The following is a 57386-nucleotide window of genomic DNA, read 5'->3' as shown; positions in this document are numbered from 1 at the left end:
GCATCTGAACATCGTGAAACGGCGGATAAGCTTGCTTGTCTGGGTTAATACGGCGTGGATCATCAGGCGCATGAGCAGAACTGTCCCAGCGGTTCTTACCCAGATCAAAGCCGCCGGAGAAAGCGATATCATCATCAATGACAACCACTTTCTGGTGCTGGGATGCCCCAACCGGGCATTCGCCATCGAGTTTGAAATGCAAACGTGAGCGGGACTTCCAGACCGGCTTATACATCGGCAGCCATTCGCGCTCCAGTGTATAGACCATCGCCCAGTCCCAGTTCAGGATGTAGATATTCAGTTCAGGCCGACGTTTGAGTAATGCACTGATGAACGCGCCGAGTTCCGCAGGCCAGTCGCCAGGGTCATCATCGCCCCGGATCAGTCGCATCCGACTGTCAATATCCCAGGCCAGGATATAGACACTGTGGCGGGCGTTTTGCAGCGCACGATGTATTGCAGCATAGTAATCTTCACCGTCAATCAACAGTGCGACCCTGTCCGCATGCACTGTCTGCCAGCAGTTGTATCCGGGCTGTAATAAAGTCTTATCAGTCACGTCAACATCCTGTTTCAATTAGACCGGCCGAGGCCGAAGAGCGTTGAAACAGCTCAAAGGGCTGATCAGTTTGTTTGATAGCTTATCTCAAGCTGCTTATTCTTCTCCAGTTGCCGTCGCGGCAACCAGACTGTGACCGTAGTACCGGCGTCAGGTTCACTGTCGATGCTGATCTGGCCATCATGATGCTGAATAATTTCTCTGACTATCGCCATACCCAGGCCAGTGCCGGGTATCTGACCACTAGTATCTGCACGGTAAAAGCGGTCAAAAACATGCTCAAGATCCTCCTCACTCATTCCCATACCCTGATCTTCCAAACGCAGGATAAAGCCCGGCTCATCCTCTCTGGCTTCAACACCGACAAAAAGTGAGATGGGCGTGGCTTGCGGTGAGTATTTGATGGCATTGCTCAACAGGTTTTCGACCACCTGCTCGATCTTGTCGGCATCACAATACAGGCTGAAATTATCATTGGTAATGACATAATCGAGATGACGGCTTCGCAGCTCCAGCTCCATTTCTTTCAATACATTGTCAATCAGCTGCGACAAATCATAATGATCAAACTTGAATGCCCCACCAGCCCGGGACTCAATTCTTGCCAGATCCAGCAAATCATCAATAATGTTTGATAAACGCCGGGTCTGGCTGTAGATAACGCCGAGCATCTCCTCCTGCCGCCTCGCATCAAAATGGGCTTTGATCAACAGCTCGGTATAACCAAAGATATTAGCCAGCGGCGTTCTCAGTTCATGTGCCGCGGTACTGAGAAATTCGGTTTTCATACGGTCCACTTCATGGGCGTCAGTCACATCCCGAAAGTACATAATCGAGCCGACAGTATTACTGCTGTTATCAAAACAGACCGTGCGTTCAAACACCCTTTGCGGATGAGCAGTGAGGATAAACGCATCAACATGAAGCTGCCCCTGCTGGGGCTGCGTCAAATCAAATACCGGTTTCAGCCTGTCCGGCTCAGCTGAGTTTGCCAGCAGCTGTTTTTCAAAACTTTCACAGGAAAAACCGGCTTCTACATCCACCAGTCCGGCGAACAAGGCCTGAAAACCGGGGTTACTCTCCATCAGCTCCCCTTTTTTGTTGAAGAAGGCCATGGGGTCCGGAATCAGTCTGAGCATCTCGGCACGGGTGGCGGAAACGCTCCGAAGCGTCCGGTTAATCCGGCTGATTTCAGTGATGTCCCGGAATACCCAGACCAGCAGGTTGCCCTGCACAGTGTCTATGTGAGAACAGGTTAATGAAAACTCCTGTTCGCCCACTTGTACCATGACATCGAAATTCACTTCATCGAGGCTGATACGCGACACCAGAAACTGGCGCATATTGGCATTATCGACAACGTCTTCCAGCAAGCTAACCAGTGACTCTCCCTCTTCAACCGAACGCGACATGAGACGATTGAAGACCGGATTACTGTAACGGATAGCGTCGAAGGTATCGGTGACCACAATACCCACCGGCAGCGAGCTGATTAGCTCATTAAGAAATTTGTCATGACTGGCCAGTTCAGACGTCCGTGCTGCGACTTCTGCCCGTAATTTTTGAGGCTGTATACTCAAACGATAGGCCGTCAGCGCCAGTAGTCCGGCAGAAAACACTATCCAGCTGAGCCAGACCGGCTTGATGTAATCGACCGGTGCCGTACTGATCTGGAGTTGCCAGTCGCCGTCGGGTAAGTCCATGTAATGGTTGAGACTCAGGGCCTCATCAGCGGGCATTGTGGTGCTGAAAAAGGTCTGTTCACTGCCATTGGTCAGGGTTCTGTTAAGCGCAATACTGTACTGGCTCAACTGCATCAGGTTGCTCTGGCGCAGAATCGCATTCATCGGTGCCATCGCGGTGATCAGGCCCCAGAAGGTGTGTTCACCCGGATGAAAAACCGGATAGTGGATCAACAGCATCTGCTCGCCTGGAATCAGAGACCAGGACTTCGACACCACCGGGCCATCGCTCATCGCACGGAGAATGCTGTCACGTTCCAGCCCCTGCATCAGGTCAACGCCGAGTAAAGGCTCCCCTGCCCCGGGATAGGCATGGCTGACCTCACCGGCGGGGGCCAGAGCGATTATCACACCCGTGCGTTGAAACGAATGCTGAACGTCCAGCGCCAACGAGGGAAAAGCCGTTGTGAATTTTTCCGGCCCCAGTAGTTGAAACTGGGCATGCAGGATTTGCGGAATGGATCTCATAACGTGCACTTCACGCTCAAAGGCGGTCGCAAACAGGTAGGCGGTCTGATGCAATTGCTCCTGCTTACTGAAGCGCGCTTCATCCGCCCTCCCTATCATCAGATAAAGCCCTGTTAACACAGCGACAATAAATGTGGCAAAGGCGATTAGCCTGGGATAGAGCCTGGTTAAATCGGCAACCACTGTTAGCTGTTCTCTTTGTATTTCCGTCTTTAAACGTATGACTTGCCTGTCTGCAGCGTACAGAAACAGACTAACAGTCTTCGCTGTTGTCGAAGTCCAGTTCGATATCGAGTTTTTCCATTAATTCCGAAGGGCTGAAGGGTTTGACCACATAATCATCGGCACCGGCTTCCAGCCCCAGTTGCACATCTTTTTGCTGACCCTTGGCTGACAGCATGATAATCCTGATTCCGTCCAGCGACTCATCAGCACGAATTGTCCGGCATAATGCCAGTCCATCCTGTTCACCGGGCATCATCACATCAAGCAGCACGATATCCGGTTTATGCTGCTTCAGCATCGCCAGCCCTGTCTCGGCATTATCCGCTTCCAGTAACTGCCAGTAGCTGAACTCCAGTGTCAGACTGATCAGCATCCGCAGTTCCGTATTGTCATCCACGACCAGGATTTTACGTTTCTTCGTCAAAACTCCCTCACCTGTTGCATCCATCCCTGAAAGCTAAACATACACTGACTTCCGGCAAAACCAAAGCTGATTGAATTCAGCTTCAGTGATGCCTGTTTGGACGTGCTGACCAGGTTCAGTTGACAGCGGTAAAAGCCTGCTCCAGATCAGCGATGATGTCGTCAATATGCTCAATACCGATACACAAACGCAGCATTTCCGGAGTGACACCGGCTGAAACCAGTTCATGCGGTTCCAGTTGACGGTGCGTGGTTGAAGCCGGATGACAGGCTAGGGTTTTGGTATCACCGATATTGACCAGACGTTTGATCATTTTGAGCGCGTCATAAAACTTCACGCCGGCCTCAAAGCCGCCTTTGATGCCGAAGGTCAAAATTGAAGAAGGCTTGCCGTTAAAGTACTTCTGCGCCAGCGCGTGGTATTTATCACCCTCCAGACCGGCGTAGTTAACCCACTCCACTTTGGTATGCTGAGACAGATAACGGGCGACGGCCAGGGCATTATCGCAATGCCGCTCCATTCTTAACGGCAGGGTTTCTATCCCCTGCAACAGCAGGAAGGCATTGAGCGGTGATAATGCCGAACCAGTATTTCTCAGGGGAACAGTGCGCGCTCTGGCGATAAAAGCCGCTTCGGCAAACTGCTCGGTATAGACCACGCCATGATAGGCCGGCTCCGGCTGATTCAGGACCGCAAAGCGTTCTTTGTGCTCAGTCCACGGGAAACGGCCGGAATCCACAATAATGCCCCCCAGCGTGGTGCCATGACCGCCCATGTACTTGGTCAGCGAGTGCACCACAATATCGGCGCCATGCTCAATCGGATTAAATAAAGCCGGGGTGGCTACGGTGTTATCGACAATCACCGGCACTCCGGCTTTATGCGCCATCTCTGCGATGGCCGCCATATCCACAATATTACCGGCCGGATTACCAATCGATTCACAGAATACCGCTTTGGTTTTGTCATCGATCAGTTTGGCCATATCTTCGGCTTTGTCAGACTCGGCAAAGCGAACATCAATGCCCAGTTTAGGCAACATATGAGCAAATAAGGTGTAGGTACCACCATAGAGTTGGGGTGTCGTGATGATGTTATCGCCCGCTTCGGCAATCGTCAGAATGGCATAGTTTATCGCCGCACTGCCCGCCGAGGTTGCCAGGGCCGCAATCCCGCCTTCCAGGGCGGCAACACGCTTTTCAAGCACATCCCAGGTCGGGTTCATAATCCGGCTGTAGATATTGCCGGGTACATCCAGATTAAATAAGTCGGCACCGTGCTGAGCGTTATCGAATTCATAAGCCACTGTCTGGTAAATGGGGACAGCGCAGGATTTGGTAACCGGATCGGTCTCGTAACCTTCGTGGACACAGAGAGTTTCTTTATGCATGCTGAACCGCCTTTTTATTGTGATTAATTCAATGAATTTAAACACGAAGATTTCAGATCAGGCAATGCTATTCGTCTGTAAGACGTTAACCGGCAATGGGATCATCACCCGCGATAAGTTCAATGCGGTCTGGAGCAGGAATAAATGAGGCTGGCGGCTGAATTATATGGAGGGGTGCTGAACAGCAAAACCTGAAATCAGGTTTGAGTGTGAACTGGCATGGTTTGCATGGATACTGGAGCGGGAAACGAGATTCGAACTCGCGACCCCAACCTTGGCAAGGTTGTGCTCTACCAACTGAGCTATTCCCGCTAAGCAGTAATTAATTGGAGGCTGGGGTCGGAATCGAACCGGCGTACACGGAGTTGCAGTCCGCTGCATAACCACTCTGCCACCCAGCCGGGGGCAATACTAAAAAGCCGCAGTAGTGACTGGGACTGACCGCGGCTTTTTTAAATTCTGGAGCGGGAAACGAGATTCGAACTCGCGACCCCAACCTTGGCAAGGTTGTGCTCTACCAGCTGAGCTATTCCCGCTGAGGAAGTGGAGCATTATAGGAGCTTAAATTTTAAAGTCAAGCCTTATTCAGCAACAAAGGCAGGGCTGCCCGTAAATAATTCCACATCGACTGCAAAGTCAGCCAGGCCGCCAGATAAAGCAGCACAATACCGACTTCAAAAATTGGCAACCCGAATAAGGGTTTATAGAAAATCAGGCAGCTGATGGCGACCATCTGGAAGGTGGTTTTCCATTTCCCCATATTCGAAACCTTGACAACATTCCGTTGGCCCAGCTCGGCCATCCATTCGCGCAGTGCGGAAACCGTCAACTCCCTGGCGATAATCAGAATCACGGGGATCAACACGTACCAGAGCGGTGATTTGAACAACACCATGACCAGCGCCACCACAACAATCAATTTATCCGCCACCGGATCGATAAAGGCCCCGAAGGCTGAGGTCTGATTCCATTTCCTGGCCAGATAACCATCCAGCCAGTCTGTCACCGCCGCCACAATAAACACGGCAGTCGCCCAGGTACTCGCGGATTCAAACGGTAGAAAGTACAACAGTACCAGTACCGGAATCAGGATGATGCGAAGCAGGCTCAAAAGATTGGGCAAATTCAGCATTGTTTTCACTTATTATTCAAAACCGTGCTTATCTTAGCACTAAGCTTTTGCAGAGTCAGAACCAGCTGACAAATCTGGTCAGATTGATTGTGATGAGGCTACTTACTCAGCGCCATGAAACACATCATAAATTTTCTGTGCCAATGACGGGCTGATGCCCTCAACCCTGCTAAGATCTTCCACCCCTGCCCGCTGAACTTCCTGCAAACCGCCAAATTGCTGAAGCAGTTTTTGCCGTCGCTTGGGTCCCAGACCCTCGATTTGTTCCAGGGTCGAGGTTTTACGCGCTTTGGCCCGTCGCTGCCGGTGACCGGTAATCGCAAAGCGATGGGCCTCATCACGGACTTGTTGCAACAGATGCAGAGCGGGAGAATCTGCAGACAACGTGACTTCACCTTCACGGCCCACCAGAAACAAAGTTTCCTCGCCCGGCCGCCGATCCGGTCCCTTGGCGATACCGAGGATCGGCAGATCCGAAAGATTCAGTTCCGCCAGCACTTCCCGGGCTTCTTTAATCTGACCTTTACCGCCGTCTATTAATAAGAGGTCGGGCCGCTTGCCCTCACCTTTCTGCAAACGGGTGAAGCGCCGGGTCAGCGCCTGGTTCATCGCGGCATAATCATCGCCGGCGGTAATGCCTTCAATATTGAATTTTCGATAATCGGCTTTAATCGCGCCTTCCAGCCCGAACACCACACAGGATGCCACTGTCTTCTCACCGCGGGTATGACTGATATCAAAGCATTCAATGCGCTTGGGCAACTCGTCCAGCGCCAACGCATCCTGCAAGGCTTCGAAACGCTGTAGCAGATTGGAACGGCTGCTGAGCCGATGGGTCAGGCTGATCTCGGCATTCGTCATCGCCATATGCATCCAGCGAACGCCCTGCCCGCGTTTCGGCAGTCTGAGTCCAACCTTGTGACCGGAATCGCTTTGCAATACCTCTTCGAGCAGCGTCATATCAGCCGGCTGATGGCTGAGCAGCACTTCTGCCGGCACATTTTTACCCAGGTAATACTGCGGAATAAACGCTTCCAGCAGTTCTTCCGGTGTGCTGTCAGCCGACCCTTTAGGAAAGAAGCTTTTGCTGCCCAGGTTGCGGCCACCGCGGATAAAACAGACCTCGACCACAGCCATACCATCACGCACGATAGCCGCAAGCACATCAAACTCGCCCTGAGCCGAGCTGACATACTGACGCTCCTGAATCCGGCGCAGTGCAACAATCTTGTCGCGGATGGCCGCCGCCTGTTCAAAGTCAAGGCGCTGAGAGGCCGCATCCATTTCCCGGCTCAAATCGTCCATCACCTGCTGATTTTTGCCCTCAAGGAACATGATGGTATGTTCAACATCTTTCTTGTACTCCTGCTCGGAAACGAGACCGACACAGGGCGCGGTGCAGCGCTTGATTTGATATTGCAGGCAGGGCCGGGAACGGTTCTGGTAATAGCTGTCTTCACACTGGCGAACCGGAAACAGTTTCTGTAGCAGGTTCAGGCTCTCACGCACCGCTCCGGCACTGGGGTAAGGCCCGAAATATCTGCCGGCCTTACGCTTGGCACCGCGATGGACACTGAGCCGCGGAAAGCTGTCGCCGGAGATAAACAGATAGGGGTAGCTTTTATCGTCACGCAGCAGAATGTTATAACGCGGCATCAGCTCCTTGATCAGATTATTCTCAAGGATCAGCGCCTCATTCTCGGTATGGGTGACGGTGGTTTCAATTGCCGCAATCTGGGCCACCATAACGCGGGTCTTGGCGGTCAGCCCGGTTTTCCTGAAATAGCTGGAAACCCGCTTTTTCAGGTTTTTGGCTTTACCGACATAGATGACCGTCCCGGTGTCGTCGATCATGCGATAGACACCGGGACGGCTGGTCAGGTTTTTCAGAAATGCGGCTGAATCAAATCCCGCCTCTGCATGTGATGCATTGGCTTCAGCCATGTTTCGTCGTTAACTGTTAGGTTCGTTTTTCTTGGGTGAATACTGGCGCTGATAACATTTGTGCGCCTGATAAAAACTGTTTACTGATAAGCCCAGCAGAATCAGCCCGCCGATTAAAGCCGGCACATCCTCATAAAAAAAGTAAAACATCGCCACTGCGGCGATGAGTTCACAACTGCCGATCACTTTCAGCAAAACAACGTTTTCTATTCTTTTCATTATAGTCTCTCTCTCGCTCCCTTGCCGGATTTTCATCTGGGGTTTGGCAGCTGACTATGTTTATTATTAGCTTCAGCCTTTGCCGGCAAGGTTCAATCAATTGGCAATCAACCCCACAAATTGCAGGGACTAATGTGCCCTGATTTGGTCAAACTGACAAGCTTTCCGCATGCTGGCGCAGGTTTTGCCGTCTTTAGTCTGGCCATGACCGACAAATCTAAGCTAAACAGGACCGTCGGTTTATGTGAAAATAGCTGTTTTACCCGATATCTGAACATCGTGTCCAAAACCCAGAATACGCTTTTACATCCGCGGCTCCCCGCCAATCATAAAAATGCCTTTTATGCCGGTCAGCTCTATGGCAGCGCCCAGGGTCTGCTGCTGGCTAAAGCAGCACAGCAACATGAAGGTCCGCTGCTGGTCGTCACAGATGATATGGCAACAGCGCATCGATTGGAAACCGAAGCCAAGTTCTATCTGGGGGACAACAAACGCACAATCTTGCATTTTCCGGACTGGGAAACCCTGCCTTACGATACCTTCTCCCCGCATCAGGATATCGTTTCCGAGCGCCTGCTGACCCTGCACCAGTTACCGGATTTTGAACAGGGCATCCTGTTCGTACCGATTGCCACCCTGATGCAGCGCATCGCCCCGCGCAGCTTCCTTGAAGGCAATACGCTGATGCTGGAAACCGGCGATCAGTTTGATATCGAACAATGGCGGCTGCGGCTGGAAAAAGCCGGTTATCGCAACGTATCGCAGGTGATGGAACACGGTGAATTTGCCGTGCGTGGTGCCATTATCGATCTATATCCGATGGGCAGCAGACTGCCCTACCGTATCGATTTGTTCGATGATGAAATTGATACCTTGCGTTCCTTCGATCCGGAAACCCAGCGTTCGATCAAAACCATCGATAAAATCCGACTGCTGCCGGCCCGCGAATTTCCAATGACTGAAGATGGCATTCAGCTGTTCCGTCAACAGTTTCGGCGTCATTTCGAAGGCGACCCACAGCGCAGCTTTATCTATCGTGAAGTCAGCGAAGGCAACCTGCCGGGCGGCATCGAATATTATCTGCCACTGTTTTTTGAAGAAACCAGCACCCTGCTGGATTATCTGCCGGGCAACACCTTAATCGTCAATATTGCCGATCCGCATCATGGCGCAGACAGTTTCTGGCAGGAAGTCAATGAGCGATACCGTCAACACCGGGTCGATATCGAACGGCCGCTGCTGGAACCGCAGGTTGTATTCGTGCCGGTCGAGGATCTGTTTGGCCGCTTCAAGCAGCATCAAAGGCTGCATCTGCAGAACTTCGAGCAGGAAAACAAAGCCGGGCACAACAACTATGGCAGTGTGATTCCACCGCAGCTCACCATGAATGTGCGCCGGGAAAAGCCCTGCGAAGCACTTGAACAGTTCATTGAAAGTTTCGACGGCCGGATTTTGTTTGCTGCCGAAAGTGCCGGTCGCCGTGAAACCCTGCTTGATATGCTGCGCCAGCACGACATCAAGCTGCAAACCGTCAAAAACTGGGACGAATTCATCGCTGGTGATGTCGAACTGGCCGTCACTGTCGCACCATTGGAACAGGGCCTGATTCTGCCTGAAACCGGTATTGCAGTGATTGCCGAAGCCCAGCTGTTCGGCCAGCAGGTGATGCAGCGTCGGCGACGCAGCCGCAAGAAGCGCGATACCGATGCCATCATCCGTAACCTGGCTGAACTCTCGGTAGGCGATGCCGTAGTCCATGAAGATCACGGTGTGGGTCGTTATCTCGGACTGCAGACCCTTGATGTGGGTGATGTCACCGCCGAATATATGACCCTGGAATATGCCAGGGGCGACAAGCTTTATGTGCCCGTGGCGTCGCTGGATTTAATCAGCCGTTATTCGGGTGCCGCACCGGAACTGGCACCGCTGCATAAACTGGGTACCGGACAGTGGGAAAAAGCGCGTAAACGTGCCGCTGAAAAAGCCCGTGATGTGGCTGCCGAACTACTGGATATCTATGCCCGCCGTGCTGCCAACAAGAAAACCCCGATGTCGATGCCGGGCGAGGACTATGCCGCTTTTGCCTCAGCGTTCCCGTTTGAAACCACACCGGATCAGCAGGATGCGATTGATGCGGTCATCAAGGATATGTTGTCTGAACATCCGATGGACCGGCTGGTCTGCGGTGATGTCGGCTTTGGTAAAACCGAAGTCGCAATGCGGGCGGCTTTCCTCGCGGTGCATTCGGGAAAACAGGTTCTGGTACTGGTGCCGACCACCCTGCTCGCCCAGCAGCATTATGAAAACTTCAAGGACCGTTTTGCCGACTGGCCGGTGCGGGTTGAAGTCCTGTCCCGGTTCCGCTCCAAAAAGGAACTGGATCGGGTCAAATCCGCTATCAGTGAAGGGCATGCTGATATCGTCATCGGTACTCACAAGTTACTGCAGCAGGATATAGCACCCAAACGACTGGGCCTGTTCATTCTGGATGAGGAGCACCGTTTCGGCGTGACTCAGAAAGAGCAGCTCAAGAAATACCGGGCGCAGATCGATGTGTTGACGCTGACCGCGACACCGATTCCGAGAACACTGAATATGTCCATTTCCGGTATTCGGGATTTGTCGATTATCGCCACGGCCCCGGCCCGGCGTCTCGCTATCAAAACCTTTGTGATGGGCTGGGACAGCGAAAGGATCCGCGAGGGCATGCTGCGCGAAATCAAACGTGGCGGCCAGGTTTATTTCCTGCACAATAAGGTTGAGGATATCGATCGCGTCGCCCGCGAAGTGGAGGCAATTCTGCCCGAAGCCAAAGTCGCCGTGGCCCATGGCCAGATGCGCGAGCGTGAACTGGAACAGGTCATGCTCGATTTCTACCATCAGCGCTTTAATGTGCTGGTCTGCACCACCATTATCGAGACCGGTATCGATGTACCCACGGCCAATACGATTTTTATCGATCGTGCCGACAAGCTGGGGCTGGCGCAGTTGTATCAGATACGTGGCCGGGTCGGTCGTTCGCACCATCGCGCCTATGCTTACTTAATTACGCCACCGCAAAAAGTGATGACCAAAGATGCGGTTAAACGGCTGGAGGCGATTGAGTCCATCGAGGATCTGGGCACGGGCTTTACCCTCGCCACGCATGATATGGAAATCCGCGGCGCCGGTGAACTGCTGGGTGATGAACAAAGCGGCCAGATGCAGGAAATCGGTTTCAACCTTTATAACGAACTGCTGGAACGTGCCGTACGTGCCCTCAAATCCGGTAAAGAACCAAGCCTGACCAGCGAAGGCCGGCATTTTGTCGAGATCGACTTACATGTCCCTGCGCTGATTCCGTCTGACTACCTGCCTGATGTCCATACCCGGCTTGTTCTTTATAAACGTATCGGTGCCGCCGCTGATCTGGAAGCGCTGCATGAACTGCAGGTGGAAATGATTGATCGCTTCGGTTTATTGCCGGAACAGGTTAAAACCCTGTTTGCCGTTCATGAACTCCGGTTCAAGGCCAAGGCCATTGGTATTCGCAAAATTGATGTCTATGACGCTGGCGGGCGCATGATTTTCGAAGAAGAACCTCATATTGATCCGATGACTATCATTAATCTGATTCAGAAACAGCCGAAAAAATTCAAGCTCGATGGTCAGGACAAGCTGCGTTTTGTCGAAGATATGCCGGAAGCCGAAGATCGCATTGTGGCACTCGACCAGCTGCTGGACCAACTGATGTCGGAAGCCAATGAGCGCAAAACAGGATCGTAATTTCGACGATCTGATAGATCGTTTCGAAACCCGGATTTACGACACCGTGAAAGGCAGTTGGCGACTGCAGCTGCTACAGGAGGATTTGCAACAGTTTACTGCTTTGCCAGCGCTTGAAGTCTGGGACGCCGGCTGTGGTCAGGGCCAGATCAGCCTCTGGCTGGCAGGTTTTGGGCATCAGCTGACTTTGTGTGATTTGTCGTCACGCATGCTGGATAAAGCCCGGCATAGTTTCGACCGTGCCGGACTGAATGCTGAATTTCATCATCAATCAGCGCAGTCACTGGCGATTCAGCTTGGTGAGTTCGATCTGGTGCTCTGCCATGCGGTGGTCGAATGGCTGGCTGACCCATTGGTGTCATTACGGGCCATTGCCGAAAAAGTCAGACCGGGGGGCTATTTATCCCTGCTTTTTTATAACCGCAATGCCATGGTCTACGGGAATGTGCTCCGTGGCGGCTGGCGGCTCAGACCCATTCTGGATGACAGCTATATCGGCAAGGGCCATAAACTGACGCCACCCAACCCGCAGTATTCCCATGAGCTTATTACCGCGATGCAGGCCGCCGGGTTTGAGCTCCGAGCCCACACAGGTATCCGCGTATTTCATGATTACATGAGTACTCAGGCTCGTGAAAACACAGATATGAACGAGCTGTTTGAGCTGGAAAAACGTTACTGCCGGCTGCCCCCATATCGCGACATGGGCCGTTATGTGCACCTGCTTTTGTCCAAATCGGATCATGCCCCGCAGGGCTGACAGGAAACTCTTGGCAGTATTTGCTAAAGTTCCTATCAAGACACAGCTTTAATCCCAAACACTCTGCTAGAATACGTAGTTATTTTGTGCTGCCTTTTCATCTACAGGATTCACATGTTTAGACCGATTGCTTTCTGTCTGTTCGCCTCTACCCTACTTATCAGCGGTTGTGTAAACCGTACGCCTCCAGCACCGACTTTAACTCAGACGCAGCTCAACATAGCACTCAGCGAGACGGAGACACGGCTGTTGCAATCAATGGCGCAGCAATGTGAAAAATGGCAGGCTCGTCAGAGTCTGCAGAGTGAGCAACTGCAAAAGATCGAAAAACAACAACGCGAAATCGACAACAAGCTGACTTCTGTCGAGGATAAACTGGACCGGAAACCCAGTGTTGTTGCCGCGCCAACCGCAGCCAGAGAGGCAACCAAGGCAGCAGCCTGCCCCCCACCGTCAGAAACAGTTGCCGGCGTCAACAATATCGGCAATAAAATCGTGGTTGGCCGCGTAGAATGGCTATGGATTGAAGCGGTGAACCGGGTTTATGAAGCACGCATAGACACTGGCGCAACGACTTCATCCATCAGCGCATTGGATATCACCCCGTTTGAGAAAGACGGCAAACGCTGGGTGCGTTTCCGCTTGTCGCCGGATGACACCGATGACAGTTATGAAATTGAAGCTCCGCTGGTGCGTTACGTCCGCATTCGTCAGGCTTCCTCGCAGGAACTGGACCGTCGCCCGGTTGCCGCCCTGACCGTACGTCTCGGCAAAATGACAGAAGTCGCTGAATTCACGCTCACTGACCGGACTCAGATGAGCTATCCCATTCTCCTCGGACGCGAATTCCTGCGTGATGTCGCAGTGGTTGATGTCGCCAAACGCAATATCCAGCCTAAACCGGAAATTGTAGTCGGAAAAGAACAACCCAAACCGGTCAGTAAAACCAAGAAACAATAAAGGACATCGACATGGCATCCCGCAAACCGTTTTATCTGCTGGTTGGCTTGCTCATTATTGCCGGTATCAGTCTCAGCCTTCATCGTCACTACACATACGACATTCCGTGGCTGCCGGGCGAAAAACGTCAGACATGGTCAATAGAAGCCAAAGTTGAGTTTGAAGCTACGGGTGGCGAAGTGCTGGCCTCACTCGCCATTCCCAGTACGCAACCAGGCTTTACCCAGCTCAGCCAGCACACTGCCAGCCCCGGTTACGGACTCGCCTACACCGAAAAGGAAAATGGCGGTCAGCGGGCAGAATGGTCTATTCGTCAGGCCAGAGGCGAACAGGCTTTGTACTACCGGGTTGATATGCTGCTGGATCCTTATGCCGTGCCACCTAAGCCGAGTCAGCCGCCGGAACTCAAAGTCAATATTGAAAAAGAACCTTACGCGACCGCAGCAAAACAATTGCTGGACAGAGCTCAGGAACGTTCTTCCACACCTTTCACCCTGGCGCGTGAGCTGATTCTGGAATTCCAGAATCAGACCCAGAATGCGGAACTGCTGGCTCAACTCAAGCCGCAGATTAACTGGGTGGTGCAATTACTGCAGCAGGCCGGTGTTCCGGCACGGGCAGTCCATGCCCTGGCTTTGGAAGACGGTCGCCGCCGTCAGGAACTGATTGATTATATACAGGTGTTTGACGGTGAAGAGTACAAACTGTTCAATCCGGAATCCGGTGAGCAAGGGCGCCCTGATAACCTGCTGCTGTGGGAATACCATTCCGGGCCGGTGCTGGAAGTCATCGGCGGTCGAAACTCAATGGTTACCTTCTCAATGATCGAGCAGGAACAGCCCTTCAGCGTTGCCCTGAACCAGAAATTTTCCGAGAGCGAGCTGCTCAACTTCTCGCTCTACACACTGCCTCTGGAAGAACAAACCCTGTTCAAGGGTATTCTGCTGATCCCGGTTGGGGTCCTTGTCGTTGTGCTGATGCGGATCCTGGTCGGTATCAAAACCTCAGGCACCTTTATGCCGGTGCTGATTGCCCTCGCCTTTATTCAGACCAGTCTTCTCACTGGCCTGATCGGCTTCCTGCTAATCGTCGGTATGGGCCTGATGATTCGTTCCTATCTGTCCTACCTCAATCTGCTCTTAGTGGCTCGAATATCGGCAGTCATCATCATGGTAATAGGGATGATTGCTCTGTTCTCGATTATCGCTTACAAACTGGGCCTCACCGAAGGCATGAAGGTCACTTTCTTCCCGATGATTATTCTTGCCTGGACTATTGAACGCATGTCGATCCTGTGGGAGGAAGAAGGGCCGCACCAGGTTGTCATTCAGGGTGGCGGCTCACTGCTGGTAGCCGTACTGGCCTACCTTGCAATGAACAACGAGCTTATCCGCCACCTGACCTTCAACTACCTTGGCCTGCAACTGGTCCTGATGGCGCTGGTGCTGATGGCCGGTAACTACACCGGTTACCGTTTGCTGGAGCTGAAGCGCTTCAAGCCCATGGTCGAGGATAAATAATGAGTGGCCCCCTGCTGAACTGGTTCAAGGAAATCCGCGAACGCTACGTCCATCCCAGCAAACTTGCCAAGAAAGGCGTGCTGGGTATGAACCGACGCAATATTTCCTATATCAGTCGCTATAATCCGCGGCGTCTTTATCCGCTGGTGGATGACAAACTGCAGACCAAACGGATGGTACTGGAAGCCGGTATCACCGCACCTGATTTACTGGGCGTCATTCGTGAGCAGCACGAAGTCAACGATCTGGGTAAGCTGATTGCTGATATTCCCGGCTTTTGCATCAAACCGGCTCACGGCAGCGGCGGTAAAGGCATCATGGTTATCACCCGCCGCGATGATCTGGGCTATCACAAGACTAACGGCCAGATCGCCAGCATCGGTGATCTGGAGCGTCATGTCTCTAATATTCTGGCTGGTTTGTTTTCATTGGGAGGCCGTGCTGACGTTGCCATCATTGAAAGCCTGATTGAGTTTGATGACTGTTTTACCGGTTATACCTACGAAGGTGTGCCGGACACCCGGGTGATTGTTTTCAAAGGTTTTCCGGTGATGGCGATGATGCGGCTGTCGACTTCAGACTCCAATGGCAAGGCCAATCTTCATCAGGGCGCAGTAGGTGTCGGTCTGGATATCGGCGATGGCAGTGCCGTACGGGCCGTCCAGTTTGATCGGCCGATATTGCTGCATCCTGACACCGGCACCAACTTGCTCAGCCTGCAAGTACCGCACTGGGAACAATTGCTCACACTGGCCGCGTCCTGCTATGAAATGTCCGGTCTCGGCTATCTGGGCACGGATATTGTGCTGGATCGGCAAAAGGGGCCGATGCTGCTGGAACTGAATGCGCGTCCCGGCCTCAGCATTCAGGTCGCCAATGGCGAAGGGCTGGTGCCTCGCCTGCGACAGATTGAAGCACTGGGCAACAAGCATAAAATGAATGTAGCGCAACGTGTCGCCTATGCCCGCGAACATTTTTCCCGCAAGCATTAACAACTGTTAGAATCAAACCCTGATTTTACTGGAGGCCGCTATGCAGAATGCCGACAGATTCAATGCACTGATTATGGCGCTGGGTGTTTTTCTGGGCCTGACCGGGCTGGGCTGGCTGGTCGGGAATGCCGCCATCGACGTTAAAGAATATGAGCGTTCGGTGACGGTGAAGGGTCTGGCAGAAGAGGAATTCACTGCTGATGTGGTGATCTGGCCAATTCAGTTCACGCTGGCCAGCAATGATCTGCCCTCCCTGTATCAGGACATCGATACCAATACCCGCACTATCATCACTTTCCTGACTGACCAGGGCATTGAGCGTGAGGATATGACTATCGGCACACCGGCAATTACCGACAAATCAGCTCAGCAATATGGTAATCAGGACAGGGCTGAATTTCGTTATACCGGCATGCAGACCGTAACGGTGTATTCAGAAGCCATCGACACTGTGCGTCAAACCATGGGCAAACTCTCAGAGCTGGGCAAACAGGGTATTGTGCTGAGTGGTAACAACTATCAGTCACAGACCGAATATCTGTTTACCCGTCTCAATGAAGTCAAACCGGCGATGATCGAAGATGCCACCCGCAAAGCCAGAGAAGTCGCGCAGAAGTTTGCCCAGGACTCGGACAGCCGACTGGGCAAAATCCGCCGTGCCTCGCAGGGGCAATTCAGCATCAATCCGCGTGACAATAATACCCCGCATATCAAAAAGGTCAGAGTCGTTTCGACTATTGAATATTATCTGTCGGACTGATGCAGGATTTTGTCAAAACAGTTAAAGGACGCGGAACATTAGATAACAGGGACAGCCGCTTCAGCGAATTCGAGCGCGAGCAAATCAATGACGGCTGGTTTCAGGAGAAAGAACTGGTCCCACTTCCCACTGAAGTATCCCTGGAAGCGCCACGGACCATCATCACCCGCAACAACTCGCCTGACCTTCCTTTCACCCAGTCAATCAATGCCTACCGCGGCTGTGAGCACGGTTGCATTTATTGTTTCGCACGCCCCTCTCACGCTTATCTCGGACTGTCGCCAGGTCTGGATTTTGAAACCAAACTCACCGCCAAGCCCGATGCAGCCGCGCTGCTTCAAAAAGAACTGATGGCCGCTTCATACCAGTGTTCACCGATTTCTCTCGGCGCCAATACCGATCCCTATCAGCCCATAGAACGGCAGTACCTGATTACCCGTCAAATTCTCGAGGTATTGGAGACCTTCAGACATCCCTGCACCATAGTGACCAAGTCTGCACTGGTCGAGCGTGATATTGATATTCTGGCGCGTCTCGCGGCAGACCGGCTGGTGAAGGTCAATATCTCGATCACCACGCTGGATAAAAACCTGGCCCGTAAGCTGGAACCCCGGGCCAGCAGTCCACAGCGCCGTCTGCAAGCCATTTCCGCACTGAGACAGGCCGGTATCCCGGTCAATGTATTGATAGCCCCGGTCATTCCGGTTCTGACCGATACCGAACTGGAACAGATAATCGAGGCCTGTGCAGAAGCCGGTGCTCAATCGGCGGGCTTTATTCTGCTGCGCCTGCCCCGTGAAGTCAGCGATTTATTTGAAAACTGGCTGCATGATCACTACCCCGGCAAAGCCGAGCATGTGATGAACCGCATTCGCGACAGCCGCGGTGGCAAAACCAATGATCCGCGTTTTGGCCACCGCCTGCAGGGTCAGGGATTCTATGCAGACATGATCAACCAGCGCTTCAAGCGGGCCATCAGCAAACAGGGTCTGAATCAACGGTCAACACCGCTCAACAGCGACCTGTTCCGTCCTCACCCACAGCAAATGGATTTATTCTGATGGCAAAAGTGTTCATCATCATCGGATTGGTTCTGATCGCACTAGGGCTTATCTGGCAGTTCGCCCCCTGGCTTTTAAGCTGGTTCGGCAATCTGCCCGGTGATATTAATATCCAGAAAGGCAATAGCCGGATTTTTATCCCCATCACCTCCATGGCAGTTATCAGCATTGTGCTGACAATCATTATCAACCTCTTCCGCTAGTCATGATTAACCACAGAGGCAGAGGACACCAAGCATTCAGCTGATCCGCAGATTAAGCGGCGTTCAATGACTAAACAACCCGACCTACAGGAAAGTATCAGCTGATTTTGATAGTTTTACCTTCGCTGACCGACTGCAGCGCTGCATTGATGGCCGCACAGTTACCGCGGGCATCAGCCATGCTCAGAAACGGCGCTGTATTATTCAGAATGCAATCGGAGAAATGTTCGATTTCACGGTTGAAATGATTGGCCATCGGCAAAGACACCGTTTCTGACTCGCCAGCATCGGTCCAGTAGGAAATCAGCGGCTGTTCATCATGAGGCAGCCAGACAGTGTGGCAGGTAATACCGCCTTTGGTCCCGATAATTTCGTAAACACTGCGACGGGCATGTTCAAAGCTCATTTCAAAGTGACCGTAACGACCATCACCAAAATCAAAAATACCGCTGAGGCTGACATCCGCACCATGTTCATTGAGCTTGGCCATGGCAGTCGCTGCGACCGGCTCATTATCAAACCAGTGACGTGCGGTATGCACGGCATAAGGGCCGATATCCCACATCGCCCCGCCACCATTGGCAATATTGCGATTAATGCGGTACAGGCGCGCGGGTTTCATCGGAAAAGCAAAGGCCGTTTTGACAGTACGCACCTCGCCGATTTTTCCGGAGTCAATCAGGTCTCTGACAAAGTCATGCTGGGTATGAAATCGGTACATAAAACCTTCCATTACCGTCACGTTATTGGCCCTGGCCGCAGCATCAATCGCATCGATGTCTGCCACTTTCAGCGCCATGGGTTTTTCAATCAGTACATGTTTGCCATGATCAATAGCCTTAAGCGCCCACTCGGCATGCTCCTCATTGGCCATGGGCAGATAAATAGCATCAATGTCCTCTCGCGCCAGCAGCGCTTGGGGATCATCCAGCGCCTCGGCATCGGTTTCATTGGGCGCATGCTTTTGCAAAGTCTCTGCAGCTGCGCCCGGCCGGCGACTGGCAATCGCCACCAGTTTGGCATTATCTGCCTCGACGATCGCCGGCATCAGTTTGTCATTGACCCGGGCCGCCCCAAGAATTCCCCAACGAAGTTGTTCAGCCATGGATTACATTCCTTAATTATTAAATATTGCAAATCATGATAACGACTGAGGCAATGAAAACCAAACTGACAAAACCCCTTTAATCATGGTGTTTTTATCTGAGTTTGCCTGCCTTATGCTAATGTTGTTTTCTACTCAATATTTTAAGGAGCCGGTTATGACTATCGAAGTTGGACAAACCCTGCCTGCAGGCAAATTAAGCGAAAGCATCGGTTTTGATCCGGAAAACGGTTGCCCATTGAAACCAGAGGCCAAGGATGTCGGTGAGATGGTGAAAGGTAAAACCGTAGTGATTTTCGGCGTCCCCGGTGCCTTCACCCCCTTATGTTCTGCCGAGCACTTACCCGGTTTTGTTAAACATGCTGATGAAATTAAAGCGGCCGGTGCTGATGAAATCTGGTGTATGGCGGTGAATGACGCTTTTGTCATGGCTTCCTGGGGCCGTGAAAACAATGTTGAAGGTAAAGTACGGATGATGGCGGATGGCAGTGCTGAATACACCAAAGCACTGGGCCTTGACCGGGATATGAGCGGTGGGGGCATGGGTATTCGTTGCTACCGGTTCGCGATGATCGTTGAAGACGGTGTAGTGAAATATATCGGCGTTGAAGGCTCTGGTGAGTTCGGCCGTTCCAAAGCCGAAACCATCCTGGAAGAACTGAAAAAATAAGCATTGCTATCAACTACAGAGGCACAGAGCTTTTAACCTGGTTAGCCGCCGTGAATACTTGAGAGCTTGGGTCAGTTGACGCTTGTTTCTTTAGCTAAATTCCATCTAGCCCTGGTTACGCAAGAACGATACAAAACCAAGCCGCATGAACAGCTGTTATTGTCTTTGTGCCCTCTGTGCCTCTGATTTAACTGAATTATCTGTCGCGCCAATGCTCTTCCACTTCCGTGTCGCCGCCGATAAAGACGGCGGTGGCAAGTTCACTGAAGATGCCGTGTTCCACAACACCAGGTATGGTATCGAGGATCATAGTCAGTTCCAGGCTGTCGACATGTTCGAACTTCATATCCAGCACCAGACAGCCGTGCGCTGTCACGGCCACATTATCACCGCTGGCATTGAGCCTTAAGTCACCACGACCGCCCTGTTGCTTGAGTTGATTAAAAACCAGCTTCCAGGCATCAGGCATGACCTCGACCGGTATCGGGGACTTCTCGCCGATAAATTCCACCAGTTTGCTCTCATCGACCATGACATAAAACTGATCGGCTGCAGTTGCCAGCAGCTTCTCTCTGACCAGATCCTGTCCCCGTCCTTTAAGCAGAGTTAAGTCGGCTGTCACCTCATCCGCGCCGTCGACATAAAGATCGAGTTCATCTAATGAATCGATGGATATCACCGGCAGACCGGCCTCTTTGGCCTTGATGGCACTAATCGCCGAACTGCTGACTGTAGTGACATTGAGATTTTCAGTACGGTTGCGCTTGGCCAGTGCCTCAATAAAGAGGTTCGCCGTAGAGCCCGTGCCCAGCCCGACGATCATGCCGGCTTCGACTAGGTTTGCTGCGTGAACAGCCACTCGTTGCTTGGGATTCATCGTTTTTTCTGCTGTCATATACAACCTCCTTTTGAACGCCTGCATTGAAGCGGCACCTTGGTCTTGGCAGAATGTAAGCTCAGCTTAACACCCAGACAGGCGATGTCCAGCTGACCCTGCCCCCGGGCGGGGAGAAAAGCAGCATGGCCCCTAAATAAAACAGGAATTTATCATGGCACAATTCAGTTCGATTATCAGCGAGATTGAAAAGGCCACCGGCAAGAATCTGAACAATGCCAAGGTCACCAGTATCGGTGGTGGCTGTATCAATTCGGCATTCCGGCTCGACAACGGTTCAGTCTCCTATTTCATCAAGGTCAACAGCCCTCAGTTAGCCTCGATGTTTGAAGCCGAAGCGCATGGTCTGCACGAAATGCGGGCAACCAACTCAGTGCGGGTGCCGGAAGTCATTGGCTATGGTGTCGCCGATGGGCATAGCTATCTGGCACTGGAATATATCCCGCTGGGAAGCCTGCGCGGCGGTGCAACCGCATTGCTGGGTGAACAGTTGGCCAGAATGCACCGGGCGCCGCAGCCTTATTTCGGCTGGCATATGAATAACACCATCGGCAGTACGCCCCAAATCAACGATCAAAAAAATAACTGGCTCAGTTTCTGGCGCGATGAACGACTAGGACAACAGCTACAGTTTGCGGCCGGTAACGGCTTTGGCGGTCGATTGCAAAGCCAGGGCGAGAAACTGCTGGTTAATCTGGATAAACTGCTGGCGGATCATGACCCCGAACCGGCCCTGCTGCATGGAGACTTGTGGGGAGGCAATGCCGCTGCAGATGACCATGGTAATCCGGTGATTTTTGACCCGGCCTGTTATTATGGTGACCGTGAGGCTGATCTGGCGATGACCGAGTTATTCGGCGGCTTCGGCGGAGATTTCTTTGCCGCCTACCATGCAGAATACCCGGTCGACAGCGGTTATCAGACACGCAAAACCCTTTATAATCTCTATCATATTATTAACCATCTGAATCTATTCGGCGGTGGCTATCTGGGTCAGGCCGAATCAATGATTGATCGTTTACTGGCACAGATTTAAAGAGGAAAAATGAGTCAAATCAAAGTTTTATTTGTCTGCATGGGCAACAAGAAATAAAAACTAATTTCTACATACAAATCATAGACTTACACAACAATATTTAACGCCGTGTGTGTTTTGTGTGTACTTTTTATAACACATGAAAAAATTTCACTTCTTCTTGAGAAGTGTGAATAATTTGCGCATGGAAAACTATATTGCTGTGCCTGATGTCTTAGCAGCACAAGGCCCTATTGTAGTCTTTAGTTATTGATAATTTTTGAACACTTATGCACTGTATATGTCAGAATTGTGCTAAGGTTGTACATACAAGACCAATAACAAATATAACCAACTGATTTTAAGAAAAAATAGAACGTTAAACACTCCGCATAATGCGGTTTTCGGAACTGGTAAAAGGAGTGTCTAATATGTCCACTGAAGGTTTTGAAGGCTTCTAAATGGCTTACCCATACAAATATCCATTGTCTAGATTTTTTGCTAGATGTGGCGCAACTATCAGCTTCAGAATAGATGTTACTCATGATGCTGAAGAGAATGTTTACATTGCCACAAGCGAAGATATTCCTGGACTAGTTATTGAAGCTGAATCATTCTCTCAATTGCGAGATGAAGTTTCAGAGGCAATCCCTACCCTATTGTCTTTTGGCCGCGACTCAGATCACGACCATACATCAGCAGATGTTCTATATAAGGATCACATCGCTATCGCATGAATGGATTTGAAAAGGATGTCAAAAAGATACTTACTGAAAATGGCTGGTCCTTATTGAGGTCTGCAAAAGGCTCACATGAATATTGGGGCAAAAAAGGAATGAAGCCCGTTACCGTTCCTCATGGTTGCAGATCTAGGCATACAGCCAATGCAGTCATGAAGGCAGCAAAGATTAATCATAAATTCTAAGTCCAGCTATGCGGATGGTTATTTTCAGCGTCAGCGAATTCCAACCAATCGAGCATTTTTGCGCAAAAAACCCGCTTCGGCGGGTTTAATTTTCGTAGGAATTCCCCCTAACAATTATTCACATTCTCTGCTCAAATGCCGCTTCTAGCATTACCACAATCGAATGGTTAGCAATGTTAGAGCTATATTTCAGAACACCTCCCATATTCACATCTAATCAGAATATCAGCATTTTTACATTCAAATAGATAGGTTTCTGTTGGGCCATCATTGACAACCATATCGCCTACAACCGTTACCCCGTCATCACTGACACACCCAATTTGTTGGGCGTAATCTTCAGCTGAGATAGAACTTTCCCCGACTCTACGTTCTTCTGGTTTAATGCTTGAACTATTCGCTGTGGAGTTAGTGCTGCTGGTTTTAGGGCTTGAATAACTACTATTCACTGTTCTATTGAAATCTAGAGCCGCCTCCCATTTATCAGGCACACAAACAAACCAATTAGCACACCAAGTGGTTACAACTATTCGATAACTATTCCCAGTACCCATTGGTTCCTTGACAACTCTCGCTGCTAAGTTCGTTGTGTTACCGACTGAGTTGTATGTTTCTAGATAATCATCCTCAACATGCTGTAGCTTCATCCTAGCGTTATTTAGAACCCAGCGTCTCGCTGCGGACCATTTAATTTCACATTCTTTCTCGCTTGAACAGGTTGGTATCGTTGAGTAATATTGCTGGCGAATTTGATCACGCTTTGGATTAGCAGTACATCCCATCACTAAAGTTATAGTTAATAGAATCAAGAAATAACGCATAGATAACCTCCTTGTGTATATAAATTGAACCTGACTTGTAGCTATAGCTTAAAATTACACGGCGCATCCCAGCACCGCAACAGACCATGCTCAGAAATTTGCATCGAACATAGTCTGCGTGTGTGTATCAGTACCGATATTCTTTCCTATATTTATTTCTTTAACAATCTCGCGCACCTGCTCAACACGGTCAAGCCATTGCCTTGCTGTTTCGCTATCTCGTGGCAGCGGTGGGTTATAACCCAAAGACCATAAACGCCGCCATAAGCCGCCTGCACTGTCGCTAAGGCTGTATTCCAGCACGCTAGGATCAATCATTGTTAGCGCCTAACAGTCTGGAAAAATTCAATGCTGCGTTATCGGCCTCTAAAGCCTGCTGTTCAAACTGCGCTCTGAGTTCTGGCGTGCCGATTGCCTTGTCCTGCAGGGTGATAGTTTCGTCAATGATATTGACTAACAAATCTGAGGCTTTTTTAACTTGCTGCTTCTTAGCGGTTAAATCTGCGGCCAGTTTCTTTTCACCGTATTCACGCAAGGTTTTTACATACTTGGCATCAATGCCGGTTGTGACTGGTTTGCCGGAAATGACAGCGGCCAGGACTGAGGCATCACCTTCATCAATCGCGGCCATGACTGCAGCGGTTCGCTCGGCTACGGTTTCCATGTTACGCAATACGGCACGCACTTCACCGGCATCATTAGATGATTGCATGAAACGGGCTTCAATCTCTCGATCAATTTCCTGTTCACGGAGTTTTAACCGGTCTTTGATAATGTCCGATTCTCTGAACAGTGTCTTTTGTAGCTGCTGGCTGGCCTTTTCCAGTTTTTGCAGGTGGGATGCTGGGGTGTTGCCGGGGTTACGGTTTGCCCTGACTTGGTTGAAGCTTTCCCAAAGGCTGGCAGCTTTGCTTTGTACCTGTGCCACTTGTTTGACAAGGTTATCTGCATCGGGACTGTCAGCGCCTAGTTGTCTGGCATAGGCATCAACGGCCTGCGTAGTTAAAACGCCAGGCAGGTCGATTGCTGGCAGACTCGGGTTAATGATTTGCGGTTGCTTTGATGATTGCATGGTAGTTTCCTCTTAGTTATTCCCAACGTGGGGCAGGCATTAACGGCGGTTTTGCCGCCAGTGTTACGGCCAGACCTGCAGCCGCATTTGCTCGGTCGTCATGTAAACCGGGGGGATGGTCGATAGTGTCGCGGCCACTGCGTGAAGTACGTCGCTCAAGGTTCTGGAACTGATGAATTAACCTGTCATCTGGTGGTAGCTCGACACGGCCAGCATTGAGCATTTGCAGCATTTCCAGATAGAGTTCTGAGCGGTTCATTTCGCTGTACTGGTAGTTGATACCGTTGCGCTTGAACTCATTGGCAACCCATTCACCGGCATAGCGGTCGCCTGTCACCATTTTCAGGCCGTTGTACTGATAGAGAATGCCTGCGTATTCCTCGACAACCTGCGCCGGGTTAGTCCTGATCCGCTCGGTTACTAAATCAATGACAATGCGGCCTGATTGTTCACGGTGGCCAATACACAAGGCAAAACCATCAGCGCCGCCGCCAGAAGGATCGACAAAAGCCTTATAACGGTGACGCCGGTCTGGTGGTAATGTCGCGGGTTCGCTGCGTGTTAGCTGGTTAAGCAGGTTTACATCAATAAATGATTGAATATCGTTTCTGAACTCGGCTTCATACTCTGCCATTGCTGCAGCCAGGTCGCGTTCCTTTGCCTGTTCGATGACTTTATCGGGCAGTGTCGGGTTCATTAGCTTGCTGGGGGCTTTGGCAACAAGGATTTGAGACTGCTGCCCAAAATAACGGCGGTACGCATTCCAGAGTTCACCGCGCTTGGCATAGGGACTTGATAGCGCAATCAGTTTGCCGTTAAGGGTAGCTAATGCAGGCCGTAAGGCATTAATGATTTCAGCGTCAGGGTTTGCACTTTCATCACTACGCCAGAATGCCACTTCATCACAAATAACCGCTGCCAGGGTGTAACCGCGTGTGCTTCTGAAACTGGCTGTACCTATCTCAATGACAGTGCGGTTTGATAGCTCAATACTTTCCTTATCTTCACGAACAATAAGCCGTTCTAGCATCGGGTTACTATGAAATAGACCGCTGACGTATCTGAACACGGTGCGCGCCTGTTTACGGTCTGCTGAGATAACTAAAACGGTGGCCACTTCACCCGGTGACAGCTTGGCAGCATGGTCACGGAAACAAGCTTCCCTAACAGCTAATACAGCCGCTTGCTGGGATTTGCCGCCACGTCTACCCACTACCAGCCATAATTCATCTGCAGGGGCGTCAGGGGCTTGTGTGCGGCCTGTCAGCGTCTCCCATAAAGCCAGCTCATCATTATCCAGCGGTAAACCTTCAAACCCGGCTAAAAGGGTGCGCCATGCTTGCCAGCTATCGGCATTAAACTGATCGCCGAATAACTGCTTATCGGTCATCAGGTCGCGTATGGTTATCACTGCTTAGCCTCACGCGATTTGATGAAACTTTGCAGGTCGGGTACGTCTCTGACTTGTCGTTCTAGTCCCAGCTTGCTGTAAATGCCTTGCAGACTGTTAGCGGCCTGTGTCCACTTGCCAACGTCGAAAGCATCACCAGCGGCTAAAGCTTGCTCCTGACTGGCCAGCCAGTATTCAAGCCAAAGTCCGCGTTCAACAAGGCTACGCTGGGCATAACTGAGATGGTCTGCGCCGCCTAAATCGTCAGTAAAAACGCGGTAACGCTCTCGCATAACCTGGGCGATTCCGGTACGCCCGTCTAACTGACTCAGCCAGCCAGTGGTAAACCGTTCGGGTGGTGCGTCTAGTTTTGCCATTACAGTGCCTAATTGCCTTTTATTTGCACTGTATTTTTTACATTTGCCTGTGTCAATGATATACAAACACAGAATTTTTACTTGTTGTTTTTAAATGTTTTTAATGATTTTTAACTGTACTCTGTGTATTTCTTTTGTGTAGATTATTTATTTATGAAGCCAGTAAATGCTGACTTTTTGCGCAAATCTAGGGTACTGGCAAAAATAGGGGCTAAATTTTGCGTTAATGTTTCAACGTGGCAATTCAAATACTTCTGCAATTTCTTCAAGCCGATAAAAACGCTCTCCGCCTCGATAAACGGGCTTAACTGGACAATCATCCAGCAAAACATAATGCAGAAATTCATCAGGGGTTAAATGCAGCATCCTTAAAGCCAGCCATTCAGGAACTACAGGATTGTGCGTTGGTGTAATTCCTACGTGGTGCACCCATTTCTTGAGGTATTCGAGTTTGTCGGTTTTGGTTTTTAGAGTGTTCACAGGTTCAACTCTTGGCATCGGGACTTTAGGACACCCCTCTAGGGGTGTGTCCTGTCCTGTCCCGCTAGTGCAGTGGGACATGTCCCGGCAATGTCTCACAAATGTCCCGCTGTCCCGCTAAGGTGTAAAGCCAGCGTTTTAGGGGGGTTCGGGCATTAATAGTCATCTTTCAAGTATGTCCCGCTATTGCCTCTAGCCATTATTCTGGCATCAATCAGTTCAGCCATGTCCGAATAGGGGAATGTCCCGCTGGTGTTGAGTGTATAAACGTCATTTTTTTCTTCCATGACTTTCATGTACGTCAGTGTATTTCGTGCCCTTTGAAAGGCTCTCCTTTTGGCTTCAGGGTTGCCCTTATGTATCTCATAGAAACATGGCCGCCAGTCTTCCAATGAAACAGATATTAATTGACCTTTTGAAGCCGGGTCTGCTGCTGTCAAAAAGGATTCCATGCCGGTTTTGACGTTTTCAGTCATCTGCTCATTGCTGGCTGGTGCATTGTCGCTGAGATTAAACACAACGCTTGATTCTGGGTGGCCCTCAATATCAAGCCAGGGCAAAGACACAACTTCCAGTTCCCATTGGCTGGGTGATGGTTTTGCGCTGTCCTTCATTTTGGTGCAAACCAAAGACCGTAAATTGTTTTTTTGGGTGATACTATATTCAATATCTAAAGCTGCTCTGATTGCACTACTGCCCCGGCTTCGTTCGCTTTCATTGTGGCCGCTATGGTGAACCGTCAGAATGGTTGATTTATACAATCTGCGCAGCTCATCAATCGCAGAAAAGTAATTCCCCATATCCTGTGCGCTGTTCTCGTCACCCTGCATATTTCGGTGCAAGGTATCAATCACAATCAGATTAGGGTCGCCGTATTCACTCTTGACTGTATCAATGGCATCAATAACATTTTGCAGTTCTTCGGATGTATTCAACGCAGCACCACGTTCAGAAACAACTAGCGGTGCTTTTTTAAGGTCCGCTTCTGCATTATTGGCCAGTGCCCAAGCTTTCAACCTCCTGCTTATACCGTGATGCCCTTCGCCTGCAATATAGACCACTGCGCCCTGTTTAACGCGATAGCCGTGCCAATCTCTGCCGGTGGCAATACAAGCAGCCCAATCAATACATACAATTGATTTACCAATTGCAGGCTGTCCGAATAACAAAACATTACTTTCTGGCAATAAGTGAGCACGAATAAGATACTCAAGTGGCTCAGGCGTTTTCAATAAATCGCTGACAGGGGCAAGCCGAAATAATGGTTTAGTTTGAACCGGCTTTCTGATTGTTTGAGCAAAATTATCATCCATGTTTCACCTCATCCAATAACCAGCGATCATTCCAATCTGTGCCGACTTCGTCATCTAGGAAGCTAGGCAATGCAACTTCCGCACGGACTGATGCCGCTGCATTGAACGCCGCTTTTTTACCCGCTTCATCAGCATCGCCCGCGATCACTATCCTGGCATCCGGAAATGCTGCTCTGAATACCTGTGCAACGGGTTTAAGATTATTGGAGTTAAACGCCACGATAACTGAACAGTCAGGTGTGAAATGCTCTGACAATGTGCAGCCAGTAGCAAACCCCTCACTTATTACGATGGCGTCACTCGGCCTTGTTCTGCTCCACAACTGATAGTGATGCCCACGAATCGCACCATCTTTGAGAAAGGTTTTCTTCCCATCTGGCTGGATGAATTGCAGGCTGTGAATATTCCCAAGCAAATCCATGACTGGAATCGTCAATGCTTTTTTATAAAGCCAGATAGGTGTCGGCGGTGTGATTTTCTTCGATAATAAATACGGATGATTTGCAGGTGCATAAGTGCAATCATCCAGAATATATTCAGCACGATCTGAGGCTTTCTGACGCGCTTTCTGACGTACTCTTTCAGCCTTCGCCTGTCTCTGCTTCGCCAGCTCAATCAAAGGCTTAAAATTGGCCTTTGATTGGCTCGGATCGTAGCCGTATTGTTTAGCAATATGAAACAGCGTTTTGATACTGATACCACCATCAGGTGAGATACTTTTCCAGGTATCATGTGCTGCTTTAGGATCATAATTGCTGCCTGTCGCACTCCAATCATCAAAAATTTCAAAGGGTACGCCTGCTGACTTCAAAGCCATTGCAAGCTGTGCCCATGTTGAGCGATCTACATCTGCTGAAATGAAGTATAGAGCGTCAGTAGCTTCCTGAATCGTGTTAAAATTAGTTTGTGATTGTTGGCTGGCTTCTTCGCGGGGGCTGGCCTTCTTCATTTCGTAGCTTCCCCTGCTTCCAACTCGGAAACGTAGCGTTCTAACTCTTTAACGCTTATCAGCCTTTTATCGCCGATTTTGAATGATTTCAGCTTTCCAGAGTTCAGGATCTTGTAAAAAAAACCGTGTGATACGCCGAGCGCGCCTCTGGCCTCCTTAACCGATAAAGCAAGTTTTAAGTCTTGTGCAATTTGTGACATGTGTTTGTCCTCGTAAATTCATGAGTAACATCACTCGTCACAATTGTATGTTATTGTTTTTATTGATAAACATGAAAACAGAAATTTGAGTTTTCAAGAAAAGTTAGTTTCAGTTTTCAATTATTTTTTTGTTGGCTCCAGTGCTCGTATAGCTGCTGCGCCACATCGTAAACATCAAACTCACCATCTTCTTTCATTTGCTTTATATAGCTATTGATAGCACGGGTTGTGCAGTTTTTTCTGCGTGCCATATCTTCGATAGCCTTGGTTTTTTCGCCTCTGACACCTTCCAGCCTGTAGTTAGCGATAAATCCAGCCAAAAGACCTGCTTCAAAAAGCGTCAAGCCTTTACTGTTGTGTGTGTGCCGAAAAACTGGCTTGTCCTCAATGCAGTCAGCCATAAACCACATAAATTCCTCTAGCGGAAGGTAATCCTCGTTCAGTTTGTGGCCTCTTCGCAGATATTTGATAAGTTCAGATTTTAGAAATGGTTCATTGCGTTTGTATTTACAATAAAGCAGATACAAATTATCAAATTGATACATAACATCACTCATTTCTTACCCTCCAACACTTCCTTGTAAATATCAGCAATCTTATTGCCAGCCTCGATACGCTGCTCAACATATTCAGCGTGGTTATAAACGGCCATGACACCTTCAAGCGAATGATTAAGGCACTTTTCAACGATATACGGCTCAATCCCTTTATCATTTAATCTTGTAGCAAAAGTCCGACGGCAATCATGCGGGGTAAACCTGTCAGCATCTTCATAACCTTGCTTTATAAGTCGTCTTTTTAACCATGCTTGAATGGCGGTTTTGCCTGTTTCTGGCAGTGGTAATTGCTCTTTTGCCAAATCAGACAAGTGAACCCAATGCGCCTTACCGTTTTTTGAGTCAGTAACGCGCCATATATCAGCATCTAGGTGGCCTTCTTGAGCTTCGCTTATCCTCAGCCCGGTCAATAGTAAGAACCGGATTAAACGGGCGTTAGGATGGGATAAATTGAAAATGAACCTGATTTCATCATCGTTTAGAACACGTTCACGCGGCTTGGCAACATACCCGGTAACGTCACTGGTTACGCCGTCCATTGGTGACAATTCGATATAACCAAGCTGCAAAGCGTATGAAAACACGTTCTTTGCATGACTCCTTAACTGGTCTGCTGCTCTCTCACCTCGCTTTGCATACTCCTGAATGAATTTAACTAATTGACGTTTAGTAATATCACTGACGCGCTTTGTGCCAAATTCAGCGGATAAAATATCTAGATAGCGTTTTGCTTGCTCTGGTCGCTTATGCTTTCGGCTGCCACTCAGTACCCGTTCTTTGTAGTACTTATTCAGGAACAGAGAAAACAGCGAGTCATCAACCAGATCGGCCTTATCCAGCTTCAAAACCTTGTTTTTAGCTTCCTTATATTTAAGGTCGCCAAATTTGCCCAGCGTTTTGATTCTGACTTTGCCGCCTTTGGCCGTTTTATAAATCCAAACCTTTGAGGCTTTTCGCACTCGCAAGTACAATGAGTCGCCTGCAGAGTAATCGCGATCGCTTCCAGTAAAAACCAATTTCCTGGCAATGGTATCACTCGTGATTTTTACCCTGCTTTGTGTTTGTGTATTGCTCATTTCGTGTGTGTACCTTGTGTATGTATCAGTGATATACAACCATGAATAACGATAAATACACAAATATAGCAAGTCAAGGAAATTCAAACAGTTATGAACAATAATAAACAGATAAAAGTACTCTTTGTCTGCATGGGCAATATTTGTCGTTCTCCGACCGCCGAGGGCGTGTTCACTCACCTGGTTGAAAAGCACGGCACGCTGGATCGTTTTCTGATTGATTCGGCTGGCACGCATGCTTATCACATCGGCGAGGAACCCGATGCCCGCGCCCAGCAAACTGCCCGTCAGCGCGGCATTGATCTCTCGCACATCCGTGCCCGTAAGTTCGCCCGCACCGATTTTGAGATGTTTGACCATATCCTGGCGATGGATACCGACAATTACGACATCCTGCATGCCGCTTGTCCGCCCGGATTAAGAGACAAAATCAAACTGTTTCTGGATTATGCGCCGGAAAGAGAGGAAAGTGACGTGCCTGACCCGTATTACGGTGGTCAGAACGGTTTTGATCATGTTTTTGATCTGGTTGAAGATGCTTCAGTCGGCTTCTATAGCAGCGTTATGACCAAGGTGACTACCCCCAATTAAGTAGTTGCTTTGATCGCTGGGCAGCGTATGATTGCGCGTTGACTTGAATTTCAATAAGGACTTTCAACGTGAACGCGCGCCATAAAAGTCAGACAATGGTGTCTGCCTCCCTGCTGGGTATAGTCTTGTCTTTGATGCCGCAACTGGCAGCGGCAGTTACTGATGTTAAATTGCTCGATCTGACCACACACTGGGTCGGATACGCAGCCATCGCTTTGTTCATCTTCGCCTACGCCCTGGTCGTGGTCGAAGAAGAAATTCATATGCGTAAATCGAAACCGGTCATGGTTGCCGCCGGCCTGATCTGGGCCATGATCGCACTGATTTACGCTCAGCAACCGGATTCCAGCTATCACCATACCGCCGAAGTGATGATCCGGCACAATCTGCTGGAATATGCCGAATTGTTCCTGTTCCTGCTTGCCGCCATGACTTATATCGGCACCATGGGGGAACGTGGCGTGTTTGATGCCCTGCGTGCCTGGCTGATTAACAAGGGCTTTTCCCTGCGCACGATTTTCTGGCTCACCGGCCTGCTGGCGTTTTTTATCTCACCGGTAGCCGATAACCTCACTACCGCCCTGCTGATGGCCACCGTGGTCATGGCTGTTGGTGGCAATAACCTCGGCTTTGTGACCGTCGCCTGTATCAATATCGTCGTAGCTGCGAATGCCGGCGGTGCATTCAGTCCATTTGGTGATATCACGACACTGATGGTCTGGCAAAAGGGTGTGGTCGAATTCCATGAATTTTTCGCTTTGTTCCTGCCGTCGCTGGTGAACTGGTTTATTCCGGCCTTTTTGATGTCATTAACCGTGAAAAATGTGACGCCGGAAGCGGGCAATGACTCAGTGGTCCTGAAAGACGGTGCCTTTGTTGTCATCGGCCTGTTTCTGCTGACGATTGCGATGGCAGTCTGCGCCCATAATTTCCTGCATTTGCCACCGGTAGTGGGCATGATGACCGGTCTGGGTTTCCTGAAAATTTATGGCTATATCCTCAAGCTGCGTGAGTCGCGCCTGATGATGGAGCTGGAAGAGGTAGGTGAAGGCAAACGACCATTTAATATTTTCCGCCAGATTGAACGCGCCGAATGGGACACGCTCATGTTCTTCTACGGCATTATTCTCTGCGTCGGCGGTCTCGGCACGATTGGCTACCTGAGCCTGGGCTCAGAACTGATGTATGGAGATTTGGGGCCGACCACAGCCAATATCCTGATCGGCCTGATTTCAGCGGTAGTCGATAATATTCCGGTGATGTTTGCCGTACTGTCGATGATGCCTGAAATGAGCCATGGTCAGTGGCTGCTGGTGACACTGACGGCCGGCGTCGGAGGTTCTTTGTTATCGATTGGCTCCGCTGCCGGTGTGGCAGTGATGGGTCAGGCACGCGGCATTTACACCTTTTTCAGTCATCTGAAATGGATGTGGGCTATCGCGCTGGGCTATGCCGCCAGTATCTGGCTCCATCTCTGGCTTAATGCCTCACTGTTTGAAGTGACGGTGCATTAAAAAAAGCGGCCTGCGGGCCGCTTTTTCATTGCTGTTACTCAGTCGTAAAGTCTTAGCACCAATTCGGCAATACAGGCTGCACGCTTGCTGTTTTCAACTTCGATCTTGACCTCACGCACCAGCTCCAGACCACGTCGTAACTCACGGATTTCGATAATCCGGGTGCGGGCCCGGATACGTTTGCCAGCTCTGACCGGTGCCGGAAACACGACTTTATTCATGCCGTAGTTAACCACCAGCCGAGCTTCAGGGTAATCATTTTTTGACGGATTCACGGTATCAGTCAGCATCGGGATCAACGACAGTGTCAAAAAACCGTGCGCTATCGTGGTCTTGAATGGCGACTCCTGCGCCGCACGTACCGGATCGGTATGAATCCACTGGTGATCGCCGGTTACCCCGGCAAACTGGTCAATACAGGTCTGATCTACCTGAAACCATTCACCAACATAACTTTCCTGCCCCAGTTCTGCTTCCAGACGTTGCCGCAATGCTACAAATTTCTCGCTGAGCGCCCGGTCCTCCGGAATGATCTGGGTTTCATCGGGTTCATGGAAAAAATGAAAATACTGTGTCCACGGCAGCGACAGGTTGCGGATATCTGAAACTTTTTTGTTCAGCGTTTCCGGCCAGTTTTTCAATGTACTTTCAACCCGGCTCTTCAACTCGCTGTTCAAAGACTCGAGCTTTTCCTGCCCTTGTTTTAGTGATTCGACCAACCGCATACGATTTCCTTTTATCCTGCACTATCGCCTCAAGCTGAGACTTCGCTTCAATGCTGAAGTTTACGCTGTCATATCTGAGCCAACTGACGAACAATTCACATCATCCCAGCCAGAATGAATCCATTCATTTCCAACCACGCCGCCGTAGCACAAAACCGGCGCAGCGGGTACAATTTAGCGTTTATTTAGCCACGACATTAGCGACCATCATGCTCTACAGCACCGACGACTTGCGAATAATCGGCATACAGGAAGTCCTGCCGCCGGCGCAACTACATGAAGAACTGCCTATCACCGATAAAGCATCGGAGACGGTATTTCTTGCCCGCAAGGCCAGTCAGGACATTCTGCACAAGCGTGATGATCGTTTGATTGTCATCGTCGGACCCTGCTCAATCCATGATCCGATTGCTGCCCGTGAGTATGCCACAAGACTGAAACCGCTGATCGAAGAATTAAAGGACGATCTGCACATCATCATGCGGGTTTATTTCGAGAAACCCCGCTCGGTGGTGGGCTGGAAAGGCCTCATTAATGACCCTTACCTCGATGGCAGCTTCAAAATCAATGACGGACTGCATATTGCCCGCAAACTGCTGCTCGACCTGGCCGAAATGGGGATTCCGGCAGCAACCGAATATCTCGATCTCATCAGTCCTCAGTACATTGCCGATCTGGTCTCCTGGGGTGCCATCGGTGCCCGTACCACCGAAAGTCAGGCTCACCGTGAGCTGGCTTCCGGTCTGTCATGTCCGGTGGGATTCAAGAACGCGACCGACGGTGGTCTGCAGATTGCAGTTGATGCCTGCTTGTCAGCGTCCAAACCACATCACTTCATGTCTTTGACCAAAGCTGGCCGTTCAGCAATTTTCTCAACTACCGGTAACCCTGACTGTCATGTGATTCTGCGCGGAGGTCGTACCCCCAATTTTGACGCTGACAGTGTCAATGCGGCAGCAGAAGTTATTGGCCGGTCCGGTCAGACGGTACGGATTATGATTGACTGCAGTCATGCCAACAGCGGCAAAAATCATATTCAACAGGAAACTGTCTGCCGTGATGTGGCAGCTCAGGTCGCGGCCGGTGACAAACGAATCATCGGCCTGATGCTGGAAAGCCACCTAGTTGCCGGTCGTCAAAATGCTGAACCGGGCAAGGAACTGGTCTACGGTCAGAGCATTACCGATGCCTGCATGGCATGGGATAAGACCGAAGTACTATTACGTGAGCTGGCTGCTGCGGTTCGCGAACGTCGCCAGCATCAATAATTTCAATCAATGCTGCCGGAATTTCCCGGCTCAGCGGTTGTCGCTCTACTGCGCGCTAAGTTGCTCTATGACAAAGAGATAAACTTGCGTGCGGCGTTTCGGAAATAGCCCTGTTTAGGCTATAATTAGCGATTAACGATTTGCAGCCGGGCCCCGCTCGTACTGAAATCAGAACGAATTCCCGAGAAAATCAGTAGGTTATTAAATGGCAGATTATGCCCTGATATTGTTAAGCACGATACTGGTGAACAACATCGTCCTGGTGAAATTCCTTGGGCTGTGTCCGTTCATGGGCGTGTCACGCAAGCTGGAAACGGCGATGGGTATGGCGCTGGCAACGACTTTCGTGCTGACTTTGTCCTCGATCAGCAGTTATCTGATTAACGCATATCTGCTGGCCCCTTTCGGTATCGAGTTTCTGCGAACCATCAGCTTTATCTTCGTGATCGCCGTGGTCGTGCAGTTCACCGAAATGGTCGTCCACAAAACCAGCCCGCTGTTGTATCAGGTACTGGGTATCTTCCTGCCATTAATCACCACCAACTGTGCCGTGCTGGGGGTCGCCCTGCTTAATGTGCAGGAACAGCATGGTTTCATTGAATCTGCGCTTTACGGCTTTGGTGCTGCTATCGGTTTCTCAATGGTACTGGTGATCTTTGCCGGCATGCGCGAACGCCTGGCTGCAGCAGATGTGCCGGTGCCGTTCCAGGGTGCCGCCATCGGTCTGATAACGGCCGGTTTAATGTCGATGGCCTTTATGGGCTTTGCCGGACTGGTGAAGGTCTAAGTCTATGTTGACAGCGATTATTGCCCTGACGCTGCTGGCGTTAATCCTCGGACTGTTGCTCGGCTTTGCCTCGGTCAAATTCAAGGTCGAGGGCGATCCGATTGTCGAGCAAATCGACAAACTGCTGCCGCAAACCCAATGCGGCCAATGCAGTTTTGCCGGTTGCCGTCCCTATGCCGAGGCGATTGCAGCCGGTGAGGTCGATATCAACCGCTGCCCACCCGGTGGCGAGTCTACTATTCAGGCACTGGCCGACCTGCTGGATGTCGAGCCCAAGCCGCTGGATGAAGAATGCGGTATCGAGAAACCCAAAATGCTGGCAGTGATCGATGAAGAACGCTGCATCGGTTGCACATTATGTATTCAGGCCTGCCCGGTCGATGCCATTCTCGGCGCTGCCAAGCATATGCATACCGTCATCGCTGATGAATGCACCGGCTGTGAACTGTGTGTCGAGCCCTGCCCGGTCGACTGTATCGATATGGTTGAAATGGCACAGAATCCGAACACCTGGCGCTGGCCGGATCCGTCACATCTGCAACTGGAACGCGGAGGTCAGGCATGAACCAGCCCTTAGGTGACTTTCCGGGCGGTTTGAAACTGCGCGGCCATAAAAAACGCTCGACCCAGACCCCGATCCGTAAAACGCCATTGGCCAGACAGTTGATCCTGCCTCTGCAACAGCACATCGGTGCCGCTGCCATGCCGGTGGTGGAAGTCGGTGACAAGGTCCTGAAAGGTCAGCGCATCGCCCGCGCCGATGGTCACGTTTCTGTCTGCCTTCATGCACCCAGCTCAGGCACGGTGGTGGCTATCGATGAGCAACCGATTCCCCATCCTTCCGGGCTCAGTGCTCCCTGCATCACCATTGAAACCGATGGCGAAGATCAGTGGATTGAACGCCACCCGGTTGAAAATTATCGCGACATTTCACCGCATGAAATTCGTCAAATCATTCGTGATGCCGGTATTGTCGGCCTGGGTGGTGCCGGATTCCCCAGCTTTATCAAGCTGAATCCGGGCGTGCATCACACGGTGGAAACGCTGCTGTTGAACGGTGCCGAGTGTGAACCATACATCTCCTGTGACGACATGTTGATGCGGGAACGTGCCGACGGCATTCTCGACGGTGTTGAAATCATGCAGCATGCGCTGCGTGCTCGTGAGGTCATTCTCGCTATTGAAGATAACAAGCCGCTCGCAATTTCTTCGATGAAACTGGCGCTGGCTGCCAGACCCCATCTCAGTGAAACCCGGATCGTCGTGATCCCGACCCGTTATCCTACCGGCGGTGAGAAGCAGATTATCCAGGTCGTCACCGGCAAGGAAGTACCAAGTAACGGCCTGCCGATTGATATCGGCATCGTCTCACATAATATGGGGACCGCTTATGCCGTGGGTCGCGCCATTAACCATGGTGAGCCACTGATTTCACGCATCGTTACTGTCACTGGCACCGATGTGACCCATGCCGGTAACTTCGAGACCCTGTTCGGTACGCCGATTTCAGAACTGCTGGCTTTTGCTGAAACCCGGCGTGAGCCGGACGAGCCGTTTATTCTTGGCGGTCCGATGATGGGCTTTAACCTGTCCGGCGATAATCTGCCGGTCACCAAGACCGCCAACTGCATTCTGGTCGGTGTCGATGATGCCGCCGAGAAAACTGAAGCGCTGCCCTGTATACGTTGTGGCGACTGTGCCTCGGTGTGTCCGGCCAGTCTGCTGCCGCAACAGCTTTACTGGCATTCCCGTGCCAAGGATTTCGATCAGACCCGTGATTACAACCTGTTTGATTGTATCGAGTGCGGCTGCTGCGATTATGTCTGCCCCAGCAAGATTCCACTGGTCTCCTACTTCCGTTTTGCCAAGACGGAAATTATGAATCAGGAACGCGAACGTAAAAAATCGGACCTTGCCCGCGAACGCTTCGAAACCCGTCAGGCCAGGATGGAACGGGAACAGCGCGAAAAAGAAGAACGTCAGCGTCAGCGCAAAGCTGCCTTGGCTGCATCCAAAGCAAAAAAAGAAAAAGAGGCTGCAGCCGACACCACGGCAGCAGACGACAAGGAGAACTGAGACTATGGCGCTATTCCGGATAAGTCCGCCTTTCCTGGCGGGGACTAACCGCGTCACGCTGCAAATGCTGCAAGTACTGCTGGCTATGGTGCCGGCAGTCATTGCCATGGTCTATTTCTTCGGCCCTGCCGTGCTTATCAATATCGTGCTGGCCCTGGTGGTTGCACTTGGTGCTGAAGCCCTGCTGCTGAAAATACGCCATCGCCCGATCAAGCCGTTTCTCAGTGATGGCAGTGCTGCGGTCACTGCTGTACTGCTGGCTGTTGCAATCCCTCCTCTGTCCCCCTGGTGGCTGACCGTCACCGGTGTGCTGTTTGCCATTGTGTTTGCCAAACATCTTTACGGTGGCCTTGGCTACAACCCTTTCAATCCGGCGATGGTTGGTTATGTCCTGCTGCTCTTGTCTTTCCCGCTGGAAATGACAACGTGGTTGCCGGTTTTGTCTCTGGCGGACAATCCGCTGGGCTTTGTCGACGCCTTTCACCTGATTTTTTATGGTGAAACTGCTGCCGGGCTAACCCCGGATGCTGTGTCTGGCGCGACACCGCTGGATGCAATGAAAACCCAGATTGGTCAGCAGATTCAGCCGGCGCTGATTACTAATCAGAACCTGTTTGGTTTTGTTGGTGGCCTGGGTTGGGAGTGGATCAATATCTGGTTTATGCTGGGCGGTCTATATCTGCTGTATAAGCGCGTCATCAGCTGGCAGGTCCCGGTCGCCATGATCGGCACCTTGTTTGTCCTGAGCCTTGTGACCCAGTGGTTTGCGCCGGATATCACCGGTTCACCGCTGTTTCATCTGTTCAGTGGCGGCACCATGATCGGGGCTTTCTTTATTGCCACCGATCCTGTTTCAGGTTCAACCACACCCAATGGCCGACTGGTTTTCGGTGCCGGTGTCGGTGCCCTGACTTTTATAATCCGTGTCTGGGGCGGCTATCCGGATGGTGTCGCCTTTGGTGTGTTACTGATGAATATGCTGGTGCCGCTGATTGATTACTACACCCAGCCCAAAGTCTACGGAACCGGCAAACAATGAAGGATTTGCAGAAACATATTGTCCGGGTCGGCCTGCTGCTGGGTCTGTTTGCGATTGTTGCCACCACCCTGGTCGCGCTCACCGAACAGAATACCCGTGAACAGATCAAAGAAAACCAGCGCCAGGCGCTGCTGGACGGCATCAATGCCTTGATACCGCATGATGAATACAACAACGCCATTCTTCAGGACACTTTGCTGTTGCCGCCGACGCAGGCACTGGGAACTGAAGAACCGACACTGGTCTACCGGGCAAGGATGGATGATGAGCCGATTGCTGCCGTGCTGACCGTGATTGCACCGGATGGTTATTCGGGCACCATCAAGATGCTTGTTGGTATCTATTACAGCGGTAAACTGGCTGGCGTACGTGTTATCGACCACAAAGAAACGCCTGGCCTGGGTGATAAAATTGATGTCAAAAAAGACGACTGGATATTGCAGTTTGAAGGTCTGTCACTCGGCAACCCGCCAGCATCCAAATGGCGGGTGAAAAAAGACGGCGGTCAGTTTGACCAGTTCACCGGTGCCACCATTACCCCACGGGCGGTAGTCGGTGCAGTCAAACAATCGCTGGAATATTTCCGCAAACATCGTGATGAGCTGTTTGCCGTCGCGGAGGAAGAGGAATGAATGCATACAAACAGATCATCGTAGACGGATTATGGAAAAATAATCCCGGCCTGGTTCAACTGCTGGGGCTGTGCCCCCTGCTGGCCGTGACCAATACCGTGATCAACGGGCTGGGACTGGGACTTGCTACCATCCTGACTTTGGTTGCATCGAACGGCATTATTTCGCTGCTGCGTAATCAAATCCCGGATGAAGCGCGGCTGCCGGTATTTGTCATGATTATCGCATCTATCGTCACCATCATTGAACTGTCGATGAATGCCTGGTTCCATGAGCTCTATCTGATCCTGGGTATTTTCATTCCGCTTATCGTCACCAACTGTTCGATTATCGGCCGTGCTGAAGCCTTTGCCGCCCGTAACTCGGTGGGGCCGGCGCTGCTTGATGGACTGATGATGGGACTCGGTTTTGCAGCTGTATTAATTTTGCTGGGCGCGATGCGTGAACTGATTGGTCAGGGCACCCTGTTTTCCCAGGCTTACCTGATGTTCGGTGAAGGCGCACGAGGGCTGACCATCACCGTGATTGAGGATTACCGTGGATTTCTGATGGCCCTGTTACCACCGGGTGCTTTTATCGGTCTGGGCCTGCTTGTCGCCCTCAAGAACAGCATCGATATCCGTCTGGCGAAACGTGAACCCAAAGCCAGTGTGGTTGAGGTCGAAACCCCGGCAGCAGGTTAGGCAGCATGAACCAGGCCCAGCGGCGCGAGTTTTTTGCCACTTTACAGGCGCACAATCCGGCACCGACTACGGAGCTGAAATACAGCAGCCCGTTTGAATTATTGGTGGCGGTTATCCTGTCTGCCCAAGCCACGGATGTCGGTGTTAATAAGGCCACCGACAAACTGTATCCGGTCGCTAACACACCACAGGCGATTCTCGATCTGGGCGTTGACGGTCTCAAGCATTACATAAAAACCATCGGCCTGTTTAACAGCAAGGCCGAGAACGTGATCAAAACCTGCCGCATCTTGCTGGAACAGCATGGTGGTGAAGTGCCCGAGGACCGTGCTGCACTGGAAGCGCTGCCGGGCGTGGGCCGAAAAACCGCTAATGTCATCCTGAACACAGTATTCAAACAGCCGGTGATGGCGGTCGATACGCATATTTTCCGCCTCTCCAACCGGACCGGCCTTGCCAAAGGTAAAACCGTCCGTGCGGTGGAAGATAAACTGATGAAAGTGGTGCCTAAGGAATTTATGCTCGATGCCCATCATTGGCTGATTCTGCATGGCCGTTATGTCTGCACTGCCCGCAAGCCCAAGTGCGATGAATGCTGCGTCAGTCACTTATGTGATTATTTCCGCGATCATCAGCGGCGTGCCGCTCGTAGCGCCTGATAATGTTTGGTCAAAACCGTCAACAACTGAGACAGGTATTTTTCGATGTCTGGTCGAAAATGCAGACTAATCAGCCACTGGACGGACTGGAACGGGTACTGGCGCAAATCATCGATATGCACCCGGAATATCAGTCGCTGCTCTCGGATCCGGATAAACTCGACAAGGATTTCACTATCGAAGCCGGTGAATCCAACCCCTTCCTGCATATGGGCCTGCATATTTCTCTGCATGAGCAAATCAGCACCGATCGACCAGCCGGGATTCGCGCGCTCTACCAGCAGTTGCTACAGCGTTATGACAATCATCATGACTGCGAGCATGCAATGATAGACTGTCTGGCAGAGATGCTGTGGCAGGCACAGCGTGATGGTCAGCCGCCGTCGGAACAGGATTATCTGCTGGCATTGCAGCATCTGTGTGATAAGCCCTAGACTGAAACATTGTTTCCTTATGCTGTCAGCAAAAGGATTCGCTTAATCATCAGCCGGAGACCCGCTCATGAAAGCATATGGTTATACTGCGGCCAACGCCGCCCCGACACTGGTCGAACATGACCTGCCTGAGCCGGAAGGACGTGATCTGCTGATTGCCATAGAGGCGATTGCTGTCAACCCGGTCGATACCAAAGTCATCGCCGGCATCCAGGGTGAACTCGAACAGCCTAAAATCGTTGGCTGGGATGCCTGCGGCACGGTTATCGCCGCCGGCAGAGACTGTGAACTGTTCAAAGTCGGCGACAAAGTGTTCTATGCCGGCGATATCAGTCGCGACGGCTGTTATGCCAGCCATCAACTGGTCGACGAACGTATTGTCGGTTTTGCCCCCCGGAAACTCTCTGCGCCGGAAGCCGCTGCGATGCCCCTGACCAGCATCACTGCCTGGGAAGCACTGTTTTCACGGATGAAGATTTATCCCAACCTCGACAAAGGTAAAACGCTGTTGATTATTGGCGGTGCCGGTGGGGTAGGCTCTATTGCCATTCAGTTGGCTAAACAGGTCGCAGAGCTCACCGTGGTAGCGACTGCATCCAGAGAATCATCTGCGGCATGGTGCCGGGAACTGGGCGCCGATTATGTGATTGATCATCATGATTTGAGCGAAGAATACGGGCGCCTCAATATTGCCGATCCAGATTATATTCTCTGTCTGGGCGATACCGATCCCTATTACGATCTGGTGACTGATCTTATCGCACCTCAGGGCCTGATTTGCTTTGTAGTCACCAGTCAGCAAAATCACAATATCGATAAACTCAAAACCAAGAGTGCCGGTATTGTCTGGGAATTCATGTTTACTCGACCAATGCATAAAACAGCCGATATTACGGCCCAGCATCAATTACTTAACCGCATTGGCGAAATGCTGGATGAAGGGCTGATTAAAACCACCCTGAAGCAAACGCTGGGCCCTATCAATGCCGACACATTGATTCAGGCTCATCAGCAATTGCGCGACGGACATACGCTGGGCAAAATCGCCCTGGCCGCAATCGAATAATCCATTAGATTAGGCGTCTATTGGCGTGGCACAGCGCGGCTGATGACCGTATAATTGGCGCAGGTTTTCATTTTCTGCTTGAGGTTCAACGATGAATAAAAATAAATCGGGTACATTTCTTGTCGGTAGTCTTGTTACCTTTGCCATCCTGTTCGGTATTGCCCTGCTGATTCTGGACAATATGGAAGATGTCGCAAAAAACGTGACAGCACCGGCCAGCATGGAACCTGAAGCGGTTCAGGAACGTATCGGCCCTGTCGCTGAAGTGACCGTGGGTGAACCGCCCGCTGTTGAAGCGCCGCCTGCTGAGGCTGAAACCGGCAGTGCGGGTGGTGTGGGTGAACAAATTGTCTCCTCTGTCTGTGCCTCCTGTCATGCCGCAGGCCTGATGCAATCACCCAAGCTGGGTAGTGCAGACGACTGGGCACCGCGTATCGAGAAAGGTATTGAAACCCTGTATGACCATGCGATTAATGGCTTTAACATGATGCCGGCGAAAGGCGGCCGTGCCGACCTGACTGATGAAGAGGTTAAAGCTGCTGTCGATCATATGGTCGCTGAGTTTCAGTAAAGTAAAATAAAAACAGAGCCAGCACTGCCTGATTTTTCAGGCAGTGCTTTTTTAACTCCTATAGACTGGAACAGGCTTTAGCGCGACGCCAGAAAAAGTTAATGAATCTGCTCGAATTTAACCTCCCTCTTATTGCCCTGATCCCATTTCTGGGTGCGCCTTTGGCGGCACTGGCTGCCAATATCAATCGTGTGGCTTCTGCCTGGACTGCCGGGCTGGTGACCTTGATCTCACTGCTGTTTCTGCTACCGGCAATACATTTGCCTTTTGCCGGCGAAACTTTGATACAGAGCTGGTCCTGGTTACCGGCACTGGGACTGGATTTCGCGTTCCGGCTTGATGGCCTGGCCCTCCTGTTCACGCTGTTGATTCTGCTGATCGGGCTGCTGGTCATCCTCTACGCCCGCTATTACCTCTCTCCCAAAGACTCAATGGGCCGCTTCTTTGCCTATCTGTTGATGTTTATGGGCTCGATGCTGGGCATCGTATTATCGGAGAATCTGATTCAGCTGGTCGTGTTCTGGGAACTGACCTCACTGACCTCCTTCCTGCTGATCAGCTACTGGCAACATCAGCAGGATGCCCGTGACGGTGCCCGCATGGCGCTGGCTATCACCGGTGCCGGTGGTCTGGCGATGCTCGCCGGTGTCATCATGCTGGGCAATATTGTCGGCAGTTATAACCTCACGGACGTGCTGGCCGCCGGGGAACAGATTCGCCAGCATGAACATTATCTGACTGTGCTGGTACTGATTCTGCTGGGCGTATTCACCAAGTCTGCCCAGTTTCCTTTCCATTTCTGGCTGCCGCATGCGATGGCGGCACCGACGCCGGTATCGGCCTACCTGCATTCTGCGACCATGGTCAAAGCCGGTATTTTTATGCTGGCGCGGCTGTTCCCTGTGCTGTCAGGCACCGAAGCCTGGGGCTGGCTGGTCGGCGGCGCCGGGATGTTCACGATGGTACTCGGCGCTTATACCGCGCTGTTCAAACACGATCTAAAAGGTCTGCTGGCCTATTCCACTATCAGTCACCTGGGCCTCATTACCCTGCTGTTCGGTTTCAGTACTCAACTGGCTGCAGTGGCCGCCATCTTCCATATCATTAACCATGCGACCTTCAAAGCCTCCCTGTTTATGGTGGCGGGTATTATCGACCACGAGTGCGGCAGTCGTGATATGCGAATGGTCAACGGCATGCTCAAATATATGCCGCATACCGCTGTGCTGGCGATGATCGCCGCGTCAGCGATGGCTGGTGTGCCGCTGCTGAACGGCTTTTTAAGCAAGGAAATGTTCTTTGAACAGGCATTAACAGCAACTGATGGCAGTCTGATGACGTGGGCGATTCCAGTGCTGGTCACCATCGGCGCGATTTTCTCAGTGGCCTACTCGCTGCGGTTTATCCACGATGTGTTCTTTAACGGTGAGCCGGTGGGCCTAACCAAGACCCCGCATGAGCCGCCCCGGTTTATGAAAATTCCGGTCGATATTCTGGTGCTGCTGTGTCTGGGTGTCGGTATTGCACCGATGATACTGGTGGCACCCATTCTGTCGGTAGCTGTGGCTGCGAGCCTGCAGTCGGCACCGCCAACTTTCAGCCTCGCTATCTGGCATGGGTTTAATCTGCCACTTATGATGAGCTTTATTGCGATGGGCATCGGCGTGCTGGTCTATTTCAACCGTTACAAACTGTTCCGCTGGCATGACCAGAACCTGCCCCGGATTGATGCGCGTATTCTCTTCAATATGGTTTTGCACGGCATACTGGTTACGACCGGCAAAATCAGCCGGGTGTTTGACCGCGGTTCTTTACAGAACGCCACCAGTTGGGTGTTGGTAACTGCTGTCCTCGCCGTGCTCTATGGCTATCTGCAATTCAATAGCCCCTTACTGGGCGACCGTGCTTTACTACCCATTGACTGGTTGACCCTCGCTCTGAGTGCCTTCGTTGTTATTGCCAGCGTGCTCTGTGCTGTCTTACATCATCAGCGCCTGGTCTCCTTGATTATCGTCGGCGTAGTTGGTCTGATTGTCTCACTGGGCTTTGTGAAGTTTTCGGCGCCGGATCTCGCTTTAACCCAGCTTTCGGTTGAAGTGGTCACTATCGTGCTGTTGCTGCTGGCTCTGTTTTTCCTGCCGCAACATACTCCGCAGGAGCGTAATGCCACACGAATGACCCGTGATGTCGCGCTCTCGGTCAGCGCCGGTATTACGGTAATGTTGCTTGCCATGGCGGTGATGAGCCGTGATTATGCGCCGATTTCCGACTTCTTTATCCAGAACAGTAAACCCGGCGGTGGTGGCACCAATGTCGTCAACGTGATTCTGGTCGACTTCCGCGGTTTCGATACCCTGGGTGAGATTGTCGTGCTCGCGCTGGCCGGACTGGGTATCTTTGCCATGCTCAAAAACCTGCGACTGCCAGCCCCAATGCGGGATATTCAGGGCCGGGAATGGAGTCATGACCCGCATCCGCCGATTATGCAGACCCTGACTCGTCTTCTGTTCCCACTGATGTTACTCGTGGCGGTATTTGTGTTCCTGCGTGGCCACAACCTGCCCGGTGGTGGCTTTATTGCCGGTTTGATTGCTGCTGTCGCCCTGATCTCCCAGTATCTTGCCAATGGGATTGACTGGACCAATGCCCGTATTAAAGTCAATATGCACATTGTGATTGCCATCGGCCTGACTGCTGCCGTTGTTACCGGGATTGTCGCGATGCTGCTGTCCTACCCGTTCCTGACTTCTACCTTTACCTATCTCAAATGGCCGTTGGTCGGTAAATTTGAAATCGCCAGTGCCATGGCCTTTGACCTCGGTGTCTTCCTGGTCGTGGTTGGTGCAACGGTATTGATCCTGGTTGAGCTCGGCAAACTCAGCCATGCCTCACATCAAATGAGACAACAGGAGCATTATTAATGGAGTGGATAATTGCCCTCGTCATCGGCGTGATGACAGCCAGTGGCGTGTACCTGGTACTGCGTGCAAGAACCTTCCCGGTCGTACTCGGACTGACTCTGCTGTCCTACGCAGTCAATGTGTTTTTGTTCACGATGGGCCGTCTGCAAGTGGGTCAGGCCGCCATTATCTCGCCCAATGCCACAGCCTATACCGATCCACTGCCACAGGCTTTAGTGCTGACCGCCATCGTTATTGCATTCGGCATGACCGCCTTTCTAATCGTACTGGCACTGAAAGCCCGTAGTGAACTTGGCAATGACCATGTCGATGGTTTGAGCTATGTGGCTGAGGAACAGGCGGTGAAATCCAGACAAAAGGCGGGTAACTGATGAGTTCTATCTGGCCTGTCTTGCCGGTTTTATGGCCACTGGTTGGTGGTATCGCGCTGTTATTCAGTCGTCTCGGCAGTCTGCAGTTACAGCGCAGCATCAGCCTGCTGTTTACTGCCGGTTTAATCACCCTCACACTGAAAACCCTGTCAGTCGCCGTCAGCGAAGGGCATCAGGTTTATCTGCTGGGTAACTGGCTGGCACCGTTCGGCATTGTGCTGGTGTTGGATAAATTATCGGCGTTGATGGTGTTGCTTACCGCAGTTCTATCAATGTTCGCCCTGCTCTATGCCATCGCACAGGACACGGATAAACAGGGTGAAGATTTCCATACCCTGTTCCAGATCCAGCTGTTCGGTCTTAACGGTGCTTTCCTGACCGGCGATCTGTTTAACCTGTTTGTGTTCTTTGAGGTTTTGTTACTGGCCTCTTATGGTTTACTCCTGCACGGCGGAGGTCGCTTACGAACCAAAGGCGGGCTGCACTATGTGGTTATCAACCTGGTCGGTTCCAGCCTGTTCCTGTTTGCCGTCGGTACCCTTTACGGCGTGCTTGGTACACTCAATATGGCTGATCTGGCGGATAAAATGGCCACGGTCAGTGCCGATGATCAGGGTATCGTGGCAGCGGCAGCGCTGCTCTTACTGGTCGTCTTCGGTATCAAAGCCGCCATCTTCCCGCTTTATCTGTGGTTACCCGGTGCCTATGCCACCACCTCAGCCGCGGTCGCGGCCCTGTTTGCCATCATGACCAAAGTCGGGCTGTACGCCATCATCCGTGTGCACGGCACTTTATTTGCTGAACAGGCAGGCCCGCTGGCCGGTTTGCATACCGATTTATTATTGTGGCTGGGCATGCTCACGTTGATTCTGGCCGTATTCGGAGTCTTTGCAGCGCGTGGGCTGAAAGAACAGGCCGCATTCCTGATTCTGGCCTCGGTCGCTACCCTGCTGGTTGGTATCGGTATTGATAACAACGCAGCATTATCAGCGAGTCTGTATTACCTGATCCATTCCACCCTGATTGGCGGTGCGATGTTCCTGCTGGCCGATCTGGTGGCACGCGGCCGCGGCAGTTATGCCGACAAACTCCGAAGTGCGCCGGCAATGGCCCGCGGGATTGTGATGGGCAGTCTGTTTCTGGCGTCGGCGATTGCCATTGCCGGTGTGCCACCGCTTTCCGGCTTTTTCGGCAAGGTGTTGATTCTGGATTCAGCCATCGGCCATCCATTACAGGCCTGGATTTTCACGGTGGTACTGCTGGGTAGTTTGCTGATGATGATCGCGCTGGCCAGAAGCGGCTCTATCCTGTTTTATCAGGTCGATGAACAGGGCAGGAACGATGGCGCCACCATTAACACTAAAGCGACGGGCGTTATGATCGCACTGCTGATGATGAGCCCGTTGCTGGTTGTAGCGGCCGGACCAGTGACGGCATTGACCGAACAGGTTGCACAGCAGTTGGCTGACAGTCAAAGTTACATCCATGCTGTCCTCAGTCAATCGGCAGTATCGGGGAAATAATATGCGAAGAAAAGCCTTCCCTCATCCCCTGCTAAGCGTTGCCTTGTGGCTTATCTGGCTGTTATTGAACAATACGGCCTCATTCGGTCACATGATACTCGGCGCTTTGCTTGCCACTTTTATTCCGTGGTTTACTGCCTCATTCTGGCAGGAAAAAGTTCAGATCCACCGCCCCTGGCTGCTGGTGAAATTTGTCGCTGTGGTTATTTATGAAATTCTGGTCGCCAATGTGGTAGTGGCCAAACTGATTCTGACCCGTCAGGACAAATTGCAGCCGGGCTTTCTTTATGTACCGCTAGATTTGAAATCACCGATTGCGATTGGTCTGCTGGCTAACACGATTTCGCTGACACCCGGTACGGTCACCTGTGACCTGTCAGAAGATCAGCAAAGCCTGCTGATTCATGCTCTGCATATTGATGATGCGGAGGCGACCGTGGCTGATATCAAGAATCAGTTTGAAAAACCACTGAAGGAGATATTCGACTAATGCTGGAATACGCCATTATCATCGCCTTCGTGATGGTCTGTGCAGCGCTGCTGTTGAGTCTGTATCGCCTGCTGGCCGGTCCGGATATCCCGGATCGCATCCTGGCACTGGATACACTCTATATCAACTCCATCGCCCTGCTGATTCTGCTGGGGATTCACCTCAACAGTATGCTTTATTACGAAGCGGCACTGCTGATCGCGTTAATGGGTTTTATGGGCACTCTGGCGCTCAGTAAATATCTGCTTCGCGGCGATATTATGGAATAAACAGATGCTCGATATTATTCTGTCCATTTTGATTATTCTCGGCGGTTTTTTTACCCTGGTAGGCTCTCTGGGCCTGTTCAAACTGCCTGATTTTTATATGCGTCTGCATGGCCCGACCAAGGCCAGCACCCTGGGCGTCGGTGCGGTATTAATCGCTTCAGCGATGTACTTCAGCTTCAAGACCGGTGAGATCAGCCTGCATGAAGTGCTGGTCACGCTCTTTCTGTTTATCACTGCTCCCGTCAGTGCCCATCTGATGGCAAAAGCCGCACTGCATATCAAGGTGAGACAGGATAAACGCACGCTCAACAAGTCTGACCAATAATGCATATCTGGGTCGATGCGGATGCCTGCCCCTTGCCTATTCGCGAGATATTATTCCGTGCCTCCAGACGCACTGGCCTCCCACTTACTTTTATTGCCAATCATCCATTGAAAATGCCGGCTGACAGCCAGATCAACTTCAAACAGGTGACTGCCGGCTTCGATAAAGCCGATGATGAAATCGCTTCGCTGGTCAATCAGGGCGACCTGGTCATCAGTGCAGATATTCCACTTGCCAGTACCGTAATTGATCTGGGCGCTTTATGCCTGACCCCGCGTGGTGAATTACTGGATAAAAGCAATATTGCCGCCCGCCTCAGCATGCGTGATTTTATGGATACCTTACGCTCCAGTGGTGTCGAGACTGGCGGCCATAAAACCTTTCATCAACGCGACAGGCAACAGTTTGCCAATCAACTGGATCGTATTCTGGCGGATAAATGAATTCCGGTGATCTGAAATGAAAAAGCCGCTGCCGGATAACAGCGGCTTTTTTGTAGCTTGAACACGCTTTTACATACGGTATTCAATACCCACATAGGCAGAAAGCGGGGCCCCCGGATTGAGTATGGCATCGGCTTGTGAGGCTGCCGCCCGAACACTGTGGCTGGCGATATAATCACGTTCAAACAGATTACGCACTTCGGCAAACACCTTGAAGTTCTGGTTTGACCAGCCGCTTTTCAGACCAAACAATGTGTAGTCATCAATCTTGTAACTGTTAGCAAAGTCCGCATAACGCGCTCCAACAAAATCCATGGTCGGACCGATATAGAAACCGTTCATGTACCGATAAAGCAGTTCCCCTTTCATGGAAAACTCAGGCGCCGCAGGCAGGGTGTTATCGCCCAGTGAATCATCGCCATCAAATCGGAAACGGCTCCAGCTCATACTGACCAGCGGTGTCAGACGGTGATGACGGTTTTCAGTTAGCGCAATATCAGCCCTCAACAAGGTTTCTATCCCTGCATGGATGGTGTCATCCGCATTACTGGTAATAAACCTGCCCGGTTGTTCCGGGTTTTCAACTGATAAGATTTCATCTTTCAGTTGTGCATAATAAGCAGAAATATCCCAGTCCCATTGGTTATTCCCACTGAGGTCATGGTGGCCACGGCTGCCTATTTCAAACACTTCCCCTTTCATCGCACCCAGTGCTTCAGTGCTGTTGCCATCATCCAGCTGATAAGTCGTCGGTGGCTCATACAGGCTACTGAGGTTGGTATACAACGAAGTAGCCTGATTGACCTGATAAATCAGACCGACACGCGGGCTAATGCGGTTATAGTCATCTTCAACCTGCCTGACGGCAGAAGAAGACACTGTGGTTGAACGTACCTCACGGCTGGCTCTGACTGCCTGAGCACCGGCAACCAAAGTCCAGTCATCTGCGAATTGCCAGCGATCCAGCACGACCAGTTCCAGAGTATCGGCATCGTTATCGTTGATCTGCCACTTATTTGTCTTGTCGCCGGAAATATGGTTGTAGTTACCACCATCGACCCAGGTAACACCGTAGTTGAATCCAATCAGCCAATCGTGAGCACCGACTTTATGATGGTAGCGTGCCATGGTGCCCAGATTACGCTGACGGTTATCAATCAGCAGGGTAAAGAATGGCGGTGAATAGACTATCGGATGAAATAGCTCCTGCTCTTCATACGACAGCCCGAATTCGAGTCTGCGATTATTATCAATATCCCAAGTCGTTTTATTAGCGATACGCCAGGTATCCACATCCAGTTGGAAGTGACCGGCCTCTCTGCCGTTATTCATGCCTGCCTGGTCACGGTCTTCACCCACCTGAGCACGGGTCAGTCCACCGGCCAGTTCCTCATCACTATCAAGCCTGGTAACGTAAAAACGGGTAGAGACATTATCACTTAGACGCAGACCGCCATTGGCGTAAATACCTGTGCGGGTGTGGCGGGAATGATCACGAAAACCATCCCATTCTCTATTTTCAATGGTGACCAGGCCGTCGACGCTGTCATTAAACACCCGAGCTGCGGTCATGCGGGTCAGCCTCTCACCATGGCTGCCACCGGAGACAGACAGGGTCAGCGGTAATAGATCATCATAGGCTGTCTGGCTGATGAAGTTGACCGCACCGCCCAGTGTGCTGGCACCATATTTCATTGCGTTCGCACCACGGGCGAACACGGCGTATTTTGCACTCAGCGGATCAATAAAACGGTTATGGTTATTGCCATCGGCAGCAGTGACCGGCAAGCCATCTTGCAGGAGTTTGACACCATTGGTGTCATAGTCAGTGGCATCAAGATTGGACCCCCGACTGGACAGAAATATGCTGTCCGTGCCGGTTGGGCTGACGGCCCAAACGCCCGGCACATAACGAAGCGCATCCTCAAAACTCGATACCCGGCCTTCAGTGACCTGTTCGATATCGATCAGGCTGACGCCGCCGGGTGTCTGACGGATTTCCTGTTTATCAGACTCTATCCCAAAATCACCCGGTGCAATGGCTTGTGCGGTGACTTCTATTTGCTCCAGCGACAGGTTGCCGTGCTCAGCCTCGGACTGGGCAGATATGACCAGCAAACATACAGCAGCTAGTTTAGTCAGCGGTCGTTTCAGTGAATGCAGTGACATGCCTGGTCCAATCATTATTGCTAACCCGGCAGTCTAGAGCAGCGCAGTTCGATAAAAATAAGGGATTTCACGCAGGCTGTGTCAAATCCCCCAAATTCAGCATTTCACTGTTCGCTCAGTGATGATGCATACCGGTGCCGTCTACAACTCTGACTACCGGTGCCGGATATTCCAGCTTGGCATCAGCATGTCCGGAATGACTGTCTTGTGCGCCGTGATCGCCGTGGTGTTCATGGCCTTTAGGCTTTTCACCTGGTATCTGATCCCAGTTCAGTTCACCAACCACACACTCCTGTCTGACCGGGAAATACAGTCTGGTGGTGGTACCGACACCGATCTGACCGCGGAAAACAAACTCGTCATAATGTGCATGTTCGAGCACTCCGCCATACCAGGTGATTTGCGTTACATCCTCGGTGACTGTTTTGCCGTGAGACTGATAGCGGTTTTCCAGCACCGACTTGACCACATCGAGCTTCCAGCCCGGCTTGGGCATCGGCTTGGCACCGCGAAAGCCATTGGGAATGGTGATGGTAACCTTGGTGGTGGCAGAACCATCACAGCCATGGCTGAGGCCGATGACGCCTTTGTAGTAACTGCCACTTTCGGCATCAGTCTGCTGAATCACAGCATGGGCACTCACCATAGAAGGCAAAGTCAAAAACAGCATGGAAATCAATTTTTTCATCGTTGTGTCTCGTTTTAGGTGTTTTTGTATCCGGCAATTCCAATCGGGATTAAGACCGTATGTTGTGTCCTATCACTCCGAACGGCCTCAGGCATCGGCTTTGAGCATGGCGCGGATATTGGACATATGCGCATCCTTACGGGCCTTACGCTCTTCCGGATCCGCCTTGGTTTTTTCCGACATCCAGATGAGATCTTCTGAAGGCAGTTCACGCAGAAAACGGCTCTCTTCACATTCGATTTTTTCACCGTAGCGTTTGCGGCTGTTGGCTAGTGTCATCACCAGGCTACGCTGAGCTCGGGTGATGCCGACATAACAGAGCCGGCGTTCTTCTTCGATACTGTCTTGTTCGATGCTGTTGCGGTGCGGCAGAATTTCCTCTTCCATGCCGATCATAAACACATGCGGAAACTCCAGCCCTTTGGCGGCATGCAACGTCATCAGATGCACAGCATCAGCCTGATTTTCATCTTCCTGGCGGTCCAGAATATCCATCAGCGTCAGTCTGGCGGCAATGTCAGCGATACTTTTTTCTTCAGTATCCTGCTCGATAATCCGCTCAATCCAGCTCAGCAGTTCCTCAACGTTTTCCATCCGCCGTTCGGCTTTGTTCGGGTCACCACTGACCTCTTCCAGCCAGCCACGGTATTCAATTTCCTCGACCATATCGCGAATGGCGCTGATCAAATCGCCGCGTTTGGCGCGATCGGCAATATCCACCAGCCAGTGAGCAAAATGCGACAGGTTGACGACGGCTTTTTCTGACAACTGCTCTGCCAGCCCCATTTCAAAACAGGCACCGAACAGACTGGTGTTTCGTTCTCCCGCATAGTTGCCCAGCGTCTGCAGCGTACTGGCACCGATGCCACGCCGCGGGGTGTTGATGACCCGCAGGAAAGCATTGTCATCATCCTGATTGGCCAGCAGTCGCAGATAAGCCATGATGTCCTTGACCTCGACCCGTGAGAAAAACGAGGTGCCGCCGGTCAAAAAGTACGGCACATTGTGTTCACGCAGCACTTTCTCAATCAGCCGTGACTGGTGATTACTGCGGTAAAGAATCGCATAATCCTTGAAACTCGCCTGGTGTTTGAGCTTGTGATAAAGCAATTCAGAAACGACTTTTTCCGATTCATGCTCGTCATCGCGGCAGCCAATCACTCGGATCGGATCCCCCTCTCCCATCGCGCTCCAGAGCTGCTTCTCAAACACATGAGGGTTATTGCGGATAAGCGTATTGGCGACGCGCAGGATGCGCCCCATTGAACGGTAATTCTGTTCCAGTTTAATCAGTTTCAGACGCGGAAAGTCGGTTTGCAACTGGGCCAGGTTTTCCGGCCGGGCACCGCGCCAGGAATAGACCGACTGATCATCATCGCCCACCACGGTCAGGGCTTCGCGAATGCCGACCAGTTGTTTCACCAGTTCGTACTGACAGCCGTTCGTATCCTGATACTCGTCCACCAGCAGGTAATGGATACGGGCCTGCCACTTTTTCAATACTTCACGATGCTCACGGAACAGCAGCACCGGCTGCAGAATCAAATCATCAAAATCGACGGCGTTGTAGGCCTTGAGTGCCTGCACGTACCTCGGGTAGACCTTGGCAGCGGACTGCGGTGTGCCGGGCTCAGCGATCTGCATCGCCTGTTCTGGTGTAATGAGCTGGTTTTTCCATTCCGAAATATGCCACTGCACTTTTTCCGCATGATCGCTGTCAGCGGCAAAATCGCGGCCCATGATGTCACGCAATACCGACAGACTGTCCTGCGCATCAAAAATCGAGAAGCCACTGCGATAACCCAATGATTTGTATTCACGGCGCAGGATATTGAGCCCCAGCGTATGGAAAGTGGACACCATTAAACCGCGGGCTGACACGCCCTGCTTACTACCCATCAGCTGGGCAACCCGCTCTTTCATCTCACGTGCGGCTTTATTGGTGAAGGTCACCGCGGCGATATTGCGGGCGGGGATGCCGCACTGCTCAATCAGGTAAGCGATTTTGCGGGTAATCACGCGGGTCTTGCCAGAGCCGGCACCCGCCAGTACTAACAGTGGTCCTTCGATGTAACGAGCAGCTTCCCGCTGCTGTGGATTCAGATCATTCACAGGCCTACAGACTCAAAACGTCTGTAGCCGATGGCTTCACTGAGATGTGAAGTGCGAATATCATCACTCGCCGCAAGATCGGCAATCGTGCGTGCCACTTTGAGAATACGGTGATAGGCACGTGCCGACAGGCCGAGCCGGGTAATCGCTTTTTCCACCAATTGATAATCACTGTCGCTCAAGGGACAAAAAACCTCTATTTCTTTCTGTTCCAACACATTATTCGCCTTGCCCTGCCGCGCTATCTGCCTTTGCCGTGCCCGGCTCACCCGATGTCTGACCTGCTCTGAGGTTTCAGCACTGGCATCCTGAGCCCGGCTGCGAAGCAGGGTTTTATCCACTGCCGGCACTTCTACCAGCATATCAATTCTGTCCATCAAGGGACCGGATACTTTACCGCGATAGCGGCGAACCTGATCTGCCGTGCAATGGCAGCGGGACTCACCAAGATAACCACAGGGGCAAGGGTTCATCGCTGCGACCAGCTGAAACCGGGCAGGAAATTCTGCCTGATTGGCTGCTCGCGAGACCGTGATCTTGCCAGATTCTAATGGTTCACGCAGCACCTCCAAGACATGGCGGTCGAATTCGGGCAGTTCATCACCTTCTAAAGACTAACTATAAATGTATGCTGTCAAACCCTCACTTTATCTAAACCTACTAAAAAACAACGCATACATTAATCTTTCAGAAAAATGTATAAATTGGTTGAAAAAAAGATACACTTTGTATGTTGTTTTCAGCTTCCAATTTATGAACTATTTAGCTTCCGACACTCTCAATACCATTATATTTTCATCAGAGTGAAAGCTTCAACAGACTCTGATCCATATTTATATTTTGATTTGCATAGGTTTGACTTAAATTTTCGTAAATTATCTATTTTTAGATTTGCCAGCTTCGTGCCAAATATGGTCAGTGTTTTAAATCCGAGCCTTGCCTAAAATAAATCACTCTGGCCCTATGAATTTGTGAAATGGTGAGATTTCGGCACATAAAATAAACCCTGTAAAAGCAATATTACTCCAAAGCAGCATCAATATGCTCTAGGGCAGAAACGATTGTTTCAACTGTATGCCTATCGAACTCAGCGCGATCATTTTCTTCATGTGTTCCTTTGTTGAGATAGCGCCATTCGCGTGAATCACCACTGAATCCCAGTAAGGTATCAATAGGGATGAAGACTGCTTCTTTGTTCGGCGCAGAGAAATCTTGTTTACCTATTTTGCTCCTCAATTGGTCAGTAAGATTTCTGAGCTCTATTGGGGCTGAGGGGGAACGTAGCTTTAGACTCAGGTTGCCATCACCGTACTTGGAGACGTATCTCCATACTTTGCCTTTTGCCAGCGATTCTAGAGCTTGGCGCGACTTGGTTAGAGCTTCTCTGACTTCGTTATGATTTATGTGCCCGCGAGCAGCAAGAATATAGTTCCGGGAAGCACAGTTAAAGTCTACCCGGATGTGGGGCTCTTCAAGGCGAGGCAAGAAAGAAAACGACTTGGCTTGGCTAGCTTCCTGGGCAGATAATAAAGTCTGAATATCCTTGAAGAACTCCTCACCATGGCAAGTTAATAGTATCTGCTTGTCTGAGAAGTATTGATCCTCGAATAGCGTTCGTCGAATAGATTCCCTATGATCATCGTCAATAGCATTTACTGGGTCATCAAAAATCAATACCGGAGCATTTTCCTTAAGGTTTTTTGCCAGCAGTATTGCTAGGCCAAGGCAGCGTATATGCCCTTCACTAAGTACATGCAGGGCATCGTAAGCTTGGTTGGGGTTGTTGCAAAAAGCAATTTTAAGACGCTCGTTCTGTGTCAGTGGTAACGTAACGTTTGCTAACTTCTCTGAGTTTGAGTCATTCCGATTGAAAGCGTTATAAAGAGTAACGACTTTTTCCCCAAGGTCTGCGACTAACTGTGAAGGTAAATTATTACTGTAATTGTTCAGCTTTCGAACGAATGAAGCATAGCCAGAAGCGATCTCCTGGTTCTTGGATATCAAGGCTTTTTCAACTTCAACATCCGCAATTAATTGGGCATTATCATTTTGGAAGTTATCTATCAGTTGTTGGGCAGAAGTAATGGCCGCATTTGCTGTCTGCCTTCGAGTTTGAAGTACTGTAATTTGACGAGAGTATTCACGAAGTCTATTCAGTTCAGATTTCTTGTTGCTTTTCTGTTCAGTTGCTTGGTCAATCTTTTTGTCATTCTCTTCAAGATGCTGAACCTGTGAGGCTAAGTGCTGCCACGGTGTGTAGCCATCAGCTAATCTACAAAGCAGGGAATTCCACCACTCGATGCTGGGTTGCCCGTTATCTTCTACTTCATATGGTTTAATGGGGTTGCTTTGCGGGTAGCACTTCAAGCACGTATTTATGATTTGCGAGAGTTGAAACAGGGATTGTCTTGTGCTTTGCCCAAGTCGAGTTGCATCTTGCTGGATAGCAGCCAATTGCTGAAGTTTTTTTAGCTCTTGGCCTGCATGAGTATATGGGTTTACGGAAACCTCGGTTAGAGGAGTTTTGCATGCGGGACACTCGCTTGGACTACTTTGCTGTACTTGCGAGACGGCTTCATATAGTTGTTTAAATGAAACCTGCAGGCTTGCAGCGGCTAGCTCATTCTGTTTTCCGGTCAGCTCTTGGATGGTTGTGGTAATACTATTGCCCAACGTTTCCAAGGCTATACTGGTTAGATTGCTTTTGGCTGCAACTGGTTGCTGCAGCTCGGTTTCAAGACGCTCAATTACCCCAGGCGTTTCGTCATTACCATTGAGTTCTAGCACCATCCGACTAAAGGTAGCACCTTCTCTATATTGATTGGCTAGCCTCAGCTCCTCTACGGCAATTTGTTGAAGGTCATTGTTGCAGCTCTGAAGTTGTTGTTGTGCACCAGTTAATGCCTGCCGCTTCTGTGTGAGCAACGCTGCCTTGGGTTCTACCCCGATTCCACGGACGGTTTGAAAACGGTTGAAAACTTCATGTCGCTTCTCGCGACTCGTCTTCTCATGCGAGGATTATGGAATCGCTCAATATAGTCAAATAAATCAGCCTTGGCTG

58 protein-coding genes, 3 tRNA genes and 1 pseudogene (1 of these 62 running past the window's edge) are annotated in these 57386 nt (G+C 50.9%); 32 read left to right on the top strand and 30 right to left on the bottom strand.

Annotated elements, in window-relative coordinates; genetic code table 11:
- The 10 genes from FH755_RS11085 to FH755_RS11040 form a co-directional block, all read right to left on the bottom strand.
- On the bottom strand, positions 1-559 hold the 5' end (the start) of the coding sequence (locus FH755_RS11085; protein ID WP_292441181.1) for a VTT domain-containing protein. The gene continues 1577 nt to the left of window position 1, outside the view; 559 of the gene's 2136 nt are visible here — the first part of the coding sequence; it begins with the start codon at positions 557-559; its stop codon lies beyond the left edge, outside the window.
- Between the two features lie 65 nt (positions 560-624).
- Complete coding sequence (locus FH755_RS11080) at positions 625-2952, bottom strand: ATP-binding protein (protein WP_292441180.1); 2328 nt, start codon at positions 2950-2952, stop codon at positions 625-627.
- A 70-nt stretch (positions 2953-3022) separates the two neighbouring features.
- The gene (locus FH755_RS11075) at positions 3023-3418 is read right to left on the bottom strand and encodes a response regulator (RefSeq protein WP_292441179.1); all 396 of its coding nucleotides are present in this window, start codon (positions 3416-3418) and stop codon (positions 3023-3025) included.
- A 115-nt stretch (positions 3419-3533) separates the two neighbouring features.
- Entirely contained in the window at positions 3534-4808 is a 1275-nt protein-coding gene (locus FH755_RS11070; protein WP_292441178.1) for an O-acetylhomoserine aminocarboxypropyltransferase/cysteine synthase family protein, read from the bottom strand.
- Between the two features lie 236 nt (positions 4809-5044).
- Positions 5045-5120 (bottom strand) — tRNA-Gly (locus FH755_RS11065).
- A gap of 15 nt (positions 5121-5135) precedes the next feature.
- Positions 5136-5209: transfer RNA gene (locus FH755_RS11060), tRNA-Cys, on the bottom strand.
- Positions 5210-5268: 59 nt separating this feature from the next.
- Positions 5269-5344 (bottom strand) — tRNA-Gly (locus tag FH755_RS11055).
- Between the two features lie 38 nt (positions 5345-5382).
- A complete protein-coding gene (gene pgsA, locus FH755_RS11050; protein ID WP_292441177.1) occupies positions 5383-5940 on the bottom strand; it encodes a CDP-diacylglycerol--glycerol-3-phosphate 3-phosphatidyltransferase in 558 nt (185 codons plus the stop codon).
- Between the two features lie 102 nt (positions 5941-6042).
- The gene (uvrC, locus tag FH755_RS11045; RefSeq protein WP_292441176.1) at positions 6043-7884 is read right to left on the bottom strand and encodes an excinuclease ABC subunit UvrC; all 1842 of its coding nucleotides are present in this window, start codon (positions 7882-7884) and stop codon (positions 6043-6045) included.
- A gap of 9 nt (positions 7885-7893) precedes the next feature.
- On the bottom strand, positions 7894-8103 hold the full coding sequence (locus FH755_RS11040; protein WP_292441175.1) for a hypothetical protein: 210 nt from the start codon (positions 8101-8103) through the stop codon (positions 7894-7896).
- A gap of 279 nt (positions 8104-8382) precedes the next feature.
- Between FH755_RS11040 and mfd the strand changes: the two genes are divergently transcribed.
- From mfd to FH755_RS11000, 8 genes are all read left to right on the top strand, one after another.
- Entirely contained in the window at positions 8383-11868 is a 3486-nt protein-coding gene (mfd, locus tag FH755_RS11035; RefSeq protein WP_292441174.1) for a transcription-repair coupling factor, read from the top strand.
- A complete protein-coding gene (locus FH755_RS11030) occupies positions 11846-12628 on the top strand; it encodes a methyltransferase domain-containing protein (RefSeq protein ID WP_292441173.1) in 783 nt (260 codons plus the stop codon). The genes mfd and FH755_RS11030 overlap by 23 nt, the downstream gene beginning before the upstream one ends.
- Before the next feature lie 114 nt (positions 12629-12742).
- Positions 12743-13588 (top strand): ATP-dependent zinc protease, encoded by an 846-nt coding sequence (locus FH755_RS11025; protein WP_292441172.1) that lies wholly within the window; start codon positions 12743-12745, stop codon positions 13586-13588.
- Between the two features lie 11 nt (positions 13589-13599).
- On the top strand, positions 13600-15108 hold the full coding sequence (locus FH755_RS11020; RefSeq protein WP_292441171.1) for an inactive transglutaminase family protein: 1509 nt from the start codon (positions 13600-13602) through the stop codon (positions 15106-15108).
- The gene (locus tag FH755_RS11015) at positions 15108-16100 is read left to right on the top strand and encodes an alpha-L-glutamate ligase-like protein (protein ID WP_292441170.1); all 993 of its coding nucleotides are present in this window, start codon (positions 15108-15110) and stop codon (positions 16098-16100) included. Before FH755_RS11020 ends, FH755_RS11015 begins: the two co-directional genes overlap by 1 nt.
- A gap of 40 nt (positions 16101-16140) precedes the next feature.
- Positions 16141-16860 carry an SIMPL domain-containing protein gene (locus FH755_RS11010; RefSeq protein ID WP_292441169.1) on the top strand — a complete coding sequence of 240 codons (720 nt, stop codon included), beginning with the start codon at positions 16141-16143 and terminating at the stop codon, positions 16858-16860.
- Entirely contained in the window at positions 16860-17921 is a 1062-nt protein-coding gene (locus FH755_RS11005; protein WP_292441168.1) for a PA0069 family radical SAM protein, read from the top strand. The genes FH755_RS11010 and FH755_RS11005 overlap by 1 nt, the downstream gene beginning before the upstream one ends.
- On the top strand, positions 17921-18124 hold the full coding sequence (locus tag FH755_RS11000; protein ID WP_292441167.1) for a DUF2905 domain-containing protein: 204 nt from the start codon (positions 17921-17923) through the stop codon (positions 18122-18124). Before FH755_RS11005 ends, FH755_RS11000 begins: the two co-directional genes overlap by 1 nt.
- 97 nt (positions 18125-18221) lie before the next feature.
- Here the strand turns inward: FH755_RS11000 and FH755_RS10995 are convergent, their stop codons facing one another.
- Positions 18222-19229 (bottom strand): Gfo/Idh/MocA family oxidoreductase, encoded by a 1008-nt coding sequence (locus FH755_RS10995; RefSeq protein WP_292441166.1) that lies wholly within the window; start codon positions 19227-19229, stop codon positions 18222-18224.
- Between the two features lie 157 nt (positions 19230-19386).
- On the opposite strand from FH755_RS10995, the gene FH755_RS10990 reads away from it, so the two are divergent.
- On the top strand, positions 19387-19899 hold the full coding sequence (locus FH755_RS10990; RefSeq protein WP_292441165.1) for a peroxiredoxin: 513 nt from the start codon (positions 19387-19389) through the stop codon (positions 19897-19899).
- Between the two features lie 196 nt (positions 19900-20095).
- Here the strand turns inward: FH755_RS10990 and rpiA are convergent, their stop codons facing one another.
- A complete protein-coding gene (gene rpiA, locus FH755_RS10985; RefSeq protein WP_292441164.1) occupies positions 20096-20794 on the bottom strand; it encodes a ribose-5-phosphate isomerase RpiA in 699 nt (232 codons plus the stop codon).
- Between the two features lie 154 nt (positions 20795-20948).
- On the opposite strand from rpiA, the gene FH755_RS10980 reads away from it, so the two are divergent.
- From FH755_RS10980 to FH755_RS13975, 3 genes are all read left to right on the top strand, one after another.
- The gene (locus FH755_RS10980; protein WP_292441163.1) at positions 20949-21830 is read left to right on the top strand and encodes a fructosamine kinase family protein; all 882 of its coding nucleotides are present in this window, start codon (positions 20949-20951) and stop codon (positions 21828-21830) included.
- A gap of 440 nt (positions 21831-22270) precedes the next feature.
- A complete protein-coding gene (locus FH755_RS10975; protein ID WP_292441162.1) occupies positions 22271-22546 on the top strand; it encodes a DUF1902 domain-containing protein in 276 nt (91 codons plus the stop codon).
- Complete coding sequence (locus tag FH755_RS13975; RefSeq protein WP_366658762.1) at positions 22543-22734, top strand: type II toxin-antitoxin system HicA family toxin; 192 nt, start codon at positions 22543-22545, stop codon at positions 22732-22734. Before FH755_RS10975 ends, FH755_RS13975 begins: the two co-directional genes overlap by 4 nt.
- Before the next feature lie 182 nt (positions 22735-22916).
- On the opposite strand, the gene FH755_RS10970 is transcribed toward FH755_RS13975, so the two are convergent.
- The 11 genes from FH755_RS10970 to FH755_RS10920 all read right to left on the bottom strand — a co-directional run bounded on the left by FH755_RS10970 (position 22917) and on the right by FH755_RS10920 (position 30969).
- Positions 22917-23555 (bottom strand): hypothetical protein, encoded by a 639-nt coding sequence (locus tag FH755_RS10970; RefSeq protein WP_292441161.1) that lies wholly within the window; start codon positions 23553-23555, stop codon positions 22917-22919.
- 90 nt (positions 23556-23645) lie between these two features.
- Positions 23646-23873, bottom strand: coding sequence for a hypothetical protein (locus tag FH755_RS10965; protein WP_292441160.1), 228 nt, complete (start codon positions 23871-23873; stop codon positions 23646-23648).
- Complete coding sequence (locus tag FH755_RS10960; protein ID WP_292441159.1) at positions 23866-24627, bottom strand: hypothetical protein; 762 nt, start codon at positions 24625-24627, stop codon at positions 23866-23868. The genes FH755_RS10965 and FH755_RS10960 overlap by 8 nt, the downstream gene beginning before the upstream one ends.
- A 16-nt stretch (positions 24628-24643) precedes the next feature.
- The gene (locus FH755_RS10955; protein WP_292441158.1) at positions 24644-26038 is read right to left on the bottom strand and encodes a hypothetical protein; all 1395 of its coding nucleotides are present in this window, start codon (positions 26036-26038) and stop codon (positions 24644-24646) included.
- On the bottom strand, positions 26035-26394 hold the full coding sequence (locus tag FH755_RS10950) for a hypothetical protein (protein WP_292441157.1): 360 nt from the start codon (positions 26392-26394) through the stop codon (positions 26035-26037). Before FH755_RS10950 ends, FH755_RS10955 begins: the two co-directional genes overlap by 4 nt.
- A 231-nt stretch (positions 26395-26625) precedes the next feature.
- The gene (locus FH755_RS10945; RefSeq protein ID WP_292441156.1) at positions 26626-26874 is read right to left on the bottom strand and encodes a hypothetical protein; all 249 of its coding nucleotides are present in this window, start codon (positions 26872-26874) and stop codon (positions 26626-26628) included.
- A gap of 155 nt (positions 26875-27029) precedes the next feature.
- Complete coding sequence (locus tag FH755_RS10940) at positions 27030-28187, bottom strand: AAA family ATPase (RefSeq protein ID WP_292441155.1); 1158 nt, start codon at positions 28185-28187, stop codon at positions 27030-27032.
- Entirely contained in the window at positions 28180-29136 is a 957-nt protein-coding gene (locus tag FH755_RS10935; RefSeq protein WP_292441154.1) for a PriCT-2 domain-containing protein, read from the bottom strand. The genes FH755_RS10940 and FH755_RS10935 overlap by 8 nt, the downstream gene beginning before the upstream one ends.
- Positions 29133-29336 carry a helix-turn-helix domain-containing protein gene (locus FH755_RS10930; protein ID WP_292441153.1) on the bottom strand — a complete coding sequence of 68 codons (204 nt, stop codon included), beginning with the start codon at positions 29334-29336 and terminating at the stop codon, positions 29133-29135. The genes FH755_RS10935 and FH755_RS10930 overlap by 4 nt, the downstream gene beginning before the upstream one ends.
- Before the next feature lie 116 nt (positions 29337-29452).
- Positions 29453-29893 (bottom strand): hypothetical protein, encoded by a 441-nt coding sequence (locus FH755_RS10925; RefSeq protein ID WP_292441152.1) that lies wholly within the window; start codon positions 29891-29893, stop codon positions 29453-29455.
- Positions 29890-30969, bottom strand: coding sequence for a tyrosine-type recombinase/integrase (locus tag FH755_RS10920; protein WP_292441151.1), 1080 nt, complete (start codon positions 30967-30969; stop codon positions 29890-29892). Before FH755_RS10920 ends, FH755_RS10925 begins: the two co-directional genes overlap by 4 nt.
- Positions 30970-31062: 93 nt before the next feature.
- Between FH755_RS10920 and FH755_RS10915 the strand changes: the two genes are divergently transcribed.
- Positions 31063-31560 (top strand): low molecular weight protein-tyrosine-phosphatase, encoded by a 498-nt coding sequence (locus FH755_RS10915; protein ID WP_292441150.1) that lies wholly within the window; start codon positions 31063-31065, stop codon positions 31558-31560.
- A gap of 134 nt (positions 31561-31694) precedes the next feature.
- Positions 31695-33074: a sodium:proton antiporter NhaD gene (gene nhaD / locus FH755_RS10910; protein ID WP_292441240.1), complete on the top strand. Its 1380-nt coding sequence runs from the start codon at positions 31695-31697 to the stop codon at positions 33072-33074.
- 38 nt (positions 33075-33112) lie between these two features.
- Here the strand turns inward: nhaD and FH755_RS10905 are convergent, their stop codons facing one another.
- Positions 33113-33799: a MaoC family dehydratase gene (locus FH755_RS10905; protein ID WP_292441149.1), complete on the bottom strand. Its 687-nt coding sequence runs from the start codon at positions 33797-33799 to the stop codon at positions 33113-33115.
- Positions 33800-34008: 209 nt separating this feature from the next.
- Between FH755_RS10905 and FH755_RS10900 the strand changes: the two genes are divergently transcribed.
- The 18 genes from FH755_RS10900 to FH755_RS10815 all read left to right on the top strand — a co-directional run bounded on the left by FH755_RS10900 (position 34009) and on the right by FH755_RS10815 (position 49356).
- Positions 34009-35067 (top strand): 3-deoxy-7-phosphoheptulonate synthase, encoded by a 1059-nt coding sequence (locus FH755_RS10900; RefSeq protein ID WP_292441239.1) that lies wholly within the window; start codon positions 34009-34011, stop codon positions 35065-35067.
- Positions 35068-35272: 205 nt separating this feature from the next.
- Complete coding sequence (gene rsxA / locus FH755_RS10895; RefSeq protein ID WP_292441148.1) at positions 35273-35854, top strand: electron transport complex subunit RsxA; 582 nt, start codon at positions 35273-35275, stop codon at positions 35852-35854.
- Positions 35855-35858: 4 nt separating this feature from the next.
- A complete protein-coding gene (rsxB, locus tag FH755_RS10890; protein WP_292441147.1) occupies positions 35859-36419 on the top strand; it encodes an electron transport complex subunit RsxB in 561 nt (186 codons plus the stop codon).
- Positions 36416-37930, top strand: coding sequence for an electron transport complex subunit RsxC (gene rsxC / locus FH755_RS10885; protein WP_292441146.1), 1515 nt, complete (start codon positions 36416-36418; stop codon positions 37928-37930). The genes rsxB and rsxC overlap by 4 nt, the downstream gene beginning before the upstream one ends.
- Positions 37931-37934: 4 nt before the next feature.
- On the top strand, positions 37935-38969 hold the full coding sequence (gene rsxD, locus FH755_RS10880; protein ID WP_292441145.1) for an electron transport complex subunit RsxD: 1035 nt from the start codon (positions 37935-37937) through the stop codon (positions 38967-38969).
- Positions 38966-39601: an electron transport complex subunit RsxG gene (gene rsxG, locus FH755_RS10875; RefSeq protein WP_292441144.1), complete on the top strand. Its 636-nt coding sequence runs from the start codon at positions 38966-38968 to the stop codon at positions 39599-39601. Before rsxD ends, rsxG begins: the two co-directional genes overlap by 4 nt.
- Entirely contained in the window at positions 39598-40284 is a 687-nt protein-coding gene (locus tag FH755_RS10870; protein WP_292441143.1) for an electron transport complex subunit E, read from the top strand. The genes rsxG and FH755_RS10870 overlap by 4 nt, the downstream gene beginning before the upstream one ends.
- Positions 40285-40289: 5 nt before the next feature.
- The gene (gene nth / locus FH755_RS10865) at positions 40290-40943 is read left to right on the top strand and encodes an endonuclease III (RefSeq protein WP_292441142.1); all 654 of its coding nucleotides are present in this window, start codon (positions 40290-40292) and stop codon (positions 40941-40943) included.
- Between the two features lie 2 nt (positions 40944-40945).
- The gene (locus FH755_RS10860) at positions 40946-41377 is read left to right on the top strand and encodes a DUF1841 family protein (protein ID WP_292441141.1); all 432 of its coding nucleotides are present in this window, start codon (positions 40946-40948) and stop codon (positions 41375-41377) included.
- Positions 41378-41444: 67 nt separating this feature from the next.
- A complete protein-coding gene (locus FH755_RS10855) occupies positions 41445-42443 on the top strand; it encodes a zinc-binding alcohol dehydrogenase family protein (RefSeq protein ID WP_292441140.1) in 999 nt (332 codons plus the stop codon).
- Between the two features lie 91 nt (positions 42444-42534).
- On the top strand, positions 42535-43014 hold the full coding sequence (locus tag FH755_RS10850; RefSeq protein WP_292441139.1) for a c-type cytochrome: 480 nt from the start codon (positions 42535-42537) through the stop codon (positions 43012-43014).
- Positions 43015-43115: 101 nt separating this feature from the next.
- Entirely contained in the window at positions 43116-45935 is a 2820-nt protein-coding gene (locus FH755_RS10845; RefSeq protein WP_292441138.1) for a monovalent cation/H+ antiporter subunit A, read from the top strand.
- A complete protein-coding gene (locus FH755_RS10840) occupies positions 45935-46306 on the top strand; it encodes a Na+/H+ antiporter subunit C (protein ID WP_292441137.1) in 372 nt (123 codons plus the stop codon). Before FH755_RS10845 ends, FH755_RS10840 begins: the two co-directional genes overlap by 1 nt.
- On the top strand, positions 46306-47829 hold the full coding sequence (locus FH755_RS10835) for a monovalent cation/H+ antiporter subunit D (RefSeq protein ID WP_292441136.1): 1524 nt from the start codon (positions 46306-46308) through the stop codon (positions 47827-47829). The genes FH755_RS10840 and FH755_RS10835 overlap by 1 nt, the downstream gene beginning before the upstream one ends.
- A 1-nt stretch (position 47830) precedes the next feature.
- The gene (locus FH755_RS10830; RefSeq protein ID WP_292441135.1) at positions 47831-48319 is read left to right on the top strand and encodes a Na+/H+ antiporter subunit E; all 489 of its coding nucleotides are present in this window, start codon (positions 47831-47833) and stop codon (positions 48317-48319) included.
- On the top strand, positions 48319-48588 hold the full coding sequence (locus FH755_RS10825) for a K+/H+ antiporter subunit F (protein WP_292441134.1): 270 nt from the start codon (positions 48319-48321) through the stop codon (positions 48586-48588). The genes FH755_RS10830 and FH755_RS10825 overlap by 1 nt, the downstream gene beginning before the upstream one ends.
- 4 nt (positions 48589-48592) lie before the next feature.
- Positions 48593-48913, top strand: a complete 321-nt coding sequence (locus FH755_RS10820; RefSeq protein ID WP_292441133.1) for a Na+/H+ antiporter subunit G — start codon at positions 48593-48595, stop codon at positions 48911-48913.
- On the top strand, positions 48913-49356 hold the full coding sequence (locus tag FH755_RS10815; protein WP_292441132.1) for a YaiI/YqxD family protein: 444 nt from the start codon (positions 48913-48915) through the stop codon (positions 49354-49356). The genes FH755_RS10820 and FH755_RS10815 overlap by 1 nt, the downstream gene beginning before the upstream one ends.
- A 69-nt stretch (positions 49357-49425) precedes the next feature.
- Here the strand turns inward: FH755_RS10815 and FH755_RS10810 are convergent, their stop codons facing one another.
- From FH755_RS10810 to FH755_RS10785, 6 genes and pseudogenes are all read right to left on the bottom strand, one after another.
- Entirely contained in the window at positions 49426-51525 is a 2100-nt protein-coding gene (locus FH755_RS10810) for a TonB-dependent receptor (RefSeq protein WP_292441131.1), read from the bottom strand.
- A 115-nt stretch (positions 51526-51640) separates the two neighbouring features.
- Entirely contained in the window at positions 51641-52213 is a 573-nt protein-coding gene (locus FH755_RS10805) for a YcnI family protein (protein WP_292441130.1), read from the bottom strand.
- 87 nt (positions 52214-52300) lie between these two features.
- Complete coding sequence (gene rep, locus FH755_RS10800; RefSeq protein ID WP_292441129.1) at positions 52301-54325, bottom strand: DNA helicase Rep; 2025 nt, start codon at positions 54323-54325, stop codon at positions 52301-52303.
- Positions 54322-54921, bottom strand: a complete 600-nt coding sequence (locus FH755_RS10795; RefSeq protein WP_292441238.1) for an ATP-binding protein — start codon at positions 54919-54921, stop codon at positions 54322-54324. The genes rep and FH755_RS10795 overlap by 4 nt, the downstream gene beginning before the upstream one ends.
- Before the next feature lie 424 nt (positions 54922-55345).
- Complete coding sequence (locus FH755_RS10790) at positions 55346-57250, bottom strand: hypothetical protein (protein WP_292441128.1); 1905 nt, start codon at positions 57248-57250, stop codon at positions 55346-55348.
- 14 nt (positions 57251-57264) lie between these two features.
- A pseudogene (locus FH755_RS10785) lies at positions 57265-57386 on the bottom strand (IS3 family transposase); the annotation flags it as partial.

It is taken from the genome of Methylophaga sp., assembly GCF_009711715.1.
Lineage (GTDB): Bacteria > Pseudomonadota > Gammaproteobacteria > Nitrosococcales > Methylophagaceae > Methylophaga.
This window is presented reverse-complemented; position numbering and strand designations above follow the sequence as displayed.

Bases quoted from the DNA above. Each gene is read 5' to 3' on its own strand.
- FH755_RS11070 (WP_292441178.1), bottom strand. From the start codon at position 4,808: ATGCATAAAGAAACTCTCTGTGTCCACGAAGGTTACGAGACCGATCCG.
- pgsA (WP_292441177.1), bottom strand. From the start codon at position 5,940: ATGCTGAATTTGCCCAATCTTTTGAGCCTGCTTCGCATCATCCTGATT.
- uvrC (WP_292441176.1), bottom strand. From the start codon at position 7,884: ATGGCTGAAGCCAATGCATCACATGCAGAGGCGGGATTTGATTCAGCC.
- FH755_RS11040 (WP_292441175.1), bottom strand. From the start codon at position 8,103: ATGAAAAGAATAGAAAACGTTGTTTTGCTGAAAGTGATCGGCAGTTGT.
- FH755_RS11030 (WP_292441173.1), top strand. From the start codon at position 11,846: ATGAGCGCAAAACAGGATCGTAATTTCGACGATCTGATAGATCGTTTC.
- FH755_RS11025 (WP_292441172.1), top strand. From the start codon at position 12,743: ATGTTTAGACCGATTGCTTTCTGTCTGTTCGCCTCTACCCTACTTATC.
- FH755_RS11020 (WP_292441171.1), top strand. From the start codon at position 13,600: ATGGCATCCCGCAAACCGTTTTATCTGCTGGTTGGCTTGCTCATTATT.
- FH755_RS11015 (WP_292441170.1), top strand. From the start codon at position 15,108: ATGAGTGGCCCCCTGCTGAACTGGTTCAAGGAAATCCGCGAACGCTAC.
- FH755_RS11010 (WP_292441169.1), top strand. From the start codon at position 16,141: ATGCAGAATGCCGACAGATTCAATGCACTGATTATGGCGCTGGGTGTT.
- FH755_RS11005 (WP_292441168.1), top strand. From the start codon at position 16,860: ATGCAGGATTTTGTCAAAACAGTTAAAGGACGCGGAACATTAGATAAC.
- FH755_RS11000 (WP_292441167.1), top strand. From the start codon at position 17,921: ATGGCAAAAGTGTTCATCATCATCGGATTGGTTCTGATCGCACTAGGG.
- FH755_RS10995 (WP_292441166.1), bottom strand. From the start codon at position 19,229: ATGGCTGAACAACTTCGTTGGGGAATTCTTGGGGCGGCCCGGGTCAAT.
- FH755_RS10990 (WP_292441165.1), top strand. From the start codon at position 19,387: ATGACTATCGAAGTTGGACAAACCCTGCCTGCAGGCAAATTAAGCGAA.
- rpiA (WP_292441164.1), bottom strand. From the start codon at position 20,794: ATGACAGCAGAAAAAACGATGAATCCCAAGCAACGAGTGGCTGTTCAC.
- FH755_RS10980 (WP_292441163.1), top strand. From the start codon at position 20,949: ATGGCACAATTCAGTTCGATTATCAGCGAGATTGAAAAGGCCACCGGC.
- FH755_RS10975 (WP_292441162.1), top strand. From the start codon at position 22,271: ATGGCTTACCCATACAAATATCCATTGTCTAGATTTTTTGCTAGATGT.
- FH755_RS13975 (WP_366658762.1), top strand. From the start codon at position 22,543: ATGAATGGATTTGAAAAGGATGTCAAAAAGATACTTACTGAAAATGGC.
- FH755_RS10970 (WP_292441161.1), bottom strand. From the start codon at position 23,555: ATGCGTTATTTCTTGATTCTATTAACTATAACTTTAGTGATGGGATGT.
- FH755_RS10965 (WP_292441160.1), bottom strand. From the start codon at position 23,873: ATGATTGATCCTAGCGTGCTGGAATACAGCCTTAGCGACAGTGCAGGC.
- FH755_RS10960 (WP_292441159.1), bottom strand. From the start codon at position 24,627: ATGCAATCATCAAAGCAACCGCAAATCATTAACCCGAGTCTGCCAGCA.
- FH755_RS10950 (WP_292441157.1), bottom strand. From the start codon at position 26,394: ATGGCAAAACTAGACGCACCACCCGAACGGTTTACCACTGGCTGGCTG.
- FH755_RS10940 (WP_292441155.1), bottom strand. From the start codon at position 28,187: ATGGATGATAATTTTGCTCAAACAATCAGAAAGCCGGTTCAAACTAAA.
- FH755_RS10935 (WP_292441154.1), bottom strand. From the start codon at position 29,136: ATGAAGAAGGCCAGCCCCCGCGAAGAAGCCAGCCAACAATCACAAACT.
- FH755_RS10930 (WP_292441153.1), bottom strand. From the start codon at position 29,336: ATGTCACAAATTGCACAAGACTTAAAACTTGCTTTATCGGTTAAGGAG.
- FH755_RS10925 (WP_292441152.1), bottom strand. From the start codon at position 29,893: ATGAGTGATGTTATGTATCAATTTGATAATTTGTATCTGCTTTATTGT.
- FH755_RS10920 (WP_292441151.1), bottom strand. From the start codon at position 30,969: ATGAGCAATACACAAACACAAAGCAGGGTAAAAATCACGAGTGATACC.
- FH755_RS10915 (WP_292441150.1), top strand. From the start codon at position 31,063: ATGAACAATAATAAACAGATAAAAGTACTCTTTGTCTGCATGGGCAAT.
- nhaD (WP_292441240.1), top strand. From the start codon at position 31,695: ATGCCGCAACTGGCAGCGGCAGTTACTGATGTTAAATTGCTCGATCTG.
- FH755_RS10905 (WP_292441149.1), bottom strand. From the start codon at position 33,799: ATGCGGTTGGTCGAATCACTAAAACAAGGGCAGGAAAAGCTCGAGTCT.
- FH755_RS10900 (WP_292441239.1), top strand. From the start codon at position 34,009: ATGCTCTACAGCACCGACGACTTGCGAATAATCGGCATACAGGAAGTC.
- rsxA (WP_292441148.1), top strand. From the start codon at position 35,273: ATGGCAGATTATGCCCTGATATTGTTAAGCACGATACTGGTGAACAAC.
- rsxB (WP_292441147.1), top strand. From the start codon at position 35,859: ATGTTGACAGCGATTATTGCCCTGACGCTGCTGGCGTTAATCCTCGGA.
- rsxC (WP_292441146.1), top strand. From the start codon at position 36,416: ATGAACCAGCCCTTAGGTGACTTTCCGGGCGGTTTGAAACTGCGCGGC.
- rsxD (WP_292441145.1), top strand. From the start codon at position 37,935: ATGGCGCTATTCCGGATAAGTCCGCCTTTCCTGGCGGGGACTAACCGC.
- rsxG (WP_292441144.1), top strand. From the start codon at position 38,966: ATGAAGGATTTGCAGAAACATATTGTCCGGGTCGGCCTGCTGCTGGGT.
- FH755_RS10870 (WP_292441143.1), top strand. From the start codon at position 39,598: ATGAATGCATACAAACAGATCATCGTAGACGGATTATGGAAAAATAAT.
- nth (WP_292441142.1), top strand. From the start codon at position 40,290: ATGAACCAGGCCCAGCGGCGCGAGTTTTTTGCCACTTTACAGGCGCAC.
- FH755_RS10860 (WP_292441141.1), top strand. From the start codon at position 40,946: ATGTTTGGTCAAAACCGTCAACAACTGAGACAGGTATTTTTCGATGTC.
- FH755_RS10855 (WP_292441140.1), top strand. From the start codon at position 41,445: ATGAAAGCATATGGTTATACTGCGGCCAACGCCGCCCCGACACTGGTC.
- FH755_RS10850 (WP_292441139.1), top strand. From the start codon at position 42,535: ATGAATAAAAATAAATCGGGTACATTTCTTGTCGGTAGTCTTGTTACC.
- FH755_RS10845 (WP_292441138.1), top strand. From the start codon at position 43,116: ATGAATCTGCTCGAATTTAACCTCCCTCTTATTGCCCTGATCCCATTT.
- FH755_RS10840 (WP_292441137.1), top strand. From the start codon at position 45,935: ATGGAGTGGATAATTGCCCTCGTCATCGGCGTGATGACAGCCAGTGGC.
- FH755_RS10835 (WP_292441136.1), top strand. From the start codon at position 46,306: ATGAGTTCTATCTGGCCTGTCTTGCCGGTTTTATGGCCACTGGTTGGT.
- FH755_RS10830 (WP_292441135.1), top strand. From the start codon at position 47,831: ATGCGAAGAAAAGCCTTCCCTCATCCCCTGCTAAGCGTTGCCTTGTGG.
- FH755_RS10825 (WP_292441134.1), top strand. From the start codon at position 48,319: ATGCTGGAATACGCCATTATCATCGCCTTCGTGATGGTCTGTGCAGCG.
- FH755_RS10820 (WP_292441133.1), top strand. From the start codon at position 48,593: ATGCTCGATATTATTCTGTCCATTTTGATTATTCTCGGCGGTTTTTTT.
- FH755_RS10815 (WP_292441132.1), top strand. From the start codon at position 48,913: ATGCATATCTGGGTCGATGCGGATGCCTGCCCCTTGCCTATTCGCGAG.
- FH755_RS10810 (WP_292441131.1), bottom strand. From the start codon at position 51,525: ATGTCACTGCATTCACTGAAACGACCGCTGACTAAACTAGCTGCTGTA.
- FH755_RS10805 (WP_292441130.1), bottom strand. From the start codon at position 52,213: ATGAAAAAATTGATTTCCATGCTGTTTTTGACTTTGCCTTCTATGGTG.